Consider the following 56,419-nt stretch of genomic DNA (forward strand, 5'->3'; position numbering starts at 1 on the left):
CCCGCACGGCGGCGCGGCTGCCGATCGCCGAGGTGCTGCGCAACGAGTGACCCCGGCCCGCTCCGGCGGGCTCCGGTGTTCTCCCCTCCGCCGGACGGGAAACACCGAGGGCGGCCCCCTGCCATCGGGAAGTGCCGCCCTCGGTCGTCCGGTCGGTCCGGTGGTCCGGTCCGTCAGCCGCGCGTGGCCATCGCGCGGAGGAAGAAGGTCAGGTTGGCCGGGCGCTCGGCGAGCCGGCGCATGAAGTACCCGTACCACTCCTGCCCGTACGGCAGGTAGACCCGCATGGTGTTGCCGGCCTCGGCGAGGCGCAGCTGCTCCTCCGGGCGGATGCCGAAGAGCATCTGGTACTCGTAGCTGTCGCGGCTGCGGCCGTTCCACTCGGCCAGCTGGCCGGCGATCTTGATCATGTTGGGGTCGTGCGAGGCCACCATCGGGTAACCCTCGCCCGCCATCAGGACCTTGAGCGCGCGGACGTAGGCCAGGTCCACCTCGTGCTTGCCCTGGAAGGCGACCGACTCGGGCTCCTTGTAGGCGCCCTTGCAGATCCGCACCCGCGAGCCCGGGCCGGAGAAGTCCCGGCAGTCGGCCTCGGTACGGCGCAGGTAGGCCTGGAGCACGACGCCCAGCCACGGGAAGTCCGCGCGCAGCTCGCGGGCGATCCCCAGGGTGGAGTCGGTGGTGGTGTGGTCCTCCATGTCCAGGGTGACGGTGGTGCCCGCCTCCTTGGCCGCCTCGCAGATCCGCCGGGCGTTCTCCAGCGCGATCTTCTCGCCGTCCACCGGGAGGAACTGGCCGACCGCCGAGAGCTTGACCGAGACCTCGGCGTTGGCGGCGAGGCCGGTCTCCTTGAGGGCGGTGAGCAGGTACTCGTACGCCTTGGCGGTGTCGGCGGCCTGGCTCGCGTCCTTGGTGTCCTCACCGAGGTGGTCGAGGGTGACCTTGCGGCCGGTGGCGACCAGCTCGTCGGTCGCGGCGACGGCCTGGTCCAGCACGTCACCGGCGACGAAGCGCTCGACTATCGCGTGGGTGGGCGGGAACTTCTCGACGGCGGTGCGCACCTTCGGGGAGCGGGAGGCGGCGAGGAGGGCGGAGCGGAGCATTGGTACTCCTGGAGACGGTTCAACAGGCAGGGGAGAGTAGGGGGACGGCGACTGACGGTGTGTTCCGCCGTCCCCCGGGTCGGGCCGGTAGGCCCAGGATCGGGCTTGGTCAGCCCATGTGCGGGTAGCGGTAGTCCGTCGGCGGGACGAACGTCTCCTTGATGGAGCGGGTGGACGTCCAGCGGGCCAGGTTCTGCTTGGCGCCCGCCTTGTCGTTGGTGCCGGAGGCCCGGCCGCCGCCGAAGGGCTGCTGGCCGACGACGGCACCGGTCGGCTTGTCGTTGATGTAGAAGTTGCCGGCCGCGTTGCGCAGCTTGAGCATGGTGCGCTGGACCGCCTCGCGGTCCTGGGCGATGACCGCACCGGTCAGGCCGTACGAGGAGACCGACTCCATCTGGGTGAGCATCTCGTCGTACTTGTCGTCCTCGTAGACGTGGACCGCGAGGATCGGGCCGAAGTACTCGTCCCTGAAGTACTCGCTCGCCGGGTCCTCGCAGACCAGGACGGTCGGGCGGACGAAGTAGCCGACCGAGTCGTCGTAGGTGCCGCCGGCCAGGACCTCGACCTTGGGGTCGGCCTGGGCGCGGTCGATCGCGGCCTTGTTCTTGGCGAAGGCGCGGTCGTCGATGACGGCGCTCATGAAGTTGGCCAGCTCGGCGACGTCGCCCATGGTCAGGCCCTCGACCTCGTCGCGGAACTCGTCCTTGAGCTCGGCCCAGATCGAGGCCGGGACGTAGGCGCGGGAGAGCGCCGAGCACTTCTGGCCCTGGAACTCGAAGGCGCCGCGGGTCATCGCGGTCTTCAGCACGGCCTTGTCGGCGGAGGGGTGGGCGACCAGGAAGTCCTTGCCGCCGGTCTCGCCGACGATCCGCGGGTAGGTGCGGTAGCCGGCGATGTTGTTGCCGACCTCGCGCCACAGGTGCTGGAAGGTCGCGGTGGAGCCGGTGAAGTGGATGCCCGCCAGCTCCGGGTGCTTGAGCGCGACCTCGGAGACGGCCAGGCCGTCACCGGTGACCATGTTGATGACGCCCTTGGGCAGGCCCGCCTCCTCGAAGACCTGCATCAGCAGGTGCGCCGAGAACTGCTGGGTCGGGGACGGCTTCCAGACCACCACGTTGCCCATCAGGGCCGGGGCGGTGGGCAGGTTGCCCGCGATGGCGGTGAAGTTGAAGGGCGTGATCGCGTAGACGAAGCCCTCCAGCGCGCGGTGGTCGCTGCGGTTCCACACGCCGGGCGAGGAGATCGGCTGCTCGGCGATGATCTGCCGGGCGAAGTGCACGTTGAAGCGCAGGAAGTCGACCAGCTCGCAGGGGGTGTCGATCTCGGCCTGCTGGGCGGTCTTGGACTGGCCGAGCATGGTCGCGGCGGCCAGGGTCTCGCGCCACGGACCGGCGATCAGGTCGGCGGCGCGCAGGAAGATCGCGGCGCGCGAGTCGAAGGAGAGCGCCTGCCAGGCCTCGGCGGCGGCCAGGGCGCCGTCGATGGCGTCCCGCGCGTCGTCCTGGGTGGCGTGGCGCAGGGTGCCGAGCCGGGCCGCGTGGTTGTGCGGCTGGACGACGTGGAACTCGGCGCCGCCGCCCATCCGGCGCTCACCGTTGATCGTCATGGTGAGCTGGATCGGCTCCTGGCCGCCCAGCTCCTTCAGCTTGGCCTCCAGGCGAGCCCGTTCGGGGCTGCCGGGGGCGTAGCTGTGGACCGGCTCGTTCACCGGCGCGGGGACCTGGGTCACAGCATCCATGGCGGTGCTCTCCTTCTCGTCATGGGGGACCGACGGGGGTCGCACGCCGGTCATGGACGAACCGTATTCCCCCAGGTGGGAGCACTTGATTGGCCAGGCGGCTAAAGTCATTCAGACAGAGTTGTCCGACTGTACGAAGGAGGGCCGAACGGATGTCGACCGCACAGCACCCCTCCCCCGGCACCTCCCCCACCGCCGTGCCCGGGCTGCCCCTGCGGCAGCTGCTGATGTCGCTCGGCGAACCCCTGGTGGAGCTCCAGGCCGCCCCGGCCGGACTGGACGTGGCCGTACGGGACGTGGCGATCCTCGATCCGGAGGACCCGGCCACCGCCGCCTCCGGCGAACTGGTGCTGGCGATCGGCGCCCGGGGCCGGGCCGCACTGCCCGCGCTGCGCGCGGCCGGCCGGGCCGGGGCCGCGGCCGTCGCGGTCAAGCTGGACGCCCCGGGGCAGGCGGCCCCCCTGCGGGAGGCGGCCACCGAGGCGGGGGTCGCGCTGCTCTCGGTCCGCCGGGAGACCCGCTGGGAGCACCTGGACTCCCTCGCTCGGGCGATCATCGCCGGTCCCAACGCGCCCGAAGCCCCCGAGCACAGCGTCGGCGACCTCTTCTCGCTCGCCCAGACCGTCTCGGTGCTGACCGGCGGCATCGTCTCCATCGAGGACACCTCGAGCCGGGTGCTGGCCTACTCGCGCTCCTCCGACTCCGACGAGGTCGACGACCTGCGCAGGCTCTCCATCCTCGGCTGGCAGGGCCCCGAGCCCTATCTGTCCAAGCTCCGCGAGTGGGGCGTCTTCCAGCACCTGCGCAGCTCGGACAGCGTGATCGCGGTCGATCCGCACCCGGAGCTCGGTCTGCGCCGCCGCCTGGCCATCGGCATCCGCGCCGGCGCCCAGCCGCTCGGCACCATCTGGGTCCAGGAGGGCGCCCGGCCGCTCGCCCCGCTGGCCGAGCAGGCGCTGGTCGGCGCGGCCCGGGTGGCGGCGGCCCAGCTGGTGCGGCGCCGGCGCGAACTGTCCGCGGACGTACGGCTGACCCAGACCCTGCTCATCGGGCTGCTGGAGGGCTCCACCGGGCCGCAGTCGCTGGCCACCCACCTGGGGCTGGAGCTGCGCCGGCCGGCCACCGTGCTGGCGTACGCGGCGGGCCCCCGGGGCGAGGGCCGCAGCCTGGACCTCGCGATGGGCGAGGTCACCGGTCTGATCTCGGTGCACACCGCCTCCCGGCACCGCAGCGCGCTGCTCGCGCCGATCGACTCCCGGGTGTACGTCCTGCTACCGGAACTGCCCGCCGGACTTCCGATGGCCACCGTGCGCAGCTGGGCGCAGGAGGTGGTCGCGGCGGCCGGGGAGCACCTGGGCATCCGGCTGCGGGCCGCGATCGGCTCGACGGTGGACGGTCTGGCGGCGGTACCGGAGTCCCGGGCGCAGGCGGACCGGATCCTGGACGCGATGGGCCGCGGCGGGGTGGACCTGGACGTCGCCGCGCTGATCGACGTCCAGGCGGAGGTGCTGGTCAGCGAGGTGCTCGCGCTCCTGCAGGACCGTCAGGGCCTGCGCGACCCCCGGCTCCTGGCCCTGACCGAGTACGACCGCCGCCACGGCACCCGGCTCGCCGAGTCGGTGCTCGCCTGGCTGGACGCCTTCGGCGAGGTCCGCGTCGCGGCCGACTCGCTCCACATCCACCCCAACACCCTGCGCTACCGGGTCCGCCGCGCCGAGCAGCTGACCGGCATCGACCTGGCCCAGCCCCAGCAGCGGCTGCTCGCCATGCTCCAACTGCGCCTGCCGGAAGGCTGACCGGGGGCGGGGAGCAACGGCCGCCGCGGGTTCAGTACTGGGTGCGCTCCACCCGCCACTGCTCCCACGCCGTCAGCCACGCCTCCTCCGCGCCGGAGGTGTTCCGCACCAGGCCCGACCAGAGCCGCTGCCAGGCCTGCTGCGCCGGCAGACTCGGCACCTCGCTGGCGAACACCGTGTACCGGATCACCTCCTCCACCGCGGCCAGGCCCTCCGGTGTGCCGACGGCCCAGTCCGCCTGCTGGGCCAGCCTGGTGAGGTGGTTGACCATGGTGGTGATCGACTCCGTGGCCTCGTCCCGGGTCTCCGAGGCCAGCCTCATCTGCTGCCGTACGGCGGCCTCCCAGCGCAGTGCCGCCGCCTCGCCGCGCGAGCGCCTCGGCACCCGGGGCGGCCGGTCCTCGCGGATCTGCGCGGCGATCGCCAGCGACTCCCGTACCGCGTGCTCCACCAGCGCCCGGTGCGCCTCCAGGCCGACGACGGGCGGGAGTTCGCGCTCCTCCAGGGCCGTGTGGTGGGCCTTCCGGCCGGCCAGCTTCCGCATCAGGTCGGTCCGGCCCAGGACGTAGCGCTCGAAGTCCTCGATCCGCTTCAGCTCGATGCCGCCCGGCGGCACCCCGCGCCCGGTCACCGTGACGGTGATGCCGTCCACCCGCAGGCGGCCGGCCCAGACGGGCCTGCGCAGGTGCTCCCGCTCACCCTCGGACACCGCACCCGCGCCGGACTCCACGCCCAGCACCGCTTCGGAGACCGCGCTGGCGAGCTGGTGCTCCGCGCTCCCGGGCCGGATCTCGTCCGTGGCCCGGTCCTCGTGGATCTGGACGGCCCTCGGCTCGCCCTCCACGGTGATCCACTCACGCAGCGCCCGCACGCTGCCGGGCCCGTCGCCCTCGTCGATCCCCAACTGCTCGAAAACCCGGTCGCGTTCGTCCTCGACCACGTCCTCCAGCTCGGGCAACCGCGCGGCGTCCGTCCCGGGCCGGTAGGTGCGGACGGTCACGTACGGGCCCTCGACGGAGCTCCAGTCGCCGGACCGGACCTCGACCCAGTCCAGCTCACCGCCGCGGAACTCGTACTCGGCCAGCGCGTCACTGTCCTGGCGCTCCTCGGCCGGTTCGACACCGCTTCCCGACGGCGTGTTCCCGCCACCTCGCGCCTGGTCCGCGCGGTGCACTCCCCCGCCCCTGGAAGCGCGGTCCACCCCGTAGACCGGGAAGTCCGCATCCGCGAGCACCTGACGGCTGTACTCCTCGTGGTCGGCGTGGAAGTCCTCGGGCCCCTGGGGCCTGCCCGCCCTCTGCCTCTTCATCCTCTGCCGCACCCCCGCGTGTTCGCCTGGCCGTCGGTTCCGGCCACCACCACGCCGGGCCTGGCCCGGCACACCGGCGCCGCGTCCGCCCAACCATACGTCGGAAGAACCTGTCGTTCCATCAGCATCCCTCGTACGGTCGCCAGATGGACGCCCCGGCCGCGCACGGGCCGGATTGTCAGTGGCCTTGCCTACCCTGAGCGGCATGACAGCAGCCAAGAACTTCCCGGCCAGGATCAGCATCATCACCCTCGGCGTCAGTGACCTGCAGAGCAGCACCGAGTTCTACGAGGCCCTGGGCTGGCAGCGGTCCAGCGCCTCCAGCCCCGAGATCGTCTGGTTCCGCACCGCGGACTCCGCCCTCGGCCTCTTCCCCGTCGAGGCGCTCGCGGCCGACGCCGGGGTGCCGCTCTCGGGCGAGCCGTCCTTCCGCGGGGTCACCCTCGCGGTGAACCTCGAATCACCCGAGCTGGTCGACGCCGCCCTGGAAACGGCCGTCGCGGCGGGCGCCACGGTGGTCAAGCCCCCGGCGGCCACCGAGTGGGGCGGCTACTCCGGCTACTTCGAGGACTTGGACGGCCACCTCTGGGAGCTCTGCCACAACCCCTTCTTCCCGTTCACCGAGACCGGCAGCCTGGATCTGCCGTAGACCGGGCGCCACCCGGAGGGCGCGTTGGACCCCAACCACTACCACCTTCGCTCCGTCTGGCGGCTGCCCGCCGAGCCGGCCCTGGTCTACCGGGCCCTGGCGGACGTCGCCCGCTACCCCCAGTGGTGGCCGCAGATCCGCTCGGTCCGCCAACTGGACGAGCACAGCGGCGAGTTGGCCATCCGGTCGGTGCTGCCGTACGTGCTGCGCATCACCATCCGCGAGCAGCGCCGGGACGCCGCGGCCGGCCTGCTCCAGGCCGAGCTCGGCGGCGACCTCCGGGGCTGGTCCCGCTGGCAGGTCGGCCCGGGCGGCCCGGGCACCCTGGTCCTCTTCGAGGAGGACGTCCGCCCCGCCAAACCCCTGATGCGCCGGTTCGCCCCGATCGCCCGCCCCCTCTTCCTCACCAACCACGCCGCCATGATGCGCGCGGGCCAGCGCGGCCTCCGCGCCTATCTGAGCTGAGCCCCGGGGCGCGAGGAGCCGCGCGAGGCGGAACGCCGGGGCGCGGTCACCCGCGCCCCGACGGGGGGCGTCCGTTACTTGCCGCGCCGGGAGCGGGCCTTGAAGGCCGCCTTCCGGGCCTCCTTGGCGACCTGCCGGTCCGGGTGCAGCTCGCCGACCGTCTCCAGCACCTCCGCCGTGTACGGGTGCTCGACCCGCCACAGCTCGGCGAAGAAGTCCGCCACGTCCTCGTCCACCGGGAGCCCGGACACCAGCTCCCGCAGCGCCTCGCTCTCCCCCTCGCTCATCAGCAGCTGCGCGGCGAAGGTGTCCACCATGCTCCAGAGCACCACCGCACGCTCGGGTGCCCCGATCTCCACCCCCTGTTCGAGCAGCCAGGCCCGGACCCCGCCACCCAGCTGGGGGTCGTCCACCACCTCCCGCGCGGCGGGCTGCGCCTCGGCGCCGATCACCTCCAGCGCCGACAGGCAGAGCAGCCGCCGCACCGGGCTGTACGGATCACTCCCGTGCGCCGCCGCCAGCAGCTCGCGCGCCGCCTGCACCGGATCGCGGTCGGCCAGCCAGACCGCCAGCTCACGGTCGGGCAGCACGTTCTCGCTCTCGGAGATGCCGCGCAGCAGCTCCTCCGCCGTGCCCTCGGCCAGCTCGCCGACCAGCGGGGCCTCGAAGCCGTCCTCCAGCAGCCACTGCCGCACACCGTACTGACCGAGCGGGGTGAGCCGGACCGTCCCGAACCGGGCCGCCTCGGCCTCGTCCAGCGGGCCCTCGCCCGCCGCGAGCGCCTCCTCGTCCGACTCCTCCTCGAACAGCTCGGGGTCGATCGGCTGGTGCTCCAGCAGACCGAGTTCGGCCAGGTCGCCGAGCATCGGGTCCAGCGTCACCATCAGGTCGGTGATGTCGCCGAGCATCTCCTCGTCGGGCTCCTCGCCCTCGGGGACCACCAGCAGCGCGGCCAGCACCCCGAGCGGCACGGTCTCCTGCCCGGGCTCGGCGAAGGCCGTGGTCTCGTAGAGCACCCGGAGGGCGTCGTCCAGCAACTCGGCCGCCGCCTGCCGGGACTCCTCGAGCTCCGCGAGCTCGGACTCGTCGGTCTCCTCGGCCGCCCCCTCGGCCGCCGCGCCCTCGGCCGGCTCCGGCTCCTCGCCCTCGGCTCGCTCCGCCTCCTCGCCCTCCTCGCCCTCCAGGGCGAGCGAGTCGGCCTCGGCGGCCAGCTCCCGGACGATCCCGGCGGCGGTCAGCCACAGTTCGAGGACCGTCTCCGGATCACCCTGCTCGGCGTCCGCCAGATCGGGGCCCGGGACCGCCACGTGCTCGCCCTCGGCGGTGGTGCCGATCTCCACCAGCTCCAGGTCGCAGGCGAGCGACCAGGCCCGCATGGCCTCGATCACGGCCTCCTCGGGCGCACTCCCGTGCTCGGGGGCCAGACCGAGCAGCCGGGCGGCGGGGGCACGGTCCGGTCCGGTGAGATCACCGAACTCGTCCACCGCGCGGTGCGGAGCCGACCAGCGGGCCAGCTTCAGCGCTCGGTCGATCAGCGGTACCGCCAGCGCCGCGGCGGCCAGCTCCTCCTCGGGCGGCAACAGGACCGGCGGCACGAGCACCACGGCGTCGTCCATGTCGTCCTCCTCGCGGCCGTGCGCCGCGAACGCCCCGTACAGATCGGCAAGCTCGTAGTCGGCGGGCAGCAGGCCCTCGGCCTTCGCGCCGGGCCCGCTCTCCACCGGGTTCTCGGGCTTGGTGCGACGTCGTCCGGCCATCGTGCGCGTTCTCCCGTACTGACGGTTGTCGTAGTGGTGGTGCCGCAGTGCCCACGCCATCTCCGCATCGGCCGGCGGTCACCGCTCCACAGAACCGGATGTGGGTACCGGTCCATCCACTCAGCGTAGCCGTCGGCGGGGCCGCGTGCCCGGCCGATCACCACTCGCGCCGCCGCCGAACGAACCGAACACGTATCCTTCGCTTGGCGCAGTGCACACCCCGCACGGCCACCGGGCAACGACGCCCACCGCACCCTTCGCACCGGCGTCCCTCCCATGCCCGCCCACGGGACATCGGGCGGCCCCGGCCGGAGGGCGTACCTCTCACCCCGCGCCGCCGGTGACTCCGACTCAAGGCCGCCACCCCAGGCCCTGCCCGGGCCCGGTCGCGCCCGGCCACAGGAGATCCCTGCCATGGCGGACCTCTCCACCGCCGGCCCCGGACTGCCCTCGTCGCAGTACCCGGTACGCCGGTTCTCGGAGGCCCTGCTCCCCCTGGAGCTCGCACCACGCACGCAACTCCAGCTCTCCGCGATCAGCCGTTGGAACGCACTGCGCGGCATACGCGTCGGCCTGGTCGCCGCCGCCCTGCTGCTTCTGCTGATCGGTGTCAACCTGGCCACCCCGATCTATCCGGTGCTCCAGCAGCGCCTCGGGCTCACCGCACTCGACACCACCGTCCTCTTCGCGATCTACGTGTTCGCCCTGGTTCCGGTCCTGGCCGCGGTCGGCCACTGGTCCGACCACCTCGGGCGGCGGGCGATGATCCTGCCGGCCCTCGTACTGGCCGCCGCCGGTGACGCGCTCTTCGCCACCGCGGACGGCTTCGGCCAGCTCGCCGTCGGACGGGCCGTCCAGGGCGTCGCGGTGGCGCTGTCCACCGGGGCCGCCGGGGCCGCCCTCAGCGATCTGCTGCCGGACCACCAGACCCTGGCCTCCAAGCTCACCCTGGCCTGCTCGGCCGGCGGCGTCGCGCTCGGCCCGGTCGTCGGCGCGCTGATGGCGGGCGGCGACAACCCGCTGCTGACCCCGTTCCTGGTACACGCCCTGGCCCTGCTGGCGCTCTGCGTCCCGCTGGCGGTCATCCACCCGAGGATGCCCGGCGGGCTGCGGCCCGCGGCCTCGCCGCCCCGCATCACCACCCCGGCCCACCTGCGGCCCAGGCGGCTCGCCATGCCCGTCAAGGGCCGCCGTGAGTTCCTGCTCGCCGCCGGGGCCGGCTTCGTCTCGTACGCGGTCTTCGGGGTCTACCTCAGCCTGGCGCCCGCCTTCTCCGCCAAGGTGCTGCACACCTCCTCGCACCTGACCGGCGCGGTGCTCGCCGCCCTGCTGCTCGGCTCCTCCGCCGTCGCCCAGCTGCTCGTCCCGCCGACCGCCGACCGCCTGGTGATCGCCCTCGGCATGACCGGCCTGGCCGCCGGACTCGGCATGGTGGTCGCCGCCGGCTACAGCGGCACCCCGGCCCTGCTCTTCATCGGCAGCGTGCTCGGCGGCGCCTGCCAGGGCGTGGCCTTCCGCTCCCTGTTCACCAGCGCGGTCGCCGCGATGGACCCCGAGCGCCGCGGCAGCGAGCTCTCCGCCCTCTGGGTCATCGTCTACCTGGGCAGCTCCCTGCCGATCGTCGCGGTGGGCGCCCTGGTCCGCTCCTGGGGCCTGCTCCCCGCCGTCAGCGGCTTCGTCGGCATCGCGGCCGCGGCCTGCCTGGGCCTGGCGGGCGCGGTGGTCAGGCGGCGCTAGTCCGACCAGGGGCGCCAGGAGCCGGTGCCGGTCTCGACACCGAACGGCTCAGGCAACCGGAGATGGTCGTCCAGCTCGCCCCGGGCCCACATGGCATACGGCGTATCCGGAAGCGACATGTGCACAATCGCAGCCACCCCGCGGCCGGCATGGCCACCCGTAGGCAGATGTACCACCGCCCCGTGGATCGTTCCCTCGAAAGGGGGATCCACGGGGCGGTGGCGGAAAAGCTCAGGCGATCAGACGTTGAAGCCGAGGGCGCGGAGCTGCTCGCGGCCGTCGTCGGTGATCTTGTCGGGGCCCCACGGCGGCATCCAGACCCAGTTGATCCGCAGGTCCTTCACCAGACCGTCGGTGGCGGTCTTGGCCTGGTCCTCGATGACGTCGGTCAGCGGGCAGGCCGCCGAGGTGAGCGTCATGTCGATGGTGGCCACGTCGTCCTCGTCGATGTGGACGCCGTAGATCAGGCCGAGGTTGACGACGTCGATCCCCAGCTCGGGGTCGACGACGTCCATCAGGGCCTCGGTCAGGTCCTCGACGGACACGGTGCCCGCGCTGGTGCCCACCGGCCCGTCGGGGCTGCTCTCGGCAGCCGTGCTCTCGGTCTCGCTCATGAATACGTCCTTCAGTCGTTTACGGCGGGCTGCTCGGCGAGCGCCTTGGCGGTGGCGTCCTTCCAGGCCATCCAGCTCAGCAGGGCGCACTTGACCCGGGCCGGGTACTTGGAGACACCGGCGAACGCGACCGCGTCCTCCAGCACCTCCTCGTCGCCCTCGGCCTGGCCCTTGCTCTGCATCAGCTCCAGGAAGGCCTCCTGGATGACCTGGCCCTCACCCACGGTCTTGCCGACCACCAGGTCGTTCAGCACCGAGGCGCTGGCCTGGCTGATCGAGCAACCCTGCGACTCGTAGGAGATGTCCGCCACCACGGAGCCGTCGAGCCTGACCCGCAGGGTGATCTCGTCCCCGCAGGTCGGGTTGACGTGGTGCACCTCGGCGTCGCCGTCCCGCAGCCCCTTGCCGTGGGGGTTGCGGTAGTGGTCCAGGATGATCTCCTGGTACATCGAGTCGAGCTTCATGTCGGTGGACCCAGCCCTCAGCCGAAGAAGTTGCGGACGTGGTGCAGACCGGCGATCAGTGCGTCGACCTCGGCCGGCGTGGAGTACAGGTAGAACGACGCTCGCGTGGTCGCCGGAATTCCGTACCGCAGGCAGACCGGCCGGGCGCAGTGGTGGCCGACGCGCACGGCGATGCCCTGCTCGTCCAGCACCTGGCCCACGTCGTGCGGGTGGATGTCACCGAGGGTGAAGGAGATCGCGGCACCGCGGTCCACCGCCGTACGGGGGCCGATGATCCGCAGCTCCGGCACCTCCAGCAGGCGCTCGACCGCGTACTCGGTGATCGCGTGCTCATGTGCGGCGATCTTGTCCATGCCGATGTTCGACAGGTAGTCGATGGCCGCGCCGAGACCGACCGCCTGGGCGATCGGCGGGGTGCCCGCCTCGAACTTGTGCGGCGCCGGGGCGTAGGTGGACGAGCCCATGGTGACGGTCTCGATCATCTCGCCGCCGCCGAGGAACGGAGGCAGGTCCTCCAGCAGCTCCTGGCGGCCCCAGAGCACGCCGATGCCGGTCGGGGCCAGCATCTTGTGGCCGGTGAAGGCGACGAAGTCGGCCTCCAGCGCCTGGACGTCCAGCACCATGTGCGGGGCGGCCTGCGAGGCGTCGATCACGACCAGCGCACCGACCGACTGGGCCTTGCGGACGATGGCCTCGACCGGGTTGATGGTGCCCAGCAGGTTGGAGACCAGGGTGAAGGAGACCACCTTGGTCTTCTCGGTGATCAGCTCGTCGATGTTGGAGAGGTCGAGCCGGCCCTCGTCGGTCAGCCCGAACCACTTCAGCTTCGCGCCGGTGCGCTGCGAGAGCAGCTGCCACGGAACGATGTTGGAGTGGTGCTCCATCTCCGTGATGACGATCTCGGCGTCCGCGTCCACCCGGTACGGCTCGTCGGCCCAACCAAGCATGTTGGCAACGAGGTTGAGGGACTCCGAGGCGTTCTTGGTGAAGATCACCTCGTCCCGGCTCGGCGCGTTGACGAAGGCCGCGACCTTGTCACGGGCGCCCTCGTACAGCGCCGTGGCCTCCTCGGCCAGCACGTGCACACCGCGGTGCACATTGGCGTTGTGGCGCTCGTAGTACGTGTTGAGGGCCTCCAGCACCTGCCGGGGCTTCTGCGAGGTCGCCGCGTTGTCCAGGTAGACGAGGGGCTTGCCGTCGTGCAGCAGACGCTGCAGCACGGGGAAGTCCTTGCGGATCGCCTCGGTGTCGAGCAGCCCGGTCAGCGCCGAGCCAGGATGGGTTGTCACTCGGAAGCGCCGCCCTTCACGTAGCTCTCGTAGCCCTCTTCCTCCAGCTTGTCGGCGAGCTCGGCACCGCCGGACTCGACGATGCGGCCGCCCGCGAAGACGTGGACGTAGTCGGGCTGGATGTACCGCAGGATGCGGGTGTAGTGGGTGACCAGCAGCGTGCCGACCTCACCGGTGGAGCGGACCCGGTTGATGCCCTCGGAGACGATGCGCAGCGCGTCCACGTCCAGACCGGAGTCGGTCTCGTCCAGGATCGCGATCTTCGGCTTGAGCAGCTCCAGCTGCAGGATCTCGTGGCGCTTCTTCTCACCGCCGGAGAAGCCCTCGTTGACGTTGCGCTCGGCGAAGGCCGGGTCCATCTGGAGGGCGGCCATCGCCTCCTTGACCTCCTTCACCCAGGTGCGCAGCTTCGGGGCCTCGCCGCGCACGGCGGTGGCGGCGGTGCGCAGGAAGTTGGAGACCGAGACGCCGGGGACCTCGACCGGGTACTGCATGGCCAGGAAGACACCGGCGCGGGCGCGCTCGTCGACCGACATCTCCAGCACGTTCTCGCCGTCCAGCAGGACCGAGCCGCTGGTGACGGTGTACTTGGGGTGGCCGGCCAGCGAGTAGGCCAGGGTGGACTTGCCGGAACCGTTGGGGCCCATGATCGCGTGGGTCTCGCCCTGCTTCACGGTCAGGTCGACGCCGCGCAGGATCTCGCGCGGGCCGGACTCGGCCTCGACGGAGACGTGCAGGTCACGGATTTCAAGCGTTGCCATGTGTACTCAGGACTCCTGGTTGACGGAGACGAGCACATCGTCCCCTTCGATCTTTACGGGGTAGACAGCGACCGGCTTGGTGGCGGGCAGCCCGGACGGCTTGCCGGAGCGCAGGTCGAAGCTGGAGCCGTGCAGCCAGCACTCGATCATGCAGCCCTCGACCTCGCCCTCGGAGAGCGAGACGTTCGCGTGCGAGCAGATGTCGTTGATCGCGAACACCTCGCCCTCGGTGAAGACCAGGGCGACGGGCACGCCGCCCAGCTCGACGCGCTTGGGCACGTCCTCCTGGAGGTCGCTCAGCGAGCAGGCGCGCAGGTAGCTCATCCGACCGTCGCCTCCAGCTCAGCCTCGATCTTCTCCATCAGGTTGTCCTGGATCTCGGCGACGCCGATCTGCTGGACCAGCTCGGCGAAGAAGCCGCGCACCACCAGGCGGCGGGCCTCGTCGGCCGGGATGCCGCGGGCCTGCAGGTAGAAGAGCTGCTCGTCGTCGAAGCGGCCGGTGGCCGAGGCGTGGCCGGCGCCGACGATCTCGCCGGTCTCGATCTCCAGATTGGGGATGGAGTCGACCCGGGCACCGTCGGTGAGCACCAGGTTGCGGTTCTGCTCGTAGGTGTCGGTGCCGACGGCGGCGGCGCGGATCAGCGCGTCGCCGACCCAGACCGCGTGCGCGTCCTGGCCCTGGAGGGCGCCCTTGTAGACCACGTTGGACCGGCAGTGCGGGGTGTCGTGGTCGATGATCAGGCGGTGCTCCAGGTGCTGGCCGGCGTCGGCGAAGTACAGGCCGTACAGCTCGGCCTCGCCGCCGGGGGCGGTGTAGCGCACCCGCGGGTGGATCCGGACCAGGTCGCCGCCGAAGGTGACGATCACGGACTTGAGCGAGGCGTCCCGGCCGACCAGGGCGGACTGCTGGGCGGCGTGCACCGCGTCGCGCTCCCAGTCCTGGACGGAGACGAAGGTCAGCTTGGCACCGTCGCCGACCAGCAGCTCGACGTTGGCGGCGCGGGTACCGGTACCGGTGTGGTTCAGCACCACGACGGCCTCGGCGAAGGGCTTGACGTCGATCACCACGTGCGCGAAGCGGACACCGCCCTCGCCGTGCACGTCGATCTTCACCGGCTCGGTCAGCACCGTCTCCGTGGGAACGGTGACCACCAGTGCCTGCTCGAAGCCGCTGTACGCCTGCGCGGCGACCCGGTCCACCGGCTGCCCGGCCTTGCCCAGGCGCGCGTCGTCACGGCCGACCGTCTCGGCGGTGACGCCGTCCGGCAGGCTCAGCTCGACCTTGTCGGTGCCCTTCTCGGCGGTGGCGGCACTGCCGTCGTGCAGCCCGCCGAGGCGGTGCATCGGGGTGAAGCGCCAGTCCTCCTCGCGGCCGTGCGGGACCGGGAAGTCGTTCACGTCGTAGGAGGGCTTGACCGCGACGCGGGCGTCGATCGGCTGCTGGACGGTGGCCCGGCCCGTGCCGGGGCCGGCCAGCTGGGCACCGGCGCCGGTGGTCCCGACCTCGATCGAACCGGCGGTGGTGGCGCCGGAGGTGTTCTGAACGTCAGCCATGGCTGTTCGTAGTGCTCTCTTCCTCAAAAGTGTGGATGGACGGGCCTTCGGCCGGGCGTCACCCGGCGAGCTGTCGTCGCCCGCCGGGGCAGCCTGAGCGGCAGTCGAACGGTCTTCCCGCTCTCCGGCTCGGGCGTCAGCCCCGGGAGCCGTCGAGTGGTCTTCCCGCTCACTCGCTCCGCTCGCTCGGGCGTCAGCCCCGGGAGCCGTCGAGTGGTCTTCCCGCTCACTCGCTCCGCTCGCTCGGGCGTCAGCCCTGGGAGCCGTCGAGTGGTCTTCCTGCTCACTCGCTCCGCTCGCTCGGGCGTCAGCCCACCGAGCCCTCCATCTGCAGCTCGATCAGCCGGTTGAGCTCCAGCGCGTACTCCATCGGCAGCTCGCGGGCGATCGGCTCGACGAAGCCGCGGACGATCATCGCCATCGCCTCGAACTCGGTCATGCCGCGGCTCATCAGGTAGAAGAGCTGGTCCTCGCTGACCTTGGAGACGGTGGCCTCGTGGCCCATGGACACGTCGTCCTCGCGGACGTCCACGTACGGGTAGGTGTCCGAGCGGGAGATGGTGTCGACCAGCAGCGCGTCGCACAGCACGTTGGACTTGGCGCCGTGCGAGCCCTCGCCGATCTCGATGAGGCCGCGGTAGGAGGTCCGGCCGCCGCCGCGCGCCACCGACTTGGAGACGATGTTGGAGGAGGTGTTGGGCGCCATGTGGACCATCTTGGCGCCGGCGTCCTGGTGCTGGCCCTCGCCCGCGAAGGCGATCGACAGGGTCTCGCCCTTGGCGTGCTCGCCCATCAGGTAGACGGCCGGGTACTTCATGGTGACCTTGGAGCCGATGTTGCCGTCGACCCACTCCATGGTCGCGCCCTCGTACGCCACGGCGCGCTTGGTGACCAGGTTGTAGACGTTGTTCGACCAGTTCTGGATGGTCGTGTAGCGGCAGCGGCCGCCCTTCTTGACGATGATCTCGACCACGGCGCTGTGCAGCGAGTCCGAGGAGTAGATCGGCGCGGTGCAGCCCTCGACGTAGTGGACGTAGGCGTCCTCGTCGACGATGATCAGCGTCCGCTCGAACTGGCCCATGTTCTCGGTGTTGATCCGGAAGTAGGCCTGCAGCGGGATGTCGACCTGCACGCCCTTCGGCACGTAGATGAACGAACCGCCGGACCACACGGCCGTGTTGAGCGCGGCGAACTTGTTGTCGCCGGGCGGGATGACGGTGCCGAAGTACTCCTTGAACAGCTCCGGGTGCTCACGCAGCGCGGTGTCGGTGTCCAGGAAGATGACGCCCTGCGCCTCCAGGTCCTCGCGGATCTGGTGGTACACGACCTCGGACTCGTACTGCGCGGCGACACCGGCGACCAGGCGCTGCTTCTCCGCCTCCGGGATGCCCAGCTTGTCGTAGGTGGCCTTGATGTCCGCGGGCAGGTCCTCCCAGGACTCGGCCTGCTTCTCGGTCGAGCGGACGAAGTACTTGATGTTGTCGAAGTCGATGCCGGAGAGGTCCGAACCCCAGGTCGGCATGGGCTTCTTCTCGAACAGCTTCAGGCCCTTGAGACGCAGGTTGAGCATCCACTCGGACTCGCTCTTCTTCGCCGAGATATCGCGGACGACCTCTTCGCTCAGGCCGCGCTTGGCTGCGGCACCCGCGACATCCGGGTCCGCCCAGCCGTACTCGTAGGTGCCCAGGCCCTCGAGCTCCGGGTGCGAAACGGTGTCAGTCATGCGAGATTCCTCCGCGCGGACGCTGAATTCTGATCGGTAGACGTACCGGCAGTCGGCACGGCATCGGGCACCTGGCGGGGACCGGGCGACGATGCGGCACCGGGTGCCGGCACATAGGTGGTGCAGACCCCGTCACCGTGGGCGATGGTGGCCAGCCGTTGCACATGGGTGCCCAGGAGCTGGGAGAAGACCTCGGTCTCCGCCTCGCAGAGCTGCGGGTACTGCTCGGCGATGTGCACGACCGGGCAGTGGTGCTGGCAGAGCTGGGCGCCCGCCGGGGCCTTCGCGGCGGTCGGCGGCACTCTCCGCACCGTGGCAGCGTACCCGTCGGCGCTCAGCGCCTCGGCCAGTGCCTCGGTGCGCTGGTCGGGCTCGGCCTGGCCCAGCACGGTGAGGTACTTCTGGCCCTGCCTGCCGAACCGGGCCCGGGCGAAGGCGGCGACCGCCTCGTCGCCCGCCTTTCCGCCGCCCACCGACTCGGAGATCCAGCGCAGCGCGTCGGCGGCGAGCTGGTCGTACTCCTGGTAGAAGGCGTCCCGGCCGGACTCGGTGAGGCCGAAGACCTTGGCGGGGCGGCCCCGGCCCCGGCTGCCGTAGACCCGCTGCTCACGGGACTCCACCAGGCCAGTGGCGAGCAGCCCGTCCAGGTGGCGGCGGACGGCCGCCGCGGTCAGCCCCAGGCGGCTGGCGAGGTCGGCGGCGGAGGACGGCCCGTGATCCAGGATCGACCGGGCCACCCGGTCCCGGGTGGCGCGATGGCCCTCCAGCAGCACCTCGGCCGCCGTCGCGGGCACGGCGCAGCCAGGGGCCGACTCGGCCTCCTGCTGGTCCACCTGCTCCCGCACGTTTTTCACAACACGATTGTTGCGTAATTCATTCCTCGGCGACAAGCCGTGATGCATGCCTCATCGGTGGAATCCATCACGCAGGCAAGCCTTACCTGGCCTGCGGAAACGATCACGACACGCGGTGTGAGACCGACCGGCGGCGGGGAGCGCGGGTGAAGAGGGGCCCCGCCCGAGGGCGCGCAAGGAGGGCGGGCGCCGGCTCCGCGGGTACGAGCGCCCGGCGGCGAGCGGGCGAGTGAAGGCGCGCCTGTTCGGTCCTCTTACACTCGCCGGTATGCAGACTTCACCCGCCGTCGAGGTGGCCGGGCTGGTCAAGCGCTACGGCGACAAGACGGCCGTGGACGGCCTCGACCTCACCGTCGGGCGCGGCGCCATCACCGCCGTACTCGGCCCCAACGGCGCCGGCAAGACCACCACCATCGAGACCTGCGAGGGCTACCGCCGCCCCGACGCCGGCACCGTCCGGGTCCTCGGCCTCGACCCGATCGCCGACGCCCGCGAACTGCGCCCCCGGGTCGGCGTGATGCTCCAGGCCGGCGGCGTCTACGCGGGCGCGCGCGCCGTGGAGATGCTGCGGCACACCGCGAAGCTGCACGCCGACCCGCTGGACGTGGACGCCCTGGTCGAGCGCCTGGGCCTCGGCTCCTGCGGCCGCACCACCTACCGCCGCCTCTCCGGCGGCCAGCAGCAGCGGCTGGCCCTCGCCATGGCCGTGGTCGGCCGCCCCGAGCTGGTCTTCCTGGACGAGCCCACCGCCGGACTCGACCCGCAGGCCCGCCGCGCCACCTGGGACCTGGTCCGCGACCTCAAGCGCGACGGCGTCACCGTGATCGTCACCACCCACCACATGGACGAGGCCGAGGAGCTCGCCGACCAAGTCGCCGTCATCGACCGCGGCAAGGTCATCGCCACCGGCAGCCCGGAGGAACTCCGCGGCGGTGAGAGCGGGTCCAGCCTGCGCTTCGAGGCCCCCGCCGGGCTCGACCTCGCCACGCTGCGGAAGCTTCTGCCGGACGGCGTCGCCGCCGCCGAACCCACCCCTGGCCGCTACCGCGTCGAGGCCAGGCTGGAGCCCGAGGTGCTCTCGGCGATCAACGAATGGTGCGCGCTGGCCGGTACCGCCCCCGAGCGGCTCACCGTGCAGCCCCGCAGCCTGGAAGACGTCTTCCTCGACCTGACCGGACGGGACCTGCGTTCATGACCACCCACTCCCCCGCCGCCCCGGACCACTCCCCCGCGCCCGGCGCGGCGCCCGTCGGCCGGATGCTGCTCGCGCAGACCGCCTTCGAGACCAAGATGCTGCTGCGCAACGGCGAGCAGCTGCTGCTCACCGTGGTGATCCCGACCGTGCTGCTGGTGCTGTTCAGCGCCGTGGACGTGGTCTCGGTGGACGGCCCCGGCAAGCGGGTGGACTTCCTCGCACCCGGCCTGCTGGCGCTCGCCGTGATGTCCACCGCCTTCACCGGCCAGGCCATCGGCACCGGCTTCGAACGCCGCTACGGCGTGCTCAAGCGGCTGGGCGCCTCGCCGCTGCCGCGCTGGGCGCTGCTCACCGCCAAGACCGGCTGCGTCCTGGTCACCGAGGTCCTGCAGGTCCTGCTGCTCTCGGCGATCGCCCTCGGGCTCGGCTGGTCCCCGCACGGCAACCCTCTGGCCGTGGTCGGCCTGCTGGTGCTGGGCACCGCCGCCTTCTCCGGCCTCGGCCTGCTGATGGCGGGCACCCTGCGGGCGGAGGCGACGCTGGCCGCCGCCAACCTGGTGTTCATCCTGCTGCTGCTGGCCGGCGGCGTGGTGGTCCCGCTCGCCAAGTTCCCCGCCGCCGTCCGCTCGGCGCTGGAACTGCTCCCGATCAGCGCCCTCTCCGACGGGCTGCGCTCGGTCCTCCAGTACGGCTCCGGGGTCCCCTGGTCCGACCTCGGGATCCTCGCGGTCTGGGCCGTCCTGGGCCTGGGCGCGGCGGCCCGCTTCTTCCGCTGGGAGTGATCTTCCTGGGCGGGCGGGCAGTGCCCCGGGGCGCGGGGAACCGGCGGGTGCCGGTACGCGGCCCTGAGGAACCCGCCCGCCCCTATCGTGGGTACGTGACCTTCCATGGCTGGCCGGCCGAGGCGCTCGAGTTCTACGAGCACCTGGAGGCCGACAACTCCAGGACCTTCTGGGACGCCCACCGAACCGCCTACGAGGAGCTGGTCCGCGGGCCGATGGCCGACCTGCTGGACGAGCTGGAGGACGAGTTCGGCCCGGGGAAGATCTTCCGCCCCTACCGCGACGTCCGGTTCAGCGCCGACAAGACCCCGTACAAGACCCACATCGGCGCCCACCTGCGGACCGGCGGCTACATCCAGCTCTCCGCCGACGGCCTGGCCTGCGGCAACGGCATGTGGCGGCTCGCCGCCGACCAGCTGGCCCGCTACCGCGCCGCCGTCGCCGAGGACATCACCGGCGCCGAGCTGGAACGCGTCATCGCCGAGGTCGAGCAGGCCGGCCCCGCGGTGCACGGCCACGAGACGCTCAGGACCGCCCCGCGCGGCTACCCCAGGGACCACCCCAGGATCGGCCTCCTGCGCCACAAGGGCCTGGTCGCCTGGCAGCAGTGGGAGCCCGCCGCCTGGCTGGGCACCCGTACCGCCGCCAGGCGGATCACCGCCTTCCTGCGCGCCTCCCAGCCGTTGAGGGCCTGGCTGGACGACCACGTCGGCCCCAGTGAACTCCCCGAGCGTTAGGGCCCCGCCCGTCCGGCCGGGGTACGGGTGGGCCCGGAGCCCGGTCAGTGCCTGCGCGAGGAGCGGCGGCGGGTGGCGATCAGCAGCACGGCGCCGAGCACGACCACGGCCGCGCCGCCCGCGGCGAGCACCGGGGTCTCGCTGCCGCCGCCGGTCGAGGCCAGCTCGGGGGCCGAGGAACTCGGTGACGGGACGGGCCTCCTGCTGCTGTGCGAGGGGCTCGGGCTCGCGCTCGGGCTCTGCGACGGGCTCGGCGAGGGCGAGGGCGAGGGCGAGGGGCTGTGGCTCGGACTGGGGCTGTGGCTGGGCGAGGGCGACGCCTGGCAGGGCGCGATGCTCTCGGTCCGGTCGATGTTCCAGCCGGTGTTGTCCGGGTCCTCCGTGGTGCGGACGATGAGCTCGGCCTTGACGTCCTCGCCGTGCGGCGGAACGGTGAAGCTCTGGCTGAAGGCGTCGCCGAAGGTCTTCCGGTCGAGCAGCTTCCTGCCGTCCAGGACCAGGGTGACGGTGTTCTTGAACCGCGGGTTGTAATCGGTCAGTTCGATACTGATCCGGTCGCAGGTCACCGTCCAGGCGGGGATGTGCGCCGAGGCGCCGCCCGCCAGTACCAGGGGTGCTGCCGTGCCGAGTGCCGCCGCTGCCGCCAGCGCGCCGATCCGAGTCCTCCGCCGTCCCGCCATGCCGATCTTCCCTCCCGAACGACCTTGCCATGGACGGGCGTTGACAGTTCCGATCGCCCGGAGCCTGGCCTGCGGTGGCGCACTCTACCGGCCCGGGCACGCTGTGCCACCCCCGTCGGATGGCCGAATGTGTGTGGCCCAACAGCCCACCACGGCAAGGGACTCCGGCACATGCGATAAGAGAAAGTGCGCACCGTTCGACCGATTCCGATCGAACAGCGCGCACCTGTGCCTGGTGTGGTCCTGGGACGTCCAGCCGGTCAAGACCGACCCCCGGCGCTCCGCCGCTGCCCGGCAGCCACCGCGAAGCCGCTCGGCTTCGCGGTGCCACCGGTGGAGGCGGCTCGGCTGCCGCCTCCGCTGCCTTCGGTCTGGTGACCGTGGCACTGGCGGAGGGGCGGCCGACGCCTGCGCGATCGAGACGGCACACGAGTCGGCGGCGCGGCCGCCGAGTCGGATCAGACGGGCTCCGGAGAGGGGCCCGGCGCGTCTCAGGACCACCAGAGCCTACCCCCTCCTCGGAGCGCGCTCCGCTGTGGTGCGCCGCCCGGTGCGATCGGCGCCCCCGTACGCGCTGCCGCCCCGGCGGCCCGCACGGCGGAATCCTGGCGCCCCGCCGGCACCGGCCACGGTCCTCGGCGGGGGCACACACCCCGGGCCACCGGGCCCCCTCACCGGCCACTCCGCGGCATGGAGCCCCCCCCCCCCCCCCCGCGCGTCCGGCCCGTGCCTCGGGGGACGGCCCCGCGCCAAGATCCGGTATAAGCCGACCTAGGATGAACGGGTGCGTACCCCCTTCTCCCTCCTTGCCGACCGCTGGCAGCCGTCCGCCGCGATGGTCCGGCGGGCCGCGCTCGCCGCGCTGGTGATGAGCGTGGTGATCGTGGTCACCGGCGGCGCCGTCCGGCTCACCTCCTCCGGACTCGGCTGCACCACCTGGCCGCGCTGCACCGCCGAGAGCCTGACGCCGACCCCGGCCATGGGCGTCAACGGTGTCATCGAGTTCACCAACCGGATGCTCACCTACGTGCTCTGCGCGGCGATCGGCTGGGCCATCCTGGCCGCCCGCTGCCACCGCCCGTGGCGCCGCGGCCTCACCAGGCTCGGCTGGGCCCAGTTCTGGCTGACGATGAGCAACGCGGTGATCGGCGGCATCACGGTGCTGACCGGGCTCAACCCGTACATCGTCGCGGTGCACATGGTGTCCGCGATGCTCCTGCTCGCGGTCGCCCTGCTGATGTGGGAGCGCTCCAAGGAGGGCGACGGCGCCCCGCAGCAGCTGGTCTCCCAGCCCCTGATGCGGCTGTCCCAGGTGATGGTCGGGGTGATCGCCCTGCTGGTGCTGGTCGGCACGATGGTGACCGGCGCGGGCCACCACCCCGGCGCCGCCAGCCACGGTGGCAAGCCCGTCTACCGCATCCCGATCGACTACGACCGGCTCGTCCAGGCCCACGCCGACCTGGTGTTCCTCTCGGTCGGCCTGGTGCTGGCCCTGGTCTTCACCTTCGCCGCGGTCAAGGCCCCGACGGCTGCCCGGGCCCGGATCCGCGAGCTGCTCGTCCTGCTGCTGGCCCAGGGGCTGCTGGGCTTCATCCAGTACTTCACCGACGCCCCCGAGATCATGGTCGGCTTCCACATGCTCGGCTCCGCCCTGATCATGGCCGCCGCCCTGCGCGTCCCGCTCGCTCTCCGTACCCGTACCGGCGGGAGCGCCCCGGACACCGAGGCGGCACCCAGGACCCTCCAGGCCGCCTGAGAGACACGGAACAGGGGCGCGGGGAGTCGCGCGGAGGTCACCTCCGCACGGCTCCCCGCGCCCCTGTTTCCTTTGGCCCCTCGCCCCCGTTCCGCAGGGGCTGTCAGCCGCCGATCTGGATACCGGCCATCCGCTTCCACTCGTAGGCGCCGGTCTTCACCTTGAGCCCCAGCTCGCCCTCGAAGCTGTCGTGCAGGGTCACCCCGGACAGCTCGGCGGCCCGCAGCCCGATGGCGTGGGTCGGGGCGACCTGGTCGCCCCACGCGCCGTCCGCGCCCACCAGGACGATCCGGGTGGCGGTCCGGCCGACGTACTCGACCACGCCGTCGGCGCTGCCGCCGTGCTGCCGGGCGAAGCTCTCGATGTGCTTGGCGATGCGCTTCGCACGGCGCTCGGCGCGGGCGTCCTGCGGGGCGTTGGTGGCAGTCTCTGCGCTGGTCATGTCCGCATGCTACCCACCGGTATTCACTCCCGCGACGCCACCGCCGTGTGCGGCCGAACACACCCTCCCCGCCGGGATGCGAAAAGGCCCGACCTGTCTCCAGGTCGGGCCTTTCGGTACAGCCGGTCTATCGGAGGAACGGGTCCACCGCGACGACCACGAAGAGCAGCGACAGATAGGTGATGGACCAGTGGAACAGCCGCATCTCCTTCAGCTGCGCCCCCACGATCCCCGCCTTGGCCCGGGCGTACAGGCCGTGCGCCTCCTTGAGCCAGAAGGCACCGAGCACGGCCGCCGCGATCGGGTAGAGCAGCGTGGTGTGCGCCAGCGGCCACAGGGTCAGCGAGACTGCCACCATCACCCAGGAGTAGATGACGATCTGCCTGGCCACCACCAGGTTGCCCTTGAGCACCGGGAGCATCGGCACGTTGGCCTTCTCGTAGTCCTCCCGGACCTTCATGGAGAGCGGCCAGTAGTGCGGCGGCGTCCAGAAGAAGATCACCAGGAAGAGCACCAGCGCCGACCAGGACAGCGAGTTGCGGACCGCCGCCCAGCCGACGAAGACCGGCATGCAGCCCGCGATCCCGCCCCAGACGATGTTCTGGGCGGTGCGCCGCTTCAGGCCGAGCGTGTAGATGAAGACGTAGAACAGCAGCGCGGACAGCGCCAGCCCCGCGGACAGCCAGTTCACCAGCAGCCCGAGGAAGAGCGTGGAGCCCACTGCCAGGGAGATGCCGAACACCAGCGCCTCGCGCGGCGACACCATGCCGGTGACGATCGGGCGGCGCTCGGTCCGGGACATCACCGCATCGATGTCGCGGTCGATGTACATGTTCAGCGCATTGGCGCCGCCGGCCGACAGGTAGCCACCGACGACCACATACAGGACCAGCAGCAGATTGGGAACCCCACGCTGCGCCAGGAACATCACCGGGACGGTGCTCATCAGCAGCAGCTCGATGATCCGAGGCTTGGTCAGTGCGACGAATGCCCCTACGCGGGCCCCGAACGGCCGGCGCGCAGGGCTCGCCCCGACCGCCCCGGCAGGGCGGCTCTCGACGGCGGTCACGAACACCCCAACTCAAGATGAATCTTCACAGGCGTCCCCGGGACCGCTTGGTTGCCGTCACGACCGCGCTGCGCGTACCACGCCACCTTAGACGCTCCATATCTCCGCCCCCGCCTCGGGGTCCCCCGGCGAGGCGCAAGCGCACACCGCCGGGTGAACCCGGCAGAACGCCTTCTCACTCCACCCGAGGGGCGCCCCTCGCCCGTCCCGGCCCTTGGACGCGCAAAGCCGATCGAGATGGGACAGGGTAGGACAAGGTGCGTCCCTCCCTGTCGGGGAATCCCGGGCGCGCGGTCCTGGTTGTCCCGGCACGCAGGACGGGGCCCGCTCTGGCGGTAGGCTCGCACAGAGAAGCGGGATCAACCCTCCGTGACCGGCACCATTCAGACGTCAGGCCCACAATGACGTGGCCGACCGGTCCCTCACGGGGTCACTCTTCATTTATGGAAGGAGCCCTGACTCAGGGTGAGTACCACGCCGACGAACGCATTCGAGTGGACCGAGCTGGACCAGCGCACGGTCGACACCTCCCGGGTCCTGGCCATGGACGCAGTCCAGAAGGTGGGCAACGGCCACCCGGGCACGGCCATGTCGCTGGCCCCCGCGGCGTACCTGATCTTCCAGCGTTTCCTGCGCCACGACCCCACCGACCCGGCCTGGGTCGGCCGTGACCGCTTCGTGCTCTCGCCGGGGCACACCTCGCTGACGCTGTACACCCAGCTGTACCTGTCCGGCTACGGGCTGTCGCTCGACGACCTCAAGGCCTTCCGTGTCGCGGGCAGCCGCACCCCGGGCCACCCGGAGCACGGCCACACCGCCGGTGTCGAGACCACCACCGGTCCGCTCGGCCAGGGCATCGCCAACGCGGTCGGCATGGCGATGGCCGCCCGCTACGAGCGCGGTCTGTTCGACCCCGAGGCCCCGGCGGGCGAGTCCCCGTTCGACCACACCATCTGGGCGATCGTCTCCGACGGCGACCTGGAGGAGGGCATCTCCGCCGAGGCGTCCTCGCTGGCCGGGCACCAGAAGCTGGGCAACCTGGTCGCGCTGTACGACGACAACCACATCTCGATCGAGGGCGACACCGCGACCGCCTTCTCCGAGGACGTCCTGGCCCGCTACGAGGCGTACGGCTGGCACGTCCAGCGGGTGACGCCCAAGGCCGACGGCGACATCGACGTGCACGCCCTGGCGACCGCCCTGGAGGCGGCCCGCGCCGAGACCTCCCGGCCGTCGATGATCGCGATGCGCACCATCATCGCCTGGCCGGCCCCGAACGCCCAGGACACCGCCAAGGCGCACGGCTCGGCGCTCGGCGAGGCCGAGATCGCCGCCACCAAGAAGGTGCTGGGCTTCGACCCGCAGAAGACCTTCGAGGTCACCGACGCGGTCGTCAACCACGCCCGCGAGGTCGTCCAGCGCGGCAAGGCCGCCCGGGCCGAGTGGGAGAAGGGCTTCCACGCCTGGCGCGAGGCCAACCCGGAGCGCGCCGCCGAGTTCGAGCGGATCCTCGCCGGCGAGCTCCCCGACGGCTGGGAGAAGGCCGTCCCGGTCTTCCCGGCCGGCAAGGACGTCGCCACCCGCAAGGCCTCCGGCGACACCCTCAAGGCGCTCGGCGCGGTGATCCCGGAGCTGTGGGGCGGCTCGGCCGACCTCGCGGAGTCCAACCTCACCACCATCGACGAGGACAGCTCCTTCCTCCCCGAGGGCAACCCGCTGAAGTCGGCCAGCCCGTACGGCCGGACCATCCACTTCGGCATCCGCGAGCACGCCATGGGCTCGACCATGAACGGCATCGCGCTGCACGGCAACACCCGGGTCTTCGGCGGCACCTTCCTGGTGTTCTCCGACTACATGCGCCCGGCCGTCCGCCTCGCCGCGCTGATGAAGCTCCCGGTCACCTACGTCTGGACGCACGACTCGATCGGCCTCGGCGAGGACGGCCCGACCCACCAGCCGGTCGAGCAGCTGGCCGCGCTGCGCGCCATCCCGGGCCTGTCGATCGTCCGCCCGGCCGACGCCAACGAGACCGCCGTCGCCTGGCGCACCATCGCCGAGCGGCACTCCAGCCACCCCGGTCCGGTCGGCCTGGCGCTCACCCGCCAGGGTGTGCCGACCTTCGACCGCGAGGTCTTCAACTCGGCCGACGGCGTCGCCAAGGGCGGTTACGTGCTGGCCGAGGCCTCCAACTTCGCGCCGAAGGTGATCCTGATCGCCACCGGCTCCGAGGTGCAGCTCGCGGTCAAGGCCCGCGAGGAGCTGGAGGCCGACGGCATCCCGACCCGCGTGGTCTCCATGCCGTCCATCGAGTGGTTCAACGAGCAGGACCAGGCGTACCGCGACAGCGTGCTGCCGCCGAACGTCCGGGCCCGGGTCTCGGTCGAGGCGGGCATCGCCCAGGGCTGGCGCGAGCTGGTCGGCGACGCCGGCCGGATCATCAGCCTGGAGCACTACGGCGCCTCCGCCGACTACAAGGTGCTCTTCCGTGAGTTCGGCCTGACCGCGGACGCCGTGGCCAACGCCGCCCGTGCCTCGGTCCGCACGGTCGAGGCCATCTCCCGCTAGAGCCCTGCCCCGCAAGCCGAAGGGCGTGCCGATGCCGAAAGCGAAGAACGACGCACCAGCGGCGATCGTCGCCATCGGCCTGAACGCCCTTCGGCCCTCGGGCCGCAGTGGGCCGGGCATCCGACCGCACATCGGACACCCGGCCCCGGCCGACCACCCCACAGCAGACGTACGAAGACGAAGAAGAGGATGAAGCACCATGACTGACGCACTGAAGCGCCTCAGCGACGAAGGCGTGGCGATCTGGCTGGACGACCTCAGCCGCGACCGGCTGAACACCGGGAACCTGGCCGAACTGGTGCAGAGCAAGCACGTGGTGGGCGTCACCACCAACCCGACCATCTTCCAGAAGGCCATCGGCGGTGGCAGCGCGGCCTACCAGGGCCAGCTGAAGGACCTGGCGGTCCGCAAGGTCACCACCGACGAGGCCGTCCGCATGATCACCACCTCGGACGTGCGCGACGCGGCCGACGTGCTGCGTCCGGTCTACGACGCCTCCAACGGCCGCGACGGCCGGGTCTCCATCGAGGTCGACCCGCGCCTGGCCCACGAGACCGAGGCCACCGTCGCCGAGGCCAAGCAGCTGTGGTGGCTGGTGGACCGCCCGAACGTGTTCATCAAGATCCCCGCCACCAAGGCCGGCCTGCCCGCCATCTCCGCCGTTCTCGGCAAGGGCATCAGCGTCAACGTCACGCTGATCTTCTCCCTGGAGCGCTACCGCGCGGTGATGGACGCCTACCTGACCGGTCTGGAGCAGGCCAAGGCCACCGGCCTGGACCTCTCGCAGATCGAGTCGGTCGCCTCGTTCTTCGTCTCCCGCGTGGACACCGAGATCGACAAGCGCCTGGACAAGATCGGCGGCGAGGCCAGGCAGCTCCGTTCCAAGGCCGCCCTGGCCAACGCCCGCCTCGCCTACCAGGCCTACGAGGAGGTCTTCAGCTCGGACCGCTGGAAGGCCCTGGAGGCCGCCGGCGCCAAGGCGCAGCGTCCGCTGTGGGCCTCCACCGGTGTCAAGGACCCGGCCCTGCCGGACACCCTGTACGTCACCGAGCTGGTCGCTCCCGGCACCGTGAACACCATGCCCGAGGCCACCCTGGACGCCACCGACGACCACGGTGTGGTCACCGGTGACACCATCACCGTCAACTACGCCGACGCCAAGGCCCTGATGGACGCCATCGCCGCCGCCGGTGTCGACTACGACGACGTCGTCCAGGTGCTGGAGGATGAGGGTGTGGAGAAGTTCGAGCAGTCGTGGAACGAGCTGCTCGACACCGTCACCGCCTCGCTGGCGGCCCTCGCCACCGAGAAGTGATCTCACCCGCTCACACCCACCGAAAGCGGAGCCACTCCCGTGAGCACTGACTATCCCGAGGTCGAGCAGGGCGAAGCCCCGCTCGCCGCCTCGAACCCCCTGCGGGACCCCGCAGACCGACGGCTCCCGCGTATCGCGGGGCCGTCGGGCCTGGTCATCTTCGGTGTCACCGGCGACCTGTCGCGCAAGAAGCTGATGCCGGCCATCTACGACCTCGCCAACCGCGGCCTGCTGCCGCCGGGCTTCTCCCTCGTCGGCTTCGCCCGCCGCGAGTGGGCGGACGAGGACTTCGCCAAGGAGGTCCACGACGCCGTCAAGCAGCACTCCCGGACCCCGTTCCGGGAGGAGGTCTGGCAGCAGCTCGCCAAGGGCATGCGCTTCGTCCAGGGCTCCTTCGACGACGACGAGGCCTTCGAGCACCTGCGCAAGACGATCCAGGACCTGGACGAGGCGCAGGGCACCAGCGGCAACTTCGCCTTCTACCTGTCGGTGCCGCCGAGCTCCTTCCCGATCGTGGTCCAGCAGCTGAAGAAGCACGGTCTGGCCGACCCGCCGAACGGCTCCTGGCGCCGCGCGGTGATCGAGAAGCCGTTCGGCCACGACCTGGCGAGCGCCCAGGAGCTGAACCGGATCGTCCACGAGGTCTTCCCCCGGGACGAGGTCTTCCGGATCGACCACTACCTGGGCAAGGAGACCGTCCAGAACATCCTGGCGCTGCGTTTCGCCAACACGATGTTCGAGCCGATCTGGAACCGGTCCTACGTGGACCACGTGCAGATCACCATGGCCGAGGACATCGGTATCGGCGGCCGTGCCGGGTACTACGACGGCATCGGCTCGGCCCGTGACGTCATCCAGAACCACCTGCTCCAGCTGATGGCGCTCACCGCCATCGAGGAGCCCGCCTCCTTCCACCCGAAGGCGCTGGTCGCGGAGAAGCTCAAGGTGCTGAGCGCGGTCAAGCTCCCGGCCGACCTGGGCGAGCACACCGTGCGCGCCCAGTACACGGCCGGCTGGCAGGGCGGCGAGGAGGTGGTCGGCTACCTGGACGAGGACGGCATCAACCCCGAGTCCAAGACCGACACCTACGCGGCGATCAAGCTGGAGATCAACAACCGGCGCTGGGCGGGCGTGCCGTTCTACCTGCGCACCGGCAAGCGGCTCGGCCGCCGGGTCACCGAGATCGCGGTGGTCTTCAAGCGCGCGCCCTACCTGCCCTTCGACGCCTACGCCACCGAGGAGCTCTCGCAGAACGCCCTGGTCATCCGGGTGCAGCCGGACGAGGGCGTGACGGTGCGGTTCGGCTCCAAGGTGCCGGGCACCTCCTTCGAGGTACGCGACGTCACCATGGACTTCCAGTACGGGGAGTCCTTCACCGAGTCCAGCCCGGAGGCGTACGAGCGGCTCATCCTGGACGTCCTGCTCGGTGACGCCAACCTGTTCCCCCGTCACCAGGAGGTCGAGCTCTCCTGGCAGATCCTCGACCCGATCGAGAACTACTGGGACACCCACGGCAAGCCCGCCGAGTACCCGGCCGGGACCTGGGGACCGGTCGAGGCGGACGAGATGCTCGCACGAGACGGCAGGAGCTGGCGTCGGCCATGAAGATCGACCTGACCAACACCACGTCCAGCAAGATCAACGCAGCGCTGATGGACGCCCGCCGGGCGGGCGGCAACGCCGCCGGCGGGATGGTGCTCACCCTCGTCATCGTCACCGACGAGGGCAGCGCCTACGACGCGCTCAAGGCCGCCAACGACGCCTCGCGCGAGCACCCCAACCGCACCCTCGCGGTGATCAAGCGTGCGGGGCGCTCGCCCCGGGCCCGTGCCGAGACCCGGCTGGACGCCGAGATCCTGGTCGGCTCGGACGCCGGTTCGGGCGAGACCGTCATCCTGCGGATGCACGGCGAACTCGCCTCGCACGCCCAGTCGGTGGTGCTGCCGCTGCTGCTGCCCGACGCCCCCGTGGTGGTCTGGTGGCCGGAGAACGCTCCGCTGCACCCCGCGCAGGACCCGCTGGGCGCCCTCGCCCAGCGCCGGATCACCGACGCCGTCACCGCCGAGTCGCCGGTCGGCCAGCTCGCCCAGCGGGCCGACAGCTACACCCCCGGTGACACCGACCTGGCCTGGACCCGGATCACCGGCTGGCGCTCCATGCTGGCCGCCGCCCTGGACCAGCGCCCGGCGAAGATCACCTCCGTCGTGGTCGCGGGCGAGTCCTACAACCCGAGCGTCGAGCTGCTCGGGCTGTGGCTGATGAACCGGCTGAACGTCCCGGTCGAGCGGGTGGTCACCGCCGGGCCCGGGATCACCGCGGTCACCCTGCGCACCCAGGACGGCGCCATCGTCCTGGACCGCCCGGACGGCCTGATGGGCACGCTCTGCATGCCCGGCTCGCCGGACCGCCAGGTCGCGCTCAAGCGCCGGGAGACCTCGGAGCTGATCGCGGAGGAGCTGCGCCGCCTCGACCCGGACGACATCTACGCGAGTGCCGTCCGCACCCCGGTGGAGCGGCTGCGGGAGCCCGCCGAGCCGGACGGGGAGGCCTCCCCCGAGGCCCCGGCCGCCGCCGACCCCGCCGCCACTGCCGCTGCCGAGCCGCAGCCGGCCGCGGGCGACGAGGCGGCCGACGAGCCGGCCGAGAAGTCCGGTGGCAGGAAGACGGCGTCCCGGAAGCGGGCCTCGTCGTGACGGCTGCCACCACGCCGCAGCTGGTTGTCCACCGCGACAAGGAGCTGATGGCCCAGGCGACCGCCGCCCGGCTGATCACCCGGATCGTGGACGCCCAGGCCGCCCGTGGCACCGCCTCGGTGGTGCTCACGGGCGGGCGCAACGGCAACGCCCTGCTCGCCGCGATCGCCGCCTCCCCGGCGCGCGACGCGGTGGACTGGGCCCGGCTGGACCTCTGGTGGGGCGACGAGCGCTACGTCCCGTCCGACGATCCGGAGCGCAACGCCGTCCAGGCACGCCGGGAACTGCTCGACGCCGTCCCGGTCGACCCGGCGCGGGTGCACGAGATGCCGGCCTCGGACGGAGAGCACGGGTCCGACGTGGAGGCCGCCGCCGCCCGCTACGCCCAGGAGCTGGCCCGGTCGGCCGGCCCCGGCGGGCACGCCGACGTCCCGGCCTTCGACGTACTGCTGCTCGGCGTCGGCCCGGACACCCACGTCGCCTCGCTCTTCCCCGAGCACCCGGGTGTCCGGGAGAGCGAGCTGACCGTGGTCGCCGTCCACGGCGCGCCCAAGCCGCCGCCCACCCGGATCTCGCTCACCCTCCCGGCCATCCGGGCGGCCCGCGAGGTCTGGCTGCTGGCGGCCGGCGAGGACAAGGCCGACGCCGTCGCCATGGCCCTCACCAGCCCCGGCGAGGTCCAGGCCCCGGCCTCCGGTGCCCGCGGCCTCAGCCGCACCCTGTGGCTCCTCGACCGCGCCGCGGCCTCGAAGATCCCCACCGGGCTCTACCCGCCCTCCTAGGGCTTGCCTGACCCGCCGTCGGGCAGGGCCCCGCGCCCTCACGCGACGGCATCCAACTGCGGCCCGGCTCCGATCCGTTCGGAGCCGGGCCGCGGTGCTCCGCCACAACGGTCCGCCCAGGAGCGGGTCCCAGCTAGGACCGACCGGCAATAGGGAGCGTGGCGTCGCGTGCCGGTCGGTCTGAGTTCTAAGTTCTAAGTTCTAAGTCCACGACAACACCGAAGGGCGACACCGGAGTTGTCCGGTGTCGCCCTTTCAGGTCGTTCTGCTCAGATCTCGCCGCGCAGCTTGGCGAGCGCCTCGGCCAGGATCGCCTCGCCGTCGGCGTCGGTGCGGCGCTCGCGGACGTACGCGAGATGGGTCTTGTACGGTTCGTTGCGCGAGGGCGCCGGCGGGTTGTGCTCGTCCTGGCCGGCCGGGAAGCCGCAGCGCGGACAGTCCCAGGTCTCCGGGATCACGGCTTCAGCCGCGAAGCTGGGGCGCGTCTCGTGCTTGTTGGCGCACCAGAAGGTGATCCGGTTACGGGGGGCGGACTCGCCGCGCTCCGCCTCGCCCATCGGGCCGGCGCCTACTCTGCTGCCACGGATGGCGTTGCCACTTGCCACGGTCTGACTCCCTGCGTGTCCCACTGCCGCCCGCCGCTATCTGCGGACGGTGGCGAAGTCGTCCCAGTGTAAGCGGCGCTTAAGGATCTGCCACCACCGCCTCCGGGCGCAGTTCAGCATAAGCGCCCGGGAGACGTACCGTCAGATCCCCGGCGTACCAGGGGCGGGAGAATCAGCTCTTGTACTTGAGCAGCAGTCCGAGCACCACGATGCAGGCGAACCAGGCGATGCCCACGATGATGGTGATGCGGTCGAGGTTGCGCTCGGCCACCGCGGAGCCGCCGCCGGCCGACATCGCGCCACCACCGAACATGTCGGACAGACCGCCGCCCTTCCCCTTGTGCAGCAGCACCAGGAGGATCATCAGCACGCTGAAGATGATCAGGGCAATCGAGAACCCGAGAATCACGGCGGGGACCAACTCTCTCGTATCTTTCGGCGAAGGGCCGGACCACCCGGAGGCGGTCCGACCCCAAAGCCTACGTTGCCGCGGCGGCGTTAGCCTACTGCCTGCTCCCGGTAGCGCACGATCTTGACGAACTCGTCGGCGTCCAGCGAGGCGCCGCCGATCAGACCGCCGTCGATGTCCGGCTTGGCCATCAGACCGGCCACGTTGCCCGCCTTCATCGAACCGCCGTACAGGATGCGGACCTTCCCGGCCAGCTCGGCGCCGTACAGCTCGGCCAGCCGGCCGCGGATCGCCGCGCAGACCTCCTGGGCGTCCTCGGGGGTCGCCACCTCGCCGGTGCCGATCGCCCAGACCGGCTCGTACGCGACGACGATCTGCTCGGCCTCGAGGGCCGGGACGTCCTTCAGCGCGCCGTCCAGCTGCGCCAGGGTGTACTCGACGTGGGTACCGGCCCTGCGGATCTCCAGCGGCTCGCCGATGCAGAGGATCGGCACCACACCGTTGCGGTAGGCGGCCTTGACCTTGGCGTTGACGAGCTGGTCGCTCTCGCCGTGGTACTCGCGGCGCTCCGAGTGGCCGATGGCCACGTAGCTGCACTTCAGCTTGGCGAGCATCGGGCCGGAGACCTCTCCGGTGTACGCGCCCGAGTCGTGTGCCGAGAGGTCCTGGGCGCCGTACTTGATCTTCAGCTTGTCGCCGTCGACCAGGGTCTGCACCGAACGCAGGTCGGTGAACGGCGGCAGGACCGCCACCTCGACCGCCTCGTAGTCCTTCTCGGCCAGCGCGAAGGCCAGCTTCTGGGTGTGGGCGATGGCCTCGAGGTGGTTGAGGTTCATCTTCCAGTTGCCCGCCATCAGCGGGAGACGCTCAGTCATACGATCAGCCTTCCAGGGCGGTGAGACCGGGAAGCTTCTTGCCCTCCAGGTACTCGAGGCTCGCGCCACCGCCGGTCGAGATGTGCCCGAACTCCGTCTCGTCGAAGCCCAGGATGCGGACGGCCGCGGCGGAGTCGCCGCCACCGACCACGGTGAACGCGTCGCTGTCGATCAGCGCCTGCGCGACGGCCTTGGTGCCGTTCGCGAAGGTCGGGTGCTCGAAGACGCCGACCGGGCCGTTCCAGAACACCGTGGCCGCGTCCGCGATCTTCGAGGCGAAGAGCTCGCGGCTCTTCGGGCCGATGTCCAGGCCCTCCTTGGTGGCCGGGATCTTGTCCGCGTCCACGATCTCGAAGTCCTCGACCGGGGCGTGGGTCTTGGTGTCCGGGAAGTTCGCGGAGACGCAGATGTCGACCGGCAGGACGAACTCCACGCCGTTCTTCTCCGCCCGGTCCAGGTACTCCAGGACGGTCGGGATCTGGTCCTTCTGCAGCAGCGAGATGCCGACCTCGTAGCCCTTGGCCGCGAGGAAGGTGTACGCCATGCCGCCGCCGATGACGATGCGGTCGGCCTTGCCCAGCAGGTTGTCGATCACGCCGACCTTGTCGGAGACCTTGGCACCGCCGAGCACGACCACGTACGGGCGGGCGACGTCCTCGGTCAGGCGCTTGAGCACACCCACCTCGGTCTCGATCAGGTCGCCGACGGCGTGCGGCAGCCGGGCCGGGAGGTCGTAGACCGAGGCGTGCTTGCGGTGCACCGCGCCGAAGCCGTCACCGACGTAGAGGTCGGCGAGGGTGGCCAGCTGGTCGGCGAAGGCACCGCGCTCGGCGTCGTCCTTGCTGGTCTCGCCCGCGTTGAAACGCAGGTTCTCGAGCAGCGTGACCTCGCCGTCGGCCAGGGCGGCGACGGTGGCCTTCGCGCTCTCGCCGACGGTGTCGGTGGCGAACGAGACGGACTTTCCGAGCACCTCACCCAGCCGCACGGCGACCGGGGCGAGGGAGAACTGCGGGTCGGGCTCGCCCTTCGGACGGCCCAGGTGCGAGGCGACGATCACGCGGGCGCCGCGCTCCAGCAGCTTGGCGATGGTCGGCGCGACGGCGCGGATCCGGCCGTCATCGGTGATCCGGCCGTCGGACAGCGGCACGTTGAGGTCGGCGCGGACGAACACCCGCTTGCCGGCCACGTCCAGGTCTTCGATGGTCTTCAACTTCGGTCTCCCGGGGAGAAGGTAACGCCTGGTGGCGGCACGGCATCGTGCCGCCGATAGAGAGTGAGGGTGCCCGCGGGCGCAGGGCAGGAGCACCCACGGCCGGTGGCCGGCGACGCAGAGGAAGGGCCCGGAAGCTCAACCGCCTTCCGGGCCCCGCCCCTTACGTCACGTCGGATCCGCAGGTCAGAGCTGGCCACCGACGAGGGTGGTCAGGTTGACGAGGCGGTTGGAGTAGCCCCACTCGTTGTCGTACCAACCGAGCACCTTGACCTGGTTGCCCTGGACCATGGTCAGCTGGGCGTCGAAGATGCAGGAGGCCGGGTTGTTGACGATGTCCGAGGAGACGATCGGGTCCTCGGTGTAGGACAGGACGCCCTTGAGGGCACCCTCGGAGGCCTTCTGGAAGGCGGCGTTGACCTCGTCCTTGGTGACGTCGCGCTCCAGGGTGACGACCAGGTCGGTGATCGAGCCGGTCGGGACCGGGACGCGCAGCGAGGTGCCGTCCAGCTTGCCCTTGAGCTCCGGCAGGACCAGCGCGGTGGCCTTGGCGGCACCGGTCGAGGTCGGGATGATGTTCTGCGAGGCGGCACGGGCGCGACGCAGGTCCTTGTGCGGGAAGTCCAGGGTGACCTGGTCGTTGGTGAACGCGTGGACCGTGGTCATCAGGCCCTTGACGATGCCGAAGCTCTCGTTCAGCACCTTCGCCATCGGCGCCACGCAGTTGGTGGTGCAGGAGGCGTTGGAGATGATCGTGTGGCTGGCGGCGTCGTACTTGTCGTCGTTGACGCCCATGACGATGGTGACGTCCTCGTCGGTGGCGGGCGCCGAGATGATGACCTTCTTGGCACCGGCGGCGATGTGCTTCTTGGCCGCCTCGGCCTTGGTGAAGATACCGGTGGACTCGACCACGATGTCGGCGCCCAGCTCACCCCAGGGGAGGTTGGCCGGGTCACGCTCGGCGGTGACCTTGAAGGTCTTGCCGTCGACGGTGATGCTGTCCGCGGAGTGCGACACCTCGCCCGGGAAGGTGCCCAGGGTGGTGTCGTACTTGAGGAGGTGCGCCAGGGTCTTCGTGTCGGTCAGGTCGTTGACACCGACGATCTCGATGTCTGCGCCCTGGGCCTTGACCGCACGGAAGAAGTTACGGCCGATGCGGCCGAACCCGTTGATGCCTACCCGGATCGTCACGAACCGATCTCCTTATGTAGGTACGCCGGCCCTATTGCCGACGGGGTGGAATTTGGGATTTCCCCGACCACCCACGACCCTACCTCTCCCGAGGTCGCCTGGGCACATCGCCTCTCCGCAGCGGATGCGAAGCGGCAGGTCGAAAGCGCGGGGAGCGCACGGGTCGGGCGGCGTTCGCATCGCACCGTCCCGCTCGCGCTCCTCCCCGCGCCCCAGCGGCCGAACCGGGCCCGGAAAGCCCTGCGCACGCGCCCTAGTTGAGCGCCATCTCGTCGGTGAGGTTGGCCTCGGTGCTGGGCAGGCCCAGTTCGGCGGCACGCTTGTCGGCCATCGCCAGCAGCCGGCGGATCCGGCCGGCCACCGCGTCCTTGGTCAGCGGCGGATCGGCCAGCGCGCCCAGCTCCTCCAGCGAGGCCTGCTTGTGCTGCATCCGCAGCTGGCCGGCGGCGGCCAGGTGCTCGGGCACCTCGTCACCGAGGATCTCCAGCGCGCGGGCCACCCGGGCGCCGGCCGCGACGGCCGCGCGGGCCGAGCGGCGCAGGTTGGCGTCGTCGAAGTTGGCCAGCCGGTTGGCGGTGGCCCGCACCTCGCGGCGCATCCGGCGCTCCTCCCAGGCCAGCACCGACTCGTGCGCGCCCAGCCTGGTCAGCAGCGCGCCGATCGCGTCGCCGTCCCGGATCACCACCCGGTCCACTCCGCGCACCTCGCGGGCCTTGGCCGGGATGCCGAGCCGCCGGGCCGCGCCGACCAGCGCCAGCGCCGCCTCCGACCCGGGGCAGGTGATCTCCAGCGAGGAGGACCTGCCCGGCTCGGTCAGCGAGCCGTGGGCCAGGAAGGCCCCGCGCCAGGCCGCCTCGGCGTCACAGGTCGCCCCGGAGACCACCGCCGGGGGCAGCCCCCGGATCGGCCGTCCGCGCCCGTCCACCAGCCCGGTCTGCCGGGCCAGCAGCTCGCCGTCCTTCACCACCCGCACCACGAACCGGCTGCCGCGTCGCAGGCCGCCGGGGGCCATCACCACCAGGTCCGAGGAGTGTCCGAAGATCTCCAGCAGGTCCTTGCGCAGCCGCCGCGCCGCCATGCCGGTGTCCAGCTCCGCCTCGATCACGATCCGGCCGCTCACAATGTGCAGACCGCCCGCGAATCGCAGGATCGCCGAGACCTCCGCCTTGCGGCAGCAGGCCCGGGTGACGGGGAGCCGGCTGATTTCGTCCTTCACCGCTGCCGTCATCGCCATGGGCCGATCCTTCCATGTGTCCGGAAAATCCGGTCGTACGCAGCCGCCAAGAGCTCCGGGTCGTGTCGCGGCGTGCCGTCGGTCCCGGCCACCCGGTCGAGTACCAGCGAGGCGCCCATCCGCTCCGCGGCCTTGCCCAGGCCCTCCAGGTCGGCCACCCCGAAGGCGCCGCCGGTGACGGCCTGCTCGTCCACCAGGATCGCATCCACGGCGAGTTCCGGAGCGTGGTCGGCGATGACCTCCAGGTGCCGCTGCGGGGTGAAGCCCTCGGTCTCGCCGGGCTGCGGGGCCAGGTTGAGGGTCAGCAGCCGGCGGGCCCGGGTCTCGGTGAGCGCCTTGGCCAGCTCGGGGACCAGCAGGTGCGGCAGCACGCTGGTGAACCAGGAGCCGGGGCCCAGCACCACCCAGTCCGCCTCCATCACCGCCTCGACCGCCTCGGGCACCGCCGGGGGCTCCTCGGGCAGCAGCCGGATCGACAGGACCGTGCCGGGGGTGGCCGCCACATCGGCCTGGCCCCGCACCGCGCTGATCTCTTCCGGGCGGGCCGGGTCGTGGCCGCGCACCTCGGCCTCGATGTCCAGCGGGACCGCCGACATCGGCAGCACCCGGCCCTGGACGTTGAGCAGGCGGCCCACCCAGTTGAGCGCCTCCACCGGGTCGCCGAGCTTCTCCCAGAGCGCGACGATCAGCAGGTTGCCGACCGCGTGCCCGCCGAGCTCGCCGTCGCCGGTGAAGCGCTGCTGGATCACCTCGGACCAGGTGCGGCCCCAGTCGTCGTCCCCGCAGAGCGCCGCCAGCGCCTTGCGCAGGTCCCCGGGCGGCAGCACGCCGAGTTCGCTGCGCAGCCGTCCGCTGGAGCCGCCGTCGTCGGCGACGGTGACCACGGCGGTCAGCTCGGTGGTCAGCCGACGAAGCGCCGAGAGCGAGGCGGACAGCCCCTGGCCGCCGCCCAGCGCGGTGATTCTGGGCGCGCCGGCGCGGGGCCTCGGTGCCGCCTGTTCTCGCCGGTCGGCAGATTTGTGCTGGAGCTGCCGCACTGGCGAGTATCCCGTCACACCGACCCCACGTTCCTGTTGTGTACCCCGGAGAGCGGCCGGCGGGGCGGTGTCGTCACTCCCGCAGGCTCACTCCCTGCCCATGTCGCGGTGGACCAGCACCGTCTCGACGCCGTCCGCGATCAGACGCTTCGTCAACCGCTCGGACATGGCGACACTCCGGTGCTTGCCCCCGGTGCAGCCTACGGCAAGGGTCATGTAGCGCTTGCCCTCCCTGCGGTACCCCTCGGTCACGATCTTGAGCAGCTCGGCATAACCGTTGAGGAACTCGTTGGCACCGGCCTGCTGGAACACGTAGTCCGAGACGTCGCTGTCGGTGCCGGTACGGGCCCGCAGCTCGGGCACCCAGTGCGGGTTGGGCAGGAAGCGGCAGTCGACCACCAGGTCGGCGTCGACCGGGAGGCCGTACTTGAAGCCGAAGGACATCACGGTGGCCCGCAGTTCGGGCTCGTCGTGGTCGCTGAACTGCGCGTCCATCTTGCTGCGCAGCTGGTGGACGTTGAGGTTGGAGGTGTCGATCACCAGGTCGGCCTCGCCGCGCAGGTCGCGCAGCAGCTCGCGCTCCTGGCTGATCCCGTCCACGATCCGGCCGTCGCCCTGCAGCGGGTGCGGGCGTCGGACCGACTCGAAGCGGCGCACCAGGGCGTCGTCGGAGGACTCCAGGAAGACCACCCTCAGCCGGACGCCGCGCTTCTCCAGCTCGTCCAGGGAGGTCAGCAGGTCGTCGAAGAACTTGCGGCCCCGGACGTCCACCACGACGCCGATCCGGGGTACCGCGCCCTGGGATCGGGCGCCGAGGTCGACCATGGTCGGGATGAGTGCCGGCGGGAGGTTGTCCACGACGAACCAGCCCAAGTCCTCCAGGCACTTGGCGGCCGTGCTGCGGCCGGCTCCGGACATGCCGGAGATGATCACTAGCTCCGGGGCGTTCTCTCCTCCGGCCTCCGGCCGAGAAGTACCCCCATAATCAGACATTGTCACTTCGGTTCCCCGCTTTCGGTGGTTCTGCTGAGGAGAACGCTTCTGGCGTCGCCCGGGCATTCCCTTACCACCCCGAGGGGTGACACGGAACCCGGTGACTGACGGGCGGCGTCGGCCGTCAAGGCGTCTCCTGCGGTGCGTCGTCTTCAATGATCTCGCCGGTTGCGGTGTTCACCGCAGGTGCGGCCGGTGTACGGGAGGCCAACGCTGCGGCAACAGTTTCCGCCGTCCGCCTACCGATGCCCGGGACCTCGCAGAGTTGGTCCACGGTGGCCGCGCGCAGTTTCTTCAGCGAGCCGAAGTGCTTGAGCAGTGCCTTCCGGCGAGTCTCGCCGAGACCGGCGACGGAGTCCAGCTCCCCCGCCGTGAACCGCTTGGCGCGCTTGCCGCGTTGGTAGGTGATGGCGAAGCGGTGCGCCTCGTCGCGGACCCGCTGGAGCAGGTACAGGCCCTCGCTGCTGCGCGGCAGCACCACCGGGTCGTCCTCACCGGGGAGCCAGACCTCCTCAAGTCGCTTGGCCAGCCCGCAGAGTGCGACGTCGTCGATGCCCAGCTCGTCCAACGCCCGCTTGGCGGCGGCGACCTGGGGCTGGCCGCCGTCGACCACCAGCAGCTGGGGCGGGTAGGCGAAGCGCTTGGGACGGCCGGTCTCGGGGTCGAGGGGACCGGCCGTCACCGGCTCGTCGTCCTCCTCGGGGACGGCCCACTCCCCGGTCTGCTCGCGCTCCTGCAGGTAGCGGCGGAAGCGGCGGCTGATCACCTCGTGCATCGACCGGACGTCGTCCTGGCCGGCGAACCCCCTGATCTGGAACCGCCGGTACTCGCTCTTGCGGGCCAGGCCGTCCTCGAAGACCACCATCGAGGCGACCACGTCCTCGCCCTGCAGGTGCGAGATGTCGAAGCACTCGATGCGCAGCGGGACGGAGTCCAGCTCCAGGGCGTCGGTGATCTCCTGGAGGGCCCGGCTGCGGGTGGTCAGGTCGGAGGCGCGCTTGGTCTTGTGCAGGGCCAGCGCCTGCTGGGCGTTGCGCTGGACCGTGGCCATCAGGTCCTTCTTGTCGCCGCGTTGGGGCACCCTGAGGTCGACCTGGCCCCCCTTGGCGGTCTGGGTGGCACGCAGGCCGCTCAGCCAGTCCTGGACCGGCTCGAGCGGCCGGGGCAGCTCGGGGACCAGCACCTCGCGCGGGACGGACTCGGTGCCGCCGCCGTACAGCTGCTGCAGCGCGTGCTCGACCAGGGCCGCGGTGTCGACGTCCTCGACCTTGTCGGTGACCCAGCCGCGCTGGCCGCGCACCCGGCCGCCGCGGACGTGGAAGATCTGCACGGCGGCCTCCAACTCGTCCTCGGCGAGGGCGAGCAGGTCGGCGTCGGTGCCGTCGCCGAGGACCACCGCGTTCTTCTCCATCGCGCGCTTGAGGGCGGCGATGTCGTCGCGCAGCCGGGCCGCGCGCTCGTACTCCATCGCGACGGCGGCCTCCTGCATCTGCTGCTCCAGGCGGCGCAGGTAGCCGCCGGTCCGGCCGGCCATGAAGTCGCAGAACTCCTCGGCGAGTTCGGCGTGCTCGGACTGTGAGATCCGGCCGACGCAGGGCGCGGAGCACTTGCCGATGTAGCCGAGCAGGCAGGGGCGGCCGACCTGCTGGGCGCGCTTGAACACGCCGTTGGAGCAGGTGCGGACCGGGAAGACCCGCAGCATCAGGTCGACCGTCTCGCGGATCGCCCAGGCGTGCCCGTACGGACCGAAGTAGCGCACGCCCTTCTTGTGCGCCCCGCGCATCACCTGGACCCGGGGGAACTCCTCGTTCAGGGTGACCGCGAGCTCCGGGTAGCTCTTGTCGTCGCGGTACTTGACGTTGAAACGGGGGTCGAACTCCTTGATCCAGGAGTACTCCAGCTGGAGCGCCTCGACCTCGGTGGCGACCACCGTCCACTCCACCGAGGCGGCGGTGGTGACCATGGTGGCCGTCCGCGGATGGAGGCCCGCGAGGTCCTGGAAGTACGAGGAGAGACGCTGTCGCAGGCTCTTGGCCTTGCCGACGTAGATGACCCGCCCGTGTGCGTCACGGAACTTGTAGACGCCGGGCGAGGTCGGGATCGCACCCGGTGCCGGGCGGTACGTGGAGGGGTCGGCCATGGCTCTACCGTACCGACCCCCACCGACACTCCGGGGGCAGTCCCGAACACCGGTCGCCGTGACCGGTGTTGTACGGGACCTGCGGCTCAGCCCTTCGTGACCTCGAGATTGCCGCCCTGCACCGCCACCTTGTACTCCGGCAGGGGCTTCGGCGCCGGGCCGTCCTGGACCGAGCCGTCCGCGATCGCGAAGCGGCTGCCGTGGCACGGGCACTGGATCTGGCCGTTGGCCACGTTGTCCACGACGCAGCCCGCGTGGGTGCAGACGGCGCTGAACGCCTTGTACTGACCGGCGGTCGGCTGGGTCACCACGATCTTCTTCTCGCGGTAGACCGTGCCGCCGCCGACCGGGACGGCCGCCGCCGGGCCCACGTCGACCGGCCCGGCCGACTGGGCCGACTGGGCCGAGCCCCCGGACGAGCCGCCCGAGGCCCCGCCGTTCGCCGACGAGGAGCACCCGGTGACCGCGACGGCACCGCCGACGGCCAGTACGGCGCCGGCACCGCAGAGCAGCTTCCGGCGGGAGGTCTCGGGCAGGGCGGCGGTGGGACTTTCGACGGCCTCGGACATCGGTGGCGTCTCCCTCGGGTGCACTGGGTACGGGCTGGACCGGCGGCAGTCTATGCCCGCCGCCTGTGAACCCGGGGCCGGCCGCTGCCGGGCGCACGGCGGTCCGTGGTCCATCGCATGGACCACGGACCGCCGCGCCGCCGGCGGCTACTTCTTGGCGGCCGCCCGCTTGCGAGCGGTCTTCCTGGCCGGCGCCGGGGCGTCGACCTGGCCGTCGCCCAGGATGTCGCGGAGGAACTTCCCGGTGTGGCTGGCCGTGATCGCGGCGATCTCCTCGGGCGTGCCCTCGGCGACCACGGTGCCACCGCCGCTGCCGCCCTCGGGACCCATGTCCACGACCCAGTCGGCGGTCTTGATCACATCGAGGTTGTGCTCGATGACGATGACGGTGTTGCCCTTCGCCACCAGACCGTCGAGGACCTTGATCAGCTTGCTGATGTCCTCGAAGTGCAGACCGGTGGTGGGCTCGTCCAGGACGTAGACCGTCCGGCCGGTGGAACGCTTCTGCAGCTCGGAGGCGAGCTTGACGCGCTGCGCCTCACCACCCGACAGCGTCGGCGCGGACTGCCCGAGCCGGACGTACCCGAGCCCGACGTCGTTGAGCGTCCTCAGGTGGCGGGCGATCGCCGGGACCGCCTCGAAGAAGTGCAGGGCCTCCTCGATCGGCATGTCCAGCACCTCGGCGATGGACTTGCCCTTGTAGTGGACCTCCAGCGTCTCCCGGTTGTAGCGGGCGCCGTGGCAGACCTCACACGGGACGTAGACGTCCGGCAGGAAGTTCATCTCGATCTTGATGGTGCCGTCGCCGGAGCAGTTCTCGCAGCGGCCGCCCTTGACGTTGAAGGAGAAGCGGCCGGGCAGGTAGCCCCGGACCTTGGCCTCCTGGGTCTCCGCGAAGAGCCTGCGGACGTGGTCGAAGACACCCGTGTACGTCGCCGGGTTGGATCGCGGTGTGCGGCCGATCGGCGACTGGTCCACGTGCACCACCTTGTCCACCAGGTCGGTGCCGGTGATCCGGGTGTGCCGGCCGGGGACGCTGCGCGCGCCGTTCAGCTCGCGGGCGAGGTGGGTGTAGAGGATGTCGTTGACCAGGGTGGACTTGCCCGATCCGGAGACACCGGTGATCGCGGTGAAGGTGCCGAGCGGGAAGCCGACCGTGACGTCGCGCAGGTTGTGCTCACGGGCGCCGTGCACGGTGAGCTGGCGCTTCCTGTCCCGCGCCCGGCGCGCGGCCGGGATCGGGATGGAGCGCTTGCCGGAGAGGTACTGGCCGGTCATCGACTCGTCGTTGGCCATCAGCTCCTTCAGCGAGCCGGAGTGCACCACCTTGCCGCCGTGCTCACCGGCGCCGGGGCCGATGTCGACCACCCAGTCGGCGGTCTTGATGGTGTCCTCGTCGTGCTCGACCACGATCAGGGTGTTGCCGATGTCGCGGAGCCGGACCAGGGTCTCGATCAGGCGGTGGTTGTCGCGCTGGTGCAGGCCGATGGACGGCTCGTCCAGCACGTACAGCACGCCGACCAGGCCGGATCCGATCTGGGTGGCGAGCCGGATGCGCTGGGCCTCACCGCCGGAGAGGGTGCCCGCGGCGCGGTTGAGCGAGAGGTAGTCCAGGCCGACGTCGACCAGGAAGCGCAGCCGCTCGTTGACCTCCTTGAGCACCCGCTCGGCGATCTGCTTGTCCCGCGCGGTGAGCTTCAGCGCCCCCAGGAACTCGGCGCAGTCGCTGATCGACATCGCGGATACGTCGGCGATCGACCGGCCCTCGACGGTGACCGAGAGGATCACCGGCTTGAGCCGGGTGCCCTGGCAGGCCGGACAGGGCACCTCGCGCATGTAGCCCTCGAAGCGCTCGCGGCTGCTGTCGCTCTCCGCCTCGGAGTGGCGGCGGGTGACGAACGGGATCGCGCCCTCGAAGGAGGTGGTGTACGAGCGGTCGCGCCCGTAGCGGTTGCGGTAGCGGACCTCGACCTGGGTCTTGTGCCCGTACAGCAGCGCCTTGCGGGCGCGGGCGGGCAGCCCGGCCCACGGGATGTCGGTACGGAAGCCCAGCTCGCCGGCGAGCGCGTCGACCAGGCGCTGGAAGTACTCCTTGGTGTGGCCCTGGGACCAGGGGTGGATCGCGCCGTCGTCCAGCGAGCGCTCCGGGTCGGGGATGACCAGCTCGGGGTCGACCTCCATCCGGTTGCCCAGGCCGGAGCACTCCTGGCAGGCGCCGAACGGGGAGTTGAAGGAGAAGGAGCGCGGCTCCAGCTCCTCGAAGGAGACGTCGTCGTACGGGCAGTAGAGGTGCTCGGAGAACATCCGCTCGCGCTCCGGGTCGTCCTCGGGGAGGTCGACGAAGTCGAGCACCACCATGCCGCCGGAGAGCTTGAGCGCCGTCTCGACCGAGTCCGTCAGGCGGCGCTTGGCGCTCTCCTTGACGGTGAGGCGGTCGATGACCACCTCGATGGTGTGCTTCTCCTGCTTCTTCAGCGTGGGCGGCTCGGTGAGCTGGACGGTGGTGCCGTCCACCCGGGCGCGGGCGTAGCCCTTGGACTGGAGGTCGGCGAAGAGGTCGACGAACTCGCCCTTGCGCTCGCGCACCACCGGGCTGAGCACCTGGAAGCGGGTGCCCTCGGCGAGTTCGAGCACCCGGTCGACGATGGCCTGCGGGGACTGCTTGGCGATCGGGCGGGAGCAGTGCGGGCAGTGCGGCTTGCCGATCCGGGCGAACAGCAGGCGCAGGTAGTCGTACACCTCGGTGATGGTGCCGACGGTGGAGCGCGGGTTGCGGTTGGTGGACTTCTGGTCGATCGAGACCGCCGGCGAGAGGCCCTCGATGAAGTCCACGTCGGGCTTGTCCATCTGGCCGAGGAACTGGCGGGCGTACGAGGACAGCGACTCGACGTACCGGCGCTGGCCCTCGGCGAAGATCGTGTCGAAGGCCAGCGAGGACTTGCCCGACCCGGACAGGCCGGTGAACACGATCAGGGAGTCCCGCGGCAGGTCGAGCGAGACGTTCTTGAGGTTGTGCTCGCGAGCACCGCGGACGATGAGGCGGTCTGCCACTGCTTCTGGCGCCTTTCCCGGGGGAGATGGCTTCGACGACTGCGCGGCCGGCCGGCGTACGGCCCGCTCCGTAGTCAAGTGAGCAATCGAGTGATTTCTTCCAGCTTGCCGCATGTCAGCCTATAGCTCATGCGTTCGATTATCGACCCTGTCCAGTCGAAGCCACCCGAACGAGTGAAGGCCCCCGCCCCGCCCCTGCTCACGCCTTGGGAAACCCGCTGCTCAGGATCTCCGGGAGCCGGTAGCGTCACCGACGTCAACGAGTGAGCACCCGCCCGGGCAACGCACTGGAGTTTCAATGACAGACGCCGAGACCGTCACCGCCGCGCTGGAGACCGTCGCCGAGTCCACCGAGCGCCTGCTGCGCACCGTCGGCGGTCTGGACCCCGCCCAGGTCGGCGAGCCGTCCGCGCTTCCGGACTGGAGCCGCGGCCATGTCCTGGCCCACCTCGCCAGGAACGCCGACTCCCTGGTCAATCTGCTGGAGGGCGCCCGGACCGGCCGGGACATCCCCCAGTACGCCAGCGAGGCGGCCCGCGAGGACGGCATCCGTCTCGGCGCCCTCCGCCCGCTCGCCGAACAGCTCGCCGACCTGGAGGCCAGCGGCGCCCGGTTCCACGCGGCCGCGGCCAGGATGTCCGGCAACGACTGGAACACCCTGATCCGGCACCGCAGCGGCAGGATCTTCCCGGCCTGGAAGCTGGTCCTCAAGCGCCACCAGGAGCTGGAGTACCACCATGTCGACCTGGTCGCCGGGTACACCCCCGAGCACTGGCCCGAGGACTTCGCGGTCACCGAACTGGTCCGGCTGGCGGAGCAGTTCGCCGTCGACCCGGTTCCGGCGGTCCTGCTGGTGGCCGAGGACAGCGGCACCCGGGCGCAGCTGGGTCCGGCCGGCGCCGAGCCCGCCCTGACCGTCGGGGGCCCGGTCCGGGGCCTCACCGCCTGGGTGTCCGGCCGCTCGGCCGGTGCGGGCCTGCGGGTCCACCGGGACGGCGGGCCGGTGGCGGACGCGCTCCGCGCCCTGCCGGAGCTTCCGCCGCTGGGCTGAGCAGGCGATGATGCAGATGACCGGCAGGACGGGCGCCCGGCACGGGCACCCGGGACCGAATCGACGAGGAGCAGCGACGCGATGACGTACCACGGAGCGGTGAAGGTCGGCGGCCCGCCGGAGTTGCGGGAACTCGCCCACCTGATGATCACCAAGATCGCGGTCGGCCCGTTCGAGAACAACGCCTACCTGCTGCGCTGCCGGGCCACCGACGAGCAGCTGCTGATCGACGCCGCGGCGCAGGCGCCGGTGCTGCTGGAGTCGGTCGGCGAGCAGCTGGCCACCGTGGTCACCACGCACCGGCACCACGACCACTGGGCCGCGCTCGCCGAGGTGGTCGAGGCCACCGGAGCCCGGACGGCCGCCGGACGGATCGACGCGCCCGGCATCCCGGTGCCCACCGACATCCTGCTGGACGACGGGGACGTGCTGCGGGTCGGCCAGGTGGAGCTGCGGGTCCGCCACCTGGTGGGCCACACCCCCGGCGCGATCGTGCTGATCTACGACGACCCGCAGGGCCACCCGCACGTGTTCACCGGGGACTGCCTCTTCCCCGGCGGCGTCGGCAACACCGAGAAGGACCCGGCGCGGTTCGCCAGCCTGTTCCGCGACGTCAAGGAGAAGATCTTCGACGCCCTCCCGGACGAGGCCTGGGTCTACCCCGGCCACGGGAACGACACCACTCTCGGCGCCGAGCGCCCGTACCTCGACGAGTGGCGCGCGCGCGGCTGGTGACGGCCCCGGGCGGGGGCGAAGGGGCGGTCCCGTACGGACGGGGCCGCCCCTTCGCCCGTCCTGCTAGCCGTTCGCCTCGGCGAGGCCCTCCCGTGCCGCCCTGCGCGAGGCGATCAGGCTGGTGGTCGTGGTGACCGCCAGGACCAGCCCGATGAAGCCCAGCGAGAACGGGATGCCGATCTCCGGTACGTGGACACCGCTCTCGTGCAGCGCGTGCAGCACCAGCTTCACCCCGATGAACCCGAGGATCACCGACAGCCCGTACGAGAGGTGGACCAGCTTCTTCAGCAGGCCGCCGATCAGGAAGTACAGCTGGCGCAGGCCCATCAGCGCGAAGGCGTTGGCGGTGAGCACGATGTACGGGTCCTGGGTCAGACCGAAGATCGCCGGGATCGAGTCCAGCGCGAAGAGGATGTCGGCGCTGCCGATGGCGAGCATCACGACCAGCATCGGCGTCATCAGCCGCCTGCCGTGCTCGCGCACGACGAGCCTGCTGCCGTGGTACCGGTCCGTCGACGGGAAGAACCGCTCGACCGTCCTGAGCAGGCGGTTCCCCTCGAACTCCGTCTCCTCCCCGCCCGCACGGGCGTCCTTGACCAGCTTCCAGGCGGTCCAGATCAGGAACGCGCCGAAGAGGTAGAAGACCCAGGAGAAGGTGGTGATCAGGGCGGCACCGGCGGCGATGAAGACCGCTCGCAGCATGAGCGCGATGATCACACCGACCATCAGCACACGCTGCTGGTGGATCGCCGGCACCGCGAACTTGCTCATGATCAGGATGAACACGAAGAGGTTGTCCACGCTGAGCGACTTCTCGGTGACGTACCCGGCGAAGAACTCACCGGCCGGCTGCGCACCGGAGTGCCACCATAGGAAACCGCCGAACAGCAGCGCCAGAACGACCCAGACCGCGGTCCAGGTACCGGCTTCCCTGATCGACACCTCGTGCGGCTTCCGGCCGCCGATGAAGAAGTCCGCCACGATAAGTGCGACCAGCACGCCGATGGTGCCGGCCCAGAGGCCTGCGGAAACGTCCATTTTTTGAGCCCTCCGGCAATTGAGCGAGCAAAACGCATCACTGCCGGAGGTCTCTTCCGCCCGTACGCTCCCCCACACGGAGCGAACGGACCAGCGGCCCCGGGGCGCGCGACCCCTGGAACAAGGGGGCACCCGTGCTGACGGGACCACTGCGAGGGAATACTCCCCTCCGTTTCCGCCAAGACTAACAGAACTCCAAGGAGGGGTAAAAAAGGTAAAAAACCGCCGGGGGGCTAGAGGTACGGCTCTATCGCCGGCAGCAGGTCCTGGAAGGTGCGGGACCTGGCCGGGGCGCCGATGGCCTGCATGCCCCAGCCGCCGCCGTCCTCACGGAAGACCTTGGCCATGATCTGGCCGGTGTGCGGGCCGCCGCCGGTCAGCTCGTAGCGGGCCAGCTCACGGCCGGTGCTCTCGTCCACCAGACGGCAGTGCGCGTTCCGCACCTCGGCGAAGGTCTGGCCGGTGTAGGAGCTGACGGTGAAGACGATCTGGGTGATGTGCGCGGGGACGCGCGTCAGATCCACCATGATCGACTCATCGTCGTCGCCCGAGCCCACTCCGCCGACCAGATTGTCGCCGGTGTGCCGGACCGAGCCGTCATTGCTGCTCAGGTGCTGGAAGAAGACCACGTCGGAGGGGGTCCTCTCGGCGTAGAGCAGAGCGGAGGCATCCAGGTCGATCTCCCGCCTGCGCAGACCGAACAGTCCGCGCCTGGGCGCGGCCTCCCAGCCGAGGCCCATCCTGACCAGGCTCAGCGTCTCCCCGGAACCCTTCTGCAGGCTGACCCGTTGACCCTTCGCCAGATTCACCGACACGGTGCTGTCCTCTCTCTCCTCAGCCCGGCAGGCAGGTCGCCGCCGCGGCTGCACGGCGGATCACCCCGTTGCCGTCCCCCGGCTGAGGCCCCCAAGGTGCGCGCCTCCCCCGTCGGCCGGTGCCCGCACAGGCCCCGCGCCCGCGAGGGAGTACCCGCGGGCCAGCCTATGGCCTGCGGGTACTCGGCTGTCGATGGCCTACCCGCTCACGCTGGGGCCGAGACCCCGGCGGGCGGACCAAGTCAGGCCAGACCGGCCTCGCGCATCTGGCGCAGCTCCTTCTTCAGCTCACCGATCTCGTCCCGAAGCCGGGCCGCGACCTCGAACTGCAGCTCCGCCGCGGCGGCGTGCATGCGGTCCGTCAACTGCTGGATGAGATCGGCGAGTTCCGCGGCCGGGAGGCTCTTGGCCGGCTTGCGGCCGGCGCCCAGCGCGGGCGCCGGCGCGCCCTTGCCCTTGGCGGAGCCCCGGTACCCGGTGGCGAGCAGCTCCTCGGTGTCCATGTCCTCCCGGGCCAGGGTGTCCAGGATGTCGCCGATCTTCTTGCGCAGCGGCTGCGGGTCGATGCCGTTCTTCTCGTTGTACGCCTGCTGGACGGCGCGGCGGCGGTTGGTCTCCTCGATCGCCAGCTCCATCGCCGGGGTGATCTTGTCGGCGTACATGTGCACCTGGCCCGAGACGTTCCGGGCGGCGCGGCCGATGGTCTGGATCAGCGAGGTACCGGAGCGCAGGAAGCCCTCCTTGTCCGCGTCCAGGATCGCCACCAGGGAGACCTCGGGCAGGTCCAGGCCCTCGCGGAGCAGGTTGATGCCGACCAGCACGTCGTACTCGCCGGCCCGCAGCTCGCGCAGCAGCTCGACCCGGCGCAGGGTGTCGATGTCGCTGTGCAGGTACCGCACCCGGATGTCGAGGCCGACCATGTAGTCGGTGAGGTCCTCGGCCATCTTCTTGGTCAGCGTGGTGACCAGGACGCGCTCGTCCCGCTCGACCCGCTTGCGGACCTCGTGCACCAGGTCGTCGATCTGGCCCTCGGTGGGCTTGACGATCACCTCGGGGTCGATCAGGCCGGTCGGGCGGATGATCTGGTCGACCACGCCGTCGCCGCGGGAGAGCTCGTACTTGCCCGGGGTCGCCGAGAGGTAGACCGTCTGCCCGATCCGCCCCAGGAACTCCTCCCACTTCAGCGGGCGGTTGTCCATCGCCGAGGGCAGCCGGAAGCCGTGCTCGACCAGGGTGCGCTTGCGGGAGGCGTCGCCCTCGTACATCGCGCCGATCTGCGGGACCGTCACATGCGACTCGTCGATCACCAGGAGGAAGTCCTCCGGGAAGTAGTCGAGCAGCGTGTTGGGGGCGGTACCGGGCTCGCGGCCGTCGAAGTGCATCGAGTAGTTCTCAACGCCGGAGCAGGTGCCGATCTGACGGAGCATCTCGATGTCGTAGGTGGTGCGCATGCGCAGGCGCTGGGCCTCCAGCAGCTTGCCCTGCTTCTCCAGGGTGGCCAGGCGCTCCTCCAGCTCCTTCTCGATGCCGTTGACCGCACGCTCCATCCGCTCCGGGCCCGCCACGTAGTGCGAGGCGGGGAAGACGTAGACGGAGTCGTCCTGGCTGATGATCTCGCCGGTGAGCGGGTGCAGGGTGTAGAGCGCCTCGATCTCGTCGCCGAACATCTCGATCCGGACGGCGAGTTCCTCGTAGACCGGGAAGATCTCGACGGTGTCGCCGCGGACCCGGAAGGTGCCGCGGGTGAAGGCGACGTCGTTGCGGGTGTACTGGATGTCCACGAAGCGGCGCAGCAGGGCGTCCCGGTCGATCTCCTCGCCGACCTTGAGCGGGACCATCCGGTCCACGTACTCCTGCGGGGTACCCAGGCCGTAGATGCACGACACGGACGCCACCACGACCACGTCGCGCCGGGTAAGCAGCGAGTTGGTGGCCGAGTGGCGCAGGCGCTCGACCTCCTCGTTGATCGAGGAGTCCTTCTCGATGTAGGTGTCCGTCTGCGGGACGTACGCCTCGGGCTGGTAGTAGTCGTAGTACGAGACGAAGTACTCGACCGCGTTGTTGGGAAGCAGCTCGCGGAACTCGTTGGCCAGCTGGGCGGCCAGGGTCTTGTTCGGCGCCATCACCAGGGTGGGCCGCTGGAGCTTCTCGATCATCCAGGCGGTGGTCGCCGACTTGCCGGTGCCGGTGGCGCCGAGCAGGACGACGTCCTTCTCACCCGCGCGGATCCGGCGCTCCAGCGCGGCGATGGCCGTCGGCTGGTCGCCGCTGGGCTGGTAGGGGCTGACGACCTCGAAGGGCGCCACTGTCCGTTCGATACTCGTGATGGGTCGCACGAGTCCACCGTACGACCCGCCACCGACAACCCGGACCGCTACGCCCGGCTCAGGCCGCGTGGGCCTCGAACCTGATCGTCGGTTCCCGGGCCGGGTCGAAACGGACCTCCACGTCAAGCGCCGTGGCGAGCTTCTCGATCAATGGCAGGGTCGGGTCGACGCCACTCTCCTCGATGCTCTCGACCTCCGCCTCACTCAGCCCGGCCCGCTCGGCGAGCTGAGCCGCGCTCCAGCCGAGCACCGAGCGCCGGGCGTACACGGCCTCGGCCAGCGCCATCCGGCGGCCGGCCGCAAGGTACTCCTCGCTCTCGCGGTGCTCGGGCGGCACAACCCAGCGCGTGTGGTAGCCGCTGCTCATCGCTCCTCCTCGTCCCGGTCGAAGACATCGTGGTCGCCGGCAGGCGCGTGCTCCGCCTCACACACCTTCTGAGCCCGGTGTGCCCGCTCGACCTGCTCGGTCTCGCGGCTCCTAGTCTTCCGGAACACCGTCAGCAATACAGCCCTGCGACCGGGTGCGAGCCGATAGGCGACCCGCATAGGCCCGATCCGCAGCTCCCGCAGCGGCCCGCCCAGGTGGCTGGACAGCGGAAACGGCAGCATCTCGCCGTCCCCGGCCAGCCGATCAGCCACCCGCTCGGCCGCGCGGTACTCTCCGAGCGAGCAGTTCCGGAGCCACAGACGTACCTCCGGCTCGATCTCGATCGTGTAGGCCGTCCGGCATGTCGCGCCTGTCATGCGCCTCCCCTCGCTCGGCCGGAGGATCAACGCCCGGAGCGGGCGGAGGTCACGCCGTTCCGGTCGGCTTCGAGCTGTCGCGGGCCAGGGCGACCAGGCGGGATATCGCGCGGAGGTACTTCTTGCGGTAGCCGCCGCAGAGCATGTCCTCGGTGAAGACCTGGTCGAACGGGAGGCCGGAGGCGGTGATGGGCAGCTCGCGGTCGTACATCCGGTCGGCGAGGACCACCAGGCGCAGCGCGGTGGACTGGTCGTCGACCTGGTGGACGCCGCGCAGGAAGACCGCCTGGACGTCGTCCAGCAGGGCGCCGTAGCGGCTGGGGTGGACGGCCTTGAGGTGTTCCAGCAGGGCGTCGAAGTCGTCCAGCGCGGCGCCCGGGGTGCGCTGGGCCCGCTCGGTGACGGTCTCGTCGCTGTACGGGGCCGGGGCATCGGGCAGGCCGCGGTGACGGTAGTCCTGGCCGTCGATCCGCACCGGGCGGAAGTGCCCCGAAAGTCCCTGGATCTCGCGCAGGAAGTCGGCGGCGGCGAACCGGCCCTCGCCGAGCTTCTCGGGCAGGGTGTTGGAGGTGGCGCAGAGCTTGACGCCGTTCTCCACCAGGCGGCTGAGCAGGGTGGAGACCAGCACGGTGTCGCCCGGGTCGTCCAGCTCGAACTCGTCGATGCACAGCAGCCGGTGCCCGGACAGGGTCTCCACGGCGCCCCGGAAGGTGAGCGCGCCGACCAGGTTGGTCAGCTCCACGAAGGTGCCGAAGGCCTTGGGGCCCGGGGTGGCGTGCCAGAGCGAGGCGAGCAGGTGGGTCTTGCCGACGCCGTAGCCGCCGTCGAGGTAGATCCCGGCGGGGCCGCTGGGCACGGGGGCGGAGCGGCGGAACCAGCCGCGCTTGGGCGCGGCGCCCGCGTTGTTGAGCGAGGCGGCGAACTGCTCCAGCACCTGGACGGCCTCGTACTGGCTGGGCTGGGAGCTGTCCGGCAGGTAGCTGCCGAAGCTGACGTCGGCGAAGCGGGGCGGCGGCACCATTTCGGCGACCAGCCGCTCGGCGGGCACGACGGGCCGGCGGTCGGTGAGGGCGACCGGTCCGGCGGTGGCTATGGCGCCGGCAGTCGCCTGGGCGGCCGTGGTGTCGGGGTGTGAGGCAGCGGGCACGTCAGTAAAGGGTACGCGCCCCCGTGGAAGACTCTGCGCCATGCATCAACTCATCAGCCCGTCCGGCCCGCCCCAGCAGGACGTCCGGTCCCTGGAGGAGCTGGCCGCCGTGTACGCCTACCCCGAGCAGGTCCGGCGGGGCCGGGCCTGGCTGCGGGCGAACATGGTCGCCTCGCTGGACGGGAGCGCCCGGCTGGAGGGGCTCTCCGAGGGTCTGTCCGGGGACGCCGACAAGCGGATCTTCGGTGTGCTGCGGGCGCTGGCGGACGTCGTGCTGGTCGGTGCCGAGACGGTCCGCGCCGAGGGGTACCGCCCGGCCCGGGCCCGGGCGGACTTCGCCGCGGCCCGCAGGGCGGCCGGGCAGGCCCCGGCGCCGGCCATCGCGATCGTCTCCCGCAGCCTGGAACTCGACTTCGCCGCGTCGCTGTTCACCGAGCCCGTGGTCCGCACCGTGGTGATCACCACCGAGGACTCCCCCGCCGCCGCCCGCCGGGCGGCGGCCGGGGTCGCGGACGTGGTCGTCGCGGGCGAGCGGTCGGTGGACGCGAGCCGGGCGGTGGCCGCGCTCACCGAGCGGGGCTGGACCCGGCAGCTGACCGAGGGCGGCCCCCGGCTGCTGGGCGAACTGGCGGCGGCCGGGCTGCTGGACGAGCTCTGCCTGTCGCTGGCCCCGCTGCTGACCGGCGGCGATGCGCCGAGGATCGCGCAGGGCGGGCAAATGCCTGGCGTGCAGCGGATGCGGCTGGTGTCATTGATGGAGCAGGAAGGTTTCCTCTTCACCCGGTATCTGCGCTCGGCCGATCCGGCCTCCCCGCCCGTTGCGGACCGGGCTCCGGCCTCGGCCGGGTGACCCGGCCTGCGCGTGGCCCATGTGGCACGTGTGCAGCGTGAGGAAAGCGTCCGCCGGGCACTATGAGGGGGGAGCCGCACCCGGGGGATCGCAACTGCGAAGGGACTCACGTGTTCAAGACGGTACTGATGATCGAAAAAGCGCTCTCCGACGCCGACGTGGACCTGGTGACCACGCTCCACGGCGATGAGCAGGTCTCCTTCGTCGTCCTGATGCAGCCCCGCGGCAAGCAGGACGAACTGCTCCGCGCCCTGGACGACGTCGCCCTCGGCCACCTCGACAAGGCGGTGCGCGAGCGCGAGGAGTCCCAGGCCCCCACCGTCGCGAGCGAGTCCCTGGAGCACAGCCTGCGCCACCTGCGGGAGGCCGGAGCCGAGGCGAGCGGCGAGGTCGTCGAGGAGAACCCGCTGGAGCGGCTGCGCGAGGTGGTCGAGCAGAGCACCGCCGACGAGGTCCTGGTACTGACCTCCCCGCACTTCGTCGAGGAGTTCTTCCACCGCGACTGGGCCTCCCAGGCGAGACACAAGGTCGGCGTCCCGGTCCTCAAGCTGTTCGCGAGCGACTCCTGAAGGCCCCCGCCCCGGTAGGGCAGAATCGTCCTTGCGGACCGCCCGCGAGGACGGTTCGCGTTCTGTCATGCCAGCCGGCCCCACTCGGCCACGCCCGCCGGGCCGATTTCCGTACGGAGCACGCCTTGAACGACGTCGCGCACGACCTGCACGCCCCGCACTTCATCGGCATCGGCGGCGCCGGTATGTCCGGGCTGGCGAAGATCCTCGCGATCCGCGGTGCCAAGGTCTCCGGCAGCGACGCCAAGGAGTCCGAGACCGTGCTGGCACTGCGCGCGCTCGGCGCGGACGTCCACGTCGGCCACGCCGCCGAGAACCTCCCGCTCGGGGCCAGCAACGTGGTGGTCTCCAGCGCGATCCGGCACGACAACCCCGAGCTGGCCGCCGCCCGCGAGCGGGGCGTCCCGGTCGTGCACCGCTCCGACGCGCTGGCCGCCCTGATGGGCGGCCGCCGGGCGCTCGCCGTCGCCGGCACCCACGGCAAGACCACCACCACCAGCATGCTCGCCGTCAGCCTCGCCGAGCTGGGCCTGGAACCCTCGTACGCGATCGGCGGCGACCTGGACGCGCCCGGCTCCAACGCCCACCACGGCGCCGGGGACATCTTCGTGGCCGAGGCGGACGAGAGCGACCGCAGCTTCCACAAGTACGCGCCCGAGGTGGCGATCATCCTCAACGTGGAGCTGGACCACCACGCCAACTACGCGTCGATGGACGAGATCTACGAGTCCTTCGAGACCTTCGTCGGCCGGATCGTCGCCGGCGGCACCCTGGTGATCTCCGCCGACCACCCCGGCGCCCGTGAGCTGACCTCGCGGGTCCGCGGCCGGGACGGGCTGAAGGTGGTCACCGTCGGCGCCGCCGAGGACGCCGACCTCCGGGTGCTCTCGGTGGTCCCGCGCGGCATGACCAGCGAGGTCACCGTGGAGCTCGACGGCGCCGAGCTGACCTTCACGGTCTCCGTCCCCGGCCGCCACTACGCGCACAACGCCGTCGCCGCGCTGGCCGCCGGCATCGCGCTGGGCATCCCCGCCCAGGACCTGGCCAAGGCGATCGGCAGCTACACCGGCGTCCGCCGCCGCCTCCAGCTCAAGGGCGAGACGGCCGGCGTCCAGGTGATCGACTCCTACGCCCACCACCCCACCGAGATGGCCGCCGACCTGGAGGCCATCCGCGAGGCGGCCGACGGCAACCGGGTGCTGGTGGTCTTCCAGCCGCACCTGTTCAGCCGGACCCAGCAGCTGGCCGAGGAGATGGGCCAGGCCCTGGCGCTGGCCGACTCCTCGGTGGTGCTCGACATCTACCCGGCCCGTGAGGACCCGATCCCCGGCGTCACCAGCGAGCTGATCATCGACGCCGCCCGCCGGGCCGGTGCCGAGGTCAGCGCCGAGCACTCCTTCGCCGCCGCCCCGGCACTGCTGGCCTCCCTGGCCCGGCCGGGCGACCTGCTGCTCACCATGGGTGCCGGCGACGTCACCAACCTGGGCCCGGAAATCCTCCGCCACCTCGCCGGCGTTTCCACTGACGCCTGACCGACGGACGAGGAGCCCGCGATGAGCTACGAGATCGAGAAGTCCGACGCCGAGTGGCGCGCACAGCTGACCCCCGAGGAGTACCAGGTGCTCCGCCAGGCGGGCACCGAGCGGCCGTTCACCGGTGAGTACACCGACACCAAGACGGTGGGCGTGTACAGCTGCCGGGCCTGCGGCGCCGAGCTGTTCAGCAGCGAGACCAAGTTCGACAGCCACTGCGGCTGGCCCTCGTACTACGCGCCGCTCGCCGAGGACCGGGTGGAGTACCTGGCCGACGAGTCGCACGGCATGCGGCGGGTCGAGGTCCGCTGCGCGCGCTGCGGCGGGCACCTCGGGCACGTCTTCGAGGGCGAGGGGTACGGTACGCCGACCGACCAGCGGTACTGCGTCAACAGCATCTCGCTGCGGCTCAGGCCGGCCGAGTAAGACCGCCCGGCGATAGGGAGCGTGGGTGAAGGAGCGGGGT

Annotated in this window: 53 protein-coding genes (1 of these 53 cut by a window edge); 20 read left to right on the forward strand and 33 right to left on the reverse strand. The window is 71.2% G+C overall.

The window, feature by feature from the left end:
* Positions 1-50, forward strand: the final stretch of a protein-coding gene (locus ACSMTC_RS11435; protein WP_436559555.1) for an ABC transporter permease. 2,254 nt of this gene lie to the left of the window's left edge; only the last 50 of its 2,304 coding nucleotides appear in the window; its start codon lies off the left edge, out of view; the stop codon is at positions 48-50.
* A gap of 123 nt (positions 51-173) precedes the next feature.
* On the opposite strand, the gene ACSMTC_RS11440 is transcribed toward ACSMTC_RS11435, so the two are convergent.
* Together ACSMTC_RS11440 and pruA are read right to left on the reverse strand one after the other, a co-directional pair.
* On the reverse strand, positions 174-1,103 hold the full coding sequence (locus ACSMTC_RS11440; protein ID WP_436559556.1) for a proline dehydrogenase family protein: 930 nt from the start codon (positions 1,101-1,103) through the stop codon (positions 174-176).
* A 109-nt stretch (positions 1,104-1,212) separates the two neighbouring features.
* Positions 1,213-2,841, reverse strand: coding sequence for an L-glutamate gamma-semialdehyde dehydrogenase (pruA, locus tag ACSMTC_RS11445; RefSeq protein WP_436559557.1), 1,629 nt, complete (start codon positions 2,839-2,841; stop codon positions 1,213-1,215).
* A 152-nt stretch (positions 2,842-2,993) separates the two neighbouring features.
* Here pruA and ACSMTC_RS11450 point away from each other — a divergent pair, with 152 nt between their 5' ends.
* A complete protein-coding gene (locus ACSMTC_RS11450; RefSeq protein WP_436559558.1) occupies positions 2,994-4,637 on the forward strand; it encodes a PucR family transcriptional regulator in 1,644 nt (547 codons plus the stop codon).
* Between the two features lie 31 nt (positions 4,638-4,668).
* Here ACSMTC_RS11450 and ACSMTC_RS11455 read toward each other — a convergent pair whose 3' ends face one another.
* Positions 4,669-5,946 (reverse strand): hypothetical protein, encoded by a 1,278-nt coding sequence (locus tag ACSMTC_RS11455; protein WP_436559559.1) that lies wholly within the window; start codon positions 5,944-5,946, stop codon positions 4,669-4,671.
* A 205-nt stretch (positions 5,947-6,151) separates the two neighbouring features.
* Between ACSMTC_RS11455 and ACSMTC_RS11460 the strand changes: the two genes are divergently transcribed.
* Positions 6,152-6,595 (forward strand): VOC family protein, encoded by a 444-nt coding sequence (locus ACSMTC_RS11460; protein WP_436559560.1) that lies wholly within the window; start codon positions 6,152-6,154, stop codon positions 6,593-6,595.
* Between the two features lie 24 nt (positions 6,596-6,619).
* Positions 6,620-7,060 (forward strand): SRPBCC family protein, encoded by a 441-nt coding sequence (locus ACSMTC_RS11465; protein ID WP_436559561.1) that lies wholly within the window; start codon positions 6,620-6,622, stop codon positions 7,058-7,060.
* A gap of 74 nt (positions 7,061-7,134) precedes the next feature.
* Here ACSMTC_RS11465 and ACSMTC_RS11470 read toward each other — a convergent pair whose 3' ends face one another.
* Positions 7,135-8,877, reverse strand: a complete 1,743-nt coding sequence (locus tag ACSMTC_RS11470) for a hypothetical protein (RefSeq protein WP_436559562.1) — start codon at positions 8,875-8,877, stop codon at positions 7,135-7,137.
* A gap of 354 nt (positions 8,878-9,231) precedes the next feature.
* Between ACSMTC_RS11470 and ACSMTC_RS11475 the strand changes: the two genes are divergently transcribed.
* A complete protein-coding gene (locus tag ACSMTC_RS11475) occupies positions 9,232-10,554 on the forward strand; it encodes an MFS transporter (RefSeq protein WP_436559563.1) in 1,323 nt (440 codons plus the stop codon).
* On the opposite strand, the gene ACSMTC_RS11480 is transcribed toward ACSMTC_RS11475, so the two are convergent.
* From ACSMTC_RS11480 to ACSMTC_RS11520, 9 genes are all read right to left on the reverse strand, one after another.
* Positions 10,551-10,673: a hypothetical protein gene (locus tag ACSMTC_RS11480; RefSeq protein ID WP_436559564.1), complete on the reverse strand. Its 123-nt coding sequence runs from the start codon at positions 10,671-10,673 to the stop codon at positions 10,551-10,553. The two genes, ACSMTC_RS11475 and ACSMTC_RS11480, sit on opposite strands and share 4 nt — an antisense overlap.
* Positions 10,674-10,793: 120 nt before the next feature.
* Positions 10,794-11,168 carry a metal-sulfur cluster assembly factor gene (locus ACSMTC_RS11485; protein WP_436559565.1) on the reverse strand — a complete coding sequence of 125 codons (375 nt, stop codon included), beginning with the start codon at positions 11,166-11,168 and terminating at the stop codon, positions 10,794-10,796.
* Positions 11,169-11,179: 11 nt separating this feature from the next.
* Complete coding sequence (sufU, locus tag ACSMTC_RS11490) at positions 11,180-11,632, reverse strand: Fe-S cluster assembly sulfur transfer protein SufU (protein WP_436559566.1); 453 nt, start codon at positions 11,630-11,632, stop codon at positions 11,180-11,182.
* A gap of 17 nt (positions 11,633-11,649) precedes the next feature.
* On the reverse strand, positions 11,650-12,897 hold the full coding sequence (locus tag ACSMTC_RS11495) for a cysteine desulfurase (RefSeq protein WP_436564656.1): 1,248 nt from the start codon (positions 12,895-12,897) through the stop codon (positions 11,650-11,652).
* A gap of 20 nt (positions 12,898-12,917) precedes the next feature.
* Positions 12,918-13,682: a Fe-S cluster assembly ATPase SufC gene (sufC, locus tag ACSMTC_RS11500; protein ID WP_436559567.1), complete on the reverse strand. Its 765-nt coding sequence runs from the start codon at positions 13,680-13,682 to the stop codon at positions 12,918-12,920.
* 6 nt (positions 13,683-13,688) lie between these two features.
* The gene (locus tag ACSMTC_RS11505) at positions 13,689-14,006 is read right to left on the reverse strand and encodes a non-heme iron oxygenase ferredoxin subunit (protein ID WP_436559568.1); all 318 of its coding nucleotides are present in this window, start codon (positions 14,004-14,006) and stop codon (positions 13,689-13,691) included.
* Positions 14,003-15,238, reverse strand: coding sequence for a Fe-S cluster assembly protein SufD (sufD, locus tag ACSMTC_RS11510; protein WP_436559569.1), 1,236 nt, complete (start codon positions 15,236-15,238; stop codon positions 14,003-14,005). The genes ACSMTC_RS11505 and sufD overlap by 4 nt, the downstream gene beginning before the upstream one ends.
* Positions 15,239-15,545: 307 nt before the next feature.
* Positions 15,546-16,961 carry a Fe-S cluster assembly protein SufB gene (gene sufB, locus ACSMTC_RS11515; protein ID WP_436559570.1) on the reverse strand — a complete coding sequence of 472 codons (1,416 nt, stop codon included), beginning with the start codon at positions 16,959-16,961 and terminating at the stop codon, positions 15,546-15,548.
* A complete protein-coding gene (locus ACSMTC_RS11520) occupies positions 16,958-17,815 on the reverse strand; it encodes a helix-turn-helix transcriptional regulator (RefSeq protein ID WP_436559571.1) in 858 nt (285 codons plus the stop codon). Before ACSMTC_RS11520 ends, sufB begins: the two co-directional genes overlap by 4 nt.
* A gap of 268 nt (positions 17,816-18,083) precedes the next feature.
* Between ACSMTC_RS11520 and ACSMTC_RS11525 the strand changes: the two genes are divergently transcribed.
* From ACSMTC_RS11525 to ACSMTC_RS11535, 3 genes are all read left to right on the forward strand, one after another.
* Positions 18,084-19,010: an ABC transporter ATP-binding protein gene (locus tag ACSMTC_RS11525; RefSeq protein ID WP_436559572.1), complete on the forward strand. Its 927-nt coding sequence runs from the start codon at positions 18,084-18,086 to the stop codon at positions 19,008-19,010.
* On the forward strand, positions 19,007-19,792 hold the full coding sequence (locus ACSMTC_RS11530; RefSeq protein WP_436559573.1) for an ABC transporter permease: 786 nt from the start codon (positions 19,007-19,009) through the stop codon (positions 19,790-19,792). The genes ACSMTC_RS11525 and ACSMTC_RS11530 overlap by 4 nt, the downstream gene beginning before the upstream one ends.
* Positions 19,793-19,887: 95 nt before the next feature.
* A complete protein-coding gene (locus ACSMTC_RS11535) occupies positions 19,888-20,529 on the forward strand; it encodes a DUF2461 domain-containing protein (RefSeq protein WP_436559574.1) in 642 nt (213 codons plus the stop codon).
* A gap of 44 nt (positions 20,530-20,573) precedes the next feature.
* Here ACSMTC_RS11535 and ACSMTC_RS11540 read toward each other — a convergent pair whose 3' ends face one another.
* Positions 20,574-21,209: an LAETG motif-containing sortase-dependent surface protein gene (locus ACSMTC_RS11540; RefSeq protein ID WP_436559575.1), complete on the reverse strand. Its 636-nt coding sequence runs from the start codon at positions 21,207-21,209 to the stop codon at positions 20,574-20,576.
* A 784-nt stretch (positions 21,210-21,993) separates the two neighbouring features.
* On the opposite strand from ACSMTC_RS11540, the gene ACSMTC_RS11545 reads away from it, so the two are divergent.
* A complete protein-coding gene (locus ACSMTC_RS11545; protein WP_436559576.1) occupies positions 21,994-22,965 on the forward strand; it encodes a COX15/CtaA family protein in 972 nt (323 codons plus the stop codon).
* Between the two features lie 103 nt (positions 22,966-23,068).
* Here ACSMTC_RS11545 and ACSMTC_RS11550 read toward each other — a convergent pair whose 3' ends face one another.
* Together ACSMTC_RS11550 and ACSMTC_RS11555 are read right to left on the reverse strand one after the other, a co-directional pair.
* The gene (locus tag ACSMTC_RS11550) at positions 23,069-23,407 is read right to left on the reverse strand and encodes a hypothetical protein (RefSeq protein WP_436559577.1); all 339 of its coding nucleotides are present in this window, start codon (positions 23,405-23,407) and stop codon (positions 23,069-23,071) included.
* Positions 23,408-23,534: 127 nt separating this feature from the next.
* On the reverse strand, positions 23,535-24,482 hold the full coding sequence (locus ACSMTC_RS11555; protein ID WP_436559578.1) for a heme o synthase: 948 nt from the start codon (positions 24,480-24,482) through the stop codon (positions 23,535-23,537).
* Positions 24,483-24,941: 459 nt separating this feature from the next.
* Here ACSMTC_RS11555 and tkt point away from each other — a divergent pair, with 459 nt between their 5' ends.
* The 5 genes from tkt to pgl all read left to right on the forward strand — a co-directional run bounded on the left by tkt (position 24,942) and on the right by pgl (position 31,831).
* Positions 24,942-27,041 (forward strand): transketolase, encoded by a 2,100-nt coding sequence (tkt, locus tag ACSMTC_RS11560; protein ID WP_436559579.1) that lies wholly within the window; start codon positions 24,942-24,944, stop codon positions 27,039-27,041.
* 199 nt (positions 27,042-27,240) lie between these two features.
* A complete protein-coding gene (gene tal, locus ACSMTC_RS11565; protein ID WP_436559580.1) occupies positions 27,241-28,356 on the forward strand; it encodes a transaldolase in 1,116 nt (371 codons plus the stop codon).
* Positions 28,357-28,395: 39 nt separating this feature from the next.
* A complete protein-coding gene (gene zwf, locus ACSMTC_RS11570; RefSeq protein WP_436559581.1) occupies positions 28,396-29,961 on the forward strand; it encodes a glucose-6-phosphate dehydrogenase in 1,566 nt (521 codons plus the stop codon).
* The gene (gene opcA / locus ACSMTC_RS11575) at positions 29,958-31,049 is read left to right on the forward strand and encodes a glucose-6-phosphate dehydrogenase assembly protein OpcA (RefSeq protein WP_436559582.1); all 1,092 of its coding nucleotides are present in this window, start codon (positions 29,958-29,960) and stop codon (positions 31,047-31,049) included. Before zwf ends, opcA begins: the two co-directional genes overlap by 4 nt.
* Complete coding sequence (gene pgl, locus ACSMTC_RS11580; RefSeq protein ID WP_436559583.1) at positions 31,046-31,831, forward strand: 6-phosphogluconolactonase; 786 nt, start codon at positions 31,046-31,048, stop codon at positions 31,829-31,831. Before opcA ends, pgl begins: the two co-directional genes overlap by 4 nt.
* A 269-nt stretch (positions 31,832-32,100) precedes the next feature.
* On the opposite strand, the gene ACSMTC_RS11585 is transcribed toward pgl, so the two are convergent.
* The 11 genes from ACSMTC_RS11585 to uvrA form a co-directional block, all read right to left on the reverse strand.
* Complete coding sequence (locus ACSMTC_RS11585) at positions 32,101-32,436, reverse strand: RNA polymerase-binding protein RbpA (protein WP_329948631.1); 336 nt, start codon at positions 32,434-32,436, stop codon at positions 32,101-32,103.
* Between the two features lie 172 nt (positions 32,437-32,608).
* Positions 32,609-32,845 (reverse strand): preprotein translocase subunit SecG, encoded by a 237-nt coding sequence (gene secG, locus ACSMTC_RS11590; RefSeq protein ID WP_436559584.1) that lies wholly within the window; start codon positions 32,843-32,845, stop codon positions 32,609-32,611.
* A gap of 89 nt (positions 32,846-32,934) precedes the next feature.
* Entirely contained in the window at positions 32,935-33,720 is a 786-nt protein-coding gene (gene tpiA / locus ACSMTC_RS11595; RefSeq protein ID WP_436559585.1) for a triose-phosphate isomerase, read from the reverse strand.
* A gap of 4 nt (positions 33,721-33,724) precedes the next feature.
* Complete coding sequence (locus ACSMTC_RS11600) at positions 33,725-34,930, reverse strand: phosphoglycerate kinase (RefSeq protein ID WP_436559586.1); 1,206 nt, start codon at positions 34,928-34,930, stop codon at positions 33,725-33,727.
* 186 nt (positions 34,931-35,116) lie between these two features.
* Positions 35,117-36,121 carry a type I glyceraldehyde-3-phosphate dehydrogenase gene (gap, locus tag ACSMTC_RS11605; protein WP_436559587.1) on the reverse strand — a complete coding sequence of 335 codons (1,005 nt, stop codon included), beginning with the start codon at positions 36,119-36,121 and terminating at the stop codon, positions 35,117-35,119.
* A gap of 253 nt (positions 36,122-36,374) precedes the next feature.
* Positions 36,375-37,355, reverse strand: coding sequence for a DNA-binding protein WhiA (gene whiA / locus ACSMTC_RS11610; RefSeq protein ID WP_344635213.1), 981 nt, complete (start codon positions 37,353-37,355; stop codon positions 36,375-36,377).
* On the reverse strand, positions 37,346-38,392 hold the full coding sequence (locus ACSMTC_RS11615) for a gluconeogenesis factor YvcK family protein (RefSeq protein WP_436559588.1): 1,047 nt from the start codon (positions 38,390-38,392) through the stop codon (positions 37,346-37,348). Before ACSMTC_RS11615 ends, whiA begins: the two co-directional genes overlap by 10 nt.
* Before the next feature lie 87 nt (positions 38,393-38,479).
* Positions 38,480-39,385: an RNase adapter RapZ gene (rapZ, locus tag ACSMTC_RS11620; protein WP_436559589.1), complete on the reverse strand. Its 906-nt coding sequence runs from the start codon at positions 39,383-39,385 to the stop codon at positions 38,480-38,482.
* A gap of 124 nt (positions 39,386-39,509) precedes the next feature.
* The gene (gene uvrC, locus ACSMTC_RS11625; protein WP_436559590.1) at positions 39,510-41,525 is read right to left on the reverse strand and encodes an excinuclease ABC subunit UvrC; all 2,016 of its coding nucleotides are present in this window, start codon (positions 41,523-41,525) and stop codon (positions 39,510-39,512) included.
* A gap of 86 nt (positions 41,526-41,611) precedes the next feature.
* Positions 41,612-42,094, reverse strand: coding sequence for a Rieske (2Fe-2S) protein (locus tag ACSMTC_RS11630; protein WP_436559591.1), 483 nt, complete (start codon positions 42,092-42,094; stop codon positions 41,612-41,614).
* Between the two features lie 147 nt (positions 42,095-42,241).
* Positions 42,242-45,145: an excinuclease ABC subunit UvrA gene (gene uvrA / locus ACSMTC_RS11635; protein WP_436559592.1), complete on the reverse strand. Its 2,904-nt coding sequence runs from the start codon at positions 45,143-45,145 to the stop codon at positions 42,242-42,244.
* Between the two features lie 298 nt (positions 45,146-45,443).
* Here uvrA and ACSMTC_RS11640 point away from each other — a divergent pair, with 298 nt between their 5' ends.
* Complete coding sequence (locus tag ACSMTC_RS11640; RefSeq protein WP_436559593.1) at positions 45,444-46,196, forward strand: maleylpyruvate isomerase family mycothiol-dependent enzyme; 753 nt, start codon at positions 45,444-45,446, stop codon at positions 46,194-46,196.
* A gap of 81 nt (positions 46,197-46,277) precedes the next feature.
* Positions 46,278-46,931 carry an MBL fold metallo-hydrolase gene (locus ACSMTC_RS11645; protein WP_436559594.1) on the forward strand — a complete coding sequence of 218 codons (654 nt, stop codon included), beginning with the start codon at positions 46,278-46,280 and terminating at the stop codon, positions 46,929-46,931.
* A gap of 63 nt (positions 46,932-46,994) precedes the next feature.
* Here ACSMTC_RS11645 and ACSMTC_RS11650 read toward each other — a convergent pair whose 3' ends face one another.
* From ACSMTC_RS11650 to zapE, 6 genes are all read right to left on the reverse strand, one after another.
* Complete coding sequence (locus ACSMTC_RS11650; RefSeq protein ID WP_436559595.1) at positions 46,995-47,969, reverse strand: TerC family protein; 975 nt, start codon at positions 47,967-47,969, stop codon at positions 46,995-46,997.
* A 233-nt stretch (positions 47,970-48,202) separates the two neighbouring features.
* Entirely contained in the window at positions 48,203-48,784 is a 582-nt protein-coding gene (locus ACSMTC_RS11655; RefSeq protein WP_436559596.1) for a TerD family protein, read from the reverse strand.
* A gap of 242 nt (positions 48,785-49,026) precedes the next feature.
* Positions 49,027-51,120, reverse strand: coding sequence for an excinuclease ABC subunit UvrB (gene uvrB / locus ACSMTC_RS11660; protein WP_436559597.1), 2,094 nt, complete (start codon positions 51,118-51,120; stop codon positions 49,027-49,029).
* A gap of 49 nt (positions 51,121-51,169) precedes the next feature.
* Complete coding sequence (locus ACSMTC_RS11665; protein ID WP_436559598.1) at positions 51,170-51,478, reverse strand: helix-turn-helix domain-containing protein; 309 nt, start codon at positions 51,476-51,478, stop codon at positions 51,170-51,172.
* On the reverse strand, positions 51,475-51,855 hold the full coding sequence (locus ACSMTC_RS11670) for a type II toxin-antitoxin system RelE/ParE family toxin (protein WP_436559599.1): 381 nt from the start codon (positions 51,853-51,855) through the stop codon (positions 51,475-51,477). Before ACSMTC_RS11670 ends, ACSMTC_RS11665 begins: the two co-directional genes overlap by 4 nt.
* A gap of 49 nt (positions 51,856-51,904) precedes the next feature.
* On the reverse strand, positions 51,905-53,002 hold the full coding sequence (gene zapE, locus ACSMTC_RS11675) for a cell division protein ZapE (RefSeq protein WP_436559600.1): 1,098 nt from the start codon (positions 53,000-53,002) through the stop codon (positions 51,905-51,907).
* 40 nt (positions 53,003-53,042) lie between these two features.
* Between zapE and ACSMTC_RS11680 the strand changes: the two genes are divergently transcribed.
* The 4 genes from ACSMTC_RS11680 (at position 53,043) to msrB (ending at position 56,379) form a co-directional block, all read left to right on the forward strand.
* Positions 53,043-53,852, forward strand: a complete 810-nt coding sequence (locus ACSMTC_RS11680) for a pyrimidine reductase family protein (protein WP_436559601.1) — start codon at positions 53,043-53,045, stop codon at positions 53,850-53,852.
* A 110-nt stretch (positions 53,853-53,962) separates the two neighbouring features.
* On the forward strand, positions 53,963-54,421 hold the full coding sequence (locus tag ACSMTC_RS11685) for an indole-3-glycerol phosphate synthase (protein ID WP_436559602.1): 459 nt from the start codon (positions 53,963-53,965) through the stop codon (positions 54,419-54,421).
* 125 nt (positions 54,422-54,546) lie between these two features.
* On the forward strand, positions 54,547-55,953 hold the full coding sequence (gene murC / locus ACSMTC_RS11690) for a UDP-N-acetylmuramate--L-alanine ligase (protein WP_436559603.1): 1,407 nt from the start codon (positions 54,547-54,549) through the stop codon (positions 55,951-55,953).
* Between the two features lie 21 nt (positions 55,954-55,974).
* Complete coding sequence (gene msrB / locus ACSMTC_RS11695; protein WP_436559604.1) at positions 55,975-56,379, forward strand: peptide-methionine (R)-S-oxide reductase MsrB; 405 nt, start codon at positions 55,975-55,977, stop codon at positions 56,377-56,379.
* Positions 56,380-56,419: the final 40 nt, after the last annotated feature.

Source organism: Kitasatospora sp. HPM-01-4 (genome assembly GCF_051374625.1).
Classification (GTDB): domain Bacteria; phylum Actinomycetota; class Actinomycetes; order Streptomycetales; family Streptomycetaceae; genus Kitasatospora.

What these genes read in the sequence shown, in the direction of transcription:
- ACSMTC_RS11440 (WP_436559556.1), bottom strand. Translation starts at nt 1,103, where the DNA reads ATGCTCCGCTCCGCCCTCCTCGCCGCCTCCCGCTCCCCGAAGGTGCGC.
- pruA (WP_436559557.1), bottom strand. Translation starts at nt 2,841, where the DNA reads ATGGATGCTGTGACCCAGGTCCCCGCGCCGGTGAACGAGCCGGTCCAC.
- ACSMTC_RS11450 (WP_436559558.1), top strand. Translation starts at nt 2,994, where the DNA reads ATGTCGACCGCACAGCACCCCTCCCCCGGCACCTCCCCCACCGCCGTG.
- ACSMTC_RS11455 (WP_436559559.1), bottom strand. Translation starts at nt 5,946, where the DNA reads ATGAAGAGGCAGAGGGCGGGCAGGCCCCAGGGGCCCGAGGACTTCCAC.
- ACSMTC_RS11460 (WP_436559560.1), top strand. Translation starts at nt 6,152, where the DNA reads ATGACAGCAGCCAAGAACTTCCCGGCCAGGATCAGCATCATCACCCTC.
- ACSMTC_RS11470 (WP_436559562.1), bottom strand. Translation starts at nt 8,877, where the DNA reads ATGGCGTGGGCACTGCGGCACCACCACTACGACAACCGTCAGTACGGG.
- ACSMTC_RS11475 (WP_436559563.1), top strand. Translation starts at nt 9,232, where the DNA reads ATGGCGGACCTCTCCACCGCCGGCCCCGGACTGCCCTCGTCGCAGTAC.
- ACSMTC_RS11480 (WP_436559564.1), bottom strand. Translation starts at nt 10,673, where the DNA reads ATGTCGCTTCCGGATACGCCGTATGCCATGTGGGCCCGGGGCGAGCTG.
- ACSMTC_RS11485 (WP_436559565.1), bottom strand. Translation starts at nt 11,168, where the DNA reads ATGAGCGAGACCGAGAGCACGGCTGCCGAGAGCAGCCCCGACGGGCCG.
- sufU (WP_436559566.1), bottom strand. Translation starts at nt 11,632, where the DNA reads ATGAAGCTCGACTCGATGTACCAGGAGATCATCCTGGACCACTACCGC.
- sufC (WP_436559567.1), bottom strand. Translation starts at nt 13,682, where the DNA reads ATGGCAACGCTTGAAATCCGTGACCTGCACGTCTCCGTCGAGGCCGAG.
- ACSMTC_RS11505 (WP_436559568.1), bottom strand. Translation starts at nt 14,006, where the DNA reads ATGAGCTACCTGCGCGCCTGCTCGCTGAGCGACCTCCAGGAGGACGTG.
- sufD (WP_436559569.1), bottom strand. Translation starts at nt 15,238, where the DNA reads ATGGCTGACGTTCAGAACACCTCCGGCGCCACCACCGCCGGTTCGATC.
- sufB (WP_436559570.1), bottom strand. Translation starts at nt 16,961, where the DNA reads ATGACTGACACCGTTTCGCACCCGGAGCTCGAGGGCCTGGGCACCTAC.
- ACSMTC_RS11525 (WP_436559572.1), top strand. Translation starts at nt 18,084, where the DNA reads ATGCAGACTTCACCCGCCGTCGAGGTGGCCGGGCTGGTCAAGCGCTAC.
- ACSMTC_RS11530 (WP_436559573.1), top strand. Translation starts at nt 19,007, where the DNA reads ATGACCACCCACTCCCCCGCCGCCCCGGACCACTCCCCCGCGCCCGGC.
- ACSMTC_RS11540 (WP_436559575.1), bottom strand. Translation starts at nt 21,209, where the DNA reads ATGGCGGGACGGCGGAGGACTCGGATCGGCGCGCTGGCGGCAGCGGCG.
- ACSMTC_RS11550 (WP_436559577.1), bottom strand. Translation starts at nt 23,407, where the DNA reads ATGACCAGCGCAGAGACTGCCACCAACGCCCCGCAGGACGCCCGCGCC.
- tal (WP_436559580.1), top strand. Translation starts at nt 27,241, where the DNA reads ATGACTGACGCACTGAAGCGCCTCAGCGACGAAGGCGTGGCGATCTGG.
- opcA (WP_436559582.1), top strand. Translation starts at nt 29,958, where the DNA reads ATGAAGATCGACCTGACCAACACCACGTCCAGCAAGATCAACGCAGCG.
- tpiA (WP_436559585.1), bottom strand. Translation starts at nt 33,720, where the DNA reads ATGACTGAGCGTCTCCCGCTGATGGCGGGCAACTGGAAGATGAACCTC.
- whiA (WP_344635213.1), bottom strand. Translation starts at nt 37,355, where the DNA reads ATGGCGATGACGGCAGCGGTGAAGGACGAAATCAGCCGGCTCCCCGTC.
- rapZ (WP_436559589.1), bottom strand. Translation starts at nt 39,385, where the DNA reads ATGTCTGATTATGGGGGTACTTCTCGGCCGGAGGCCGGAGGAGAGAAC.
- uvrC (WP_436559590.1), bottom strand. Translation starts at nt 41,525, where the DNA reads ATGGCCGACCCCTCCACGTACCGCCCGGCACCGGGTGCGATCCCGACC.
- ACSMTC_RS11630 (WP_436559591.1), bottom strand. Translation starts at nt 42,094, where the DNA reads ATGTCCGAGGCCGTCGAAAGTCCCACCGCCGCCCTGCCCGAGACCTCC.
- ACSMTC_RS11640 (WP_436559593.1), top strand. Translation starts at nt 45,444, where the DNA reads ATGACAGACGCCGAGACCGTCACCGCCGCGCTGGAGACCGTCGCCGAG.
- ACSMTC_RS11645 (WP_436559594.1), top strand. Translation starts at nt 46,278, where the DNA reads ATGACGTACCACGGAGCGGTGAAGGTCGGCGGCCCGCCGGAGTTGCGG.
- ACSMTC_RS11650 (WP_436559595.1), bottom strand. Translation starts at nt 47,969, where the DNA reads ATGGACGTTTCCGCAGGCCTCTGGGCCGGCACCATCGGCGTGCTGGTC.
- ACSMTC_RS11665 (WP_436559598.1), bottom strand. Translation starts at nt 51,478, where the DNA reads ATGAGCAGCGGCTACCACACGCGCTGGGTTGTGCCGCCCGAGCACCGC.
- ACSMTC_RS11670 (WP_436559599.1), bottom strand. Translation starts at nt 51,855, where the DNA reads ATGACAGGCGCGACATGCCGGACGGCCTACACGATCGAGATCGAGCCG.
- ACSMTC_RS11680 (WP_436559601.1), top strand. Translation starts at nt 53,043, where the DNA reads ATGCATCAACTCATCAGCCCGTCCGGCCCGCCCCAGCAGGACGTCCGG.
- msrB (WP_436559604.1), top strand. Translation starts at nt 55,975, where the DNA reads ATGAGCTACGAGATCGAGAAGTCCGACGCCGAGTGGCGCGCACAGCTG.